Source organism: Saccharopolyspora antiqui, from assembly GCF_052246905.1.
Lineage (GTDB): Bacteria > Actinomycetota > Actinomycetes > Mycobacteriales > Pseudonocardiaceae > Saccharopolyspora.
On record NZ_JBQQBO010000026.1, the window covers coordinates 1 to 57,671 of the forward strand.

Below are 57,671 nucleotides of genomic sequence, written 5' to 3' on the forward strand. Positions count from 1 at the left end.
GCGCGATGTCCGGCGACTGCGACCCGATCGCCACGTTCACACCGCAGGAGGCACCGTCGAAACCCTTGGCCGAGGAGTCGTAACCGATCTCCAGGATCTTCTCCCGCACGATGGTCGGGATGTCCGCATAGGCGGCCGTGGTGACCTCACCGGCCACGTGCACCTGGCCGGTGGTCACCATGGTCTCCACCGCGACCCGCGAGCGCGGGTCCTGGGTCAACAACGCGTCCAGCACCGCGTCGCTGATCGCATCGCAGATCTTGTCCGGGTGTCCCTCGGTCACCGACTCACTGGTGAACAACCTGCGGTTGATCTCACTCACGACTGCTCCTCACCTCACAGCTGATGCGGCAATGATCCTTGCGTACGGTAGTTGGCGTTTTCTTGCCCCCGGGGCCTCAGGCCCGAGCGTGGATGATTCCCCAGGCCAAGTTGCCCGCCTTGCCCCCGGCGACCCAGTTCTGCAGCCCGGTCTTCATCTTGGTCCGGTACTCGTCGCTGATCCGGTCCGCCAACTCCGCCTCCTGGCTCTCCAGCACTTCGAGCACCCGCGCGTAGTGCGTGCACAGGTACTCGGTCAGCTCCTCGAACTCGAAGTTCTGCAGGCCGAGCCGGGCCAGCTCGCGGCGGTAGAAGCCGGGAGAGCCCATGGTGTCCAGGTTGAGCCTGGCCAGAATCGGTCCCAGGTCCTGGACCCGGGCGTCGTCGGCCGCCATCGGGTCGGTGAAGAGGAAGGAGCCACCGCGCTTGAGCACCCGGGTCACCTCTTCCAGAACCCGCTCCCGGTCGCCGCTGTGCAGGATCGCGTCCTGCGACCAGACGATGTCGAAGGCGTTGTCCTGGAACGGGATGTCCTCGAAGGAACCGTCCTTGACCTCGATGAGCTCGTCCAACCCGGCGGCCCGGTTGAACTCGGCGTTGCGGGCGTTCTCGACCTCGCTGAGGTTCAGGCAGGACACCTTGCAGCCGTAGGTCTCGGCCAGGTAGCGCGCCGCGCCTCCGTAGCCGGAACCGATGTCCAGGATCTTGGTGTCCGGGGTGATCTCGACCTTCCCGGCCATCTGCGCGACGGTGCGCCGCGAGGCGGCGTCGATGTCCTCGTCCGGCGTCTGGTAAATCCCGATGTGAATGTCGTTGCCGCCCCAGACGTGGTAGTAGAAGTTGTCCGCGTCCTCGGAGTTGTAGTAGTCGCGCGCGGTGTGCACCGCGGTGGAGTACACATCGGACAATTCCTCGTCCGGGCGGTACTTCTTCTCGGCGACGTGAATGAAGAAGTCCGGTTCGGCGTCGTGGTAGGTCTCCTGGAAGTCACCGTAGGTGTCGATCCGCTGGAAACCGACCTCGCGCATCAGCCGCCGCACGTAGTTCTTCCGCAGCGGATACATGTTCAGGAAGAATTCAGACTGGTCCGGGAACGTATACTTGAACCGGGCCAGGCCCTCATCGATGTAATCCGGCTCCGCGGAGACGTCCTCGCCAGCGTAATAATACGTGTGCTTCGAGGAGAACCCGTTGTCCAGAATGGCGTCGTAATTTCGCTGGTCGATGATCAATACGCCGTCGTGCTTGAGCATCGCGTAGAACTCGGCCAGCGCCTTGCGCCGATCCCGTTCGGAGAACAGATGGGTGAAGGAGTTGCCCAGGCAGATGATCGCGTCGTATTCGCCGTGGACGTCACGATTCAGCCAGCGCCAGTCGGCGTGCACCACGCGCAGAATGTGCCCGCCGTAGGTCAGGCCGTTGCTGAAGGCCTTGGCGAGCATCTGCGGGCTGCCGTCGGCGCTGACCGCCTCGAAGCCCTCCTCCAGCAGCCGCACCGAGTGGAACCCGGTGCCGGTGGCCACGTCGAGCACCGAGCGGACGCCGCGCGCCTTGAGCTGGTCGATGAAGAACGAGCCCTCGCTCTGGTACCGCTTCTTCCAGTCGATCAGCTCGTCCCACTTCTCGACGAAGCCACCGACGTACTCGTAGGTGTAATGGTCCGATTCGCGCACATCCAACGGGTTGTCGCCGAACACCTGCTCCTCGCGGGCCACCAGATCAGCGGTATCCGGGGATCCTGGGCGCTCGCTTGAAGCAAGATCGTCCACGCTCTTGGCCATTCTTCACTCCCACCACTCGCGTTGGTCATGCGCCACCGCAGTACTCGGGTACGCGCAAATCCCGTGCCCCGAGCTCGTCTCGTGGCCGTGCCGGGTCGCCACTGCGAAAAAAGGCAACGCCTGGATCGGCGTGGGCAGCCGAGTAAAGCTCAAGGCCGCAACACCTACGTCGATCGCCCGCCGGTCGGCGCCTTTGCCAACCAGCCCGACGCGCTATTTCTGCGTCGATTAACCAAACTAGGCGAAGGAGATCGCGACGCAAGCGTACAAACGTGTGATGCTAATCACCAGAATGCGATGATTGCGTGATTCATATTGTCACCCTGGGTGAATAAATGCGCTGCCACCAGCGCCGATTCCGCGCATTTTCTCCATAGGTAACGATCGCGCAAGTGCAGAACGTCACCAACCTGTGTATAATAACGCGCGCAGTACTTACCACAACAACTACAAAAACCACAACCGCGTTCGCCGACAAAAATTTGAAAACTAGGCATCGCGGCGGTTGACTTTTTCTCTTTTCGGTCTTTCCATCGCCGCGCGGAGCACTGATGTTACGATGCTCCTCACCACGATGCGCCTCCCGCCCCACCCCCTGATCAGGCTCGCGCTCCCCAGCAGCCCACGGGAAAGTGTGGCACGCACCGGGGGCGCGTGCCACTGGAACATTCGAGTGCAAGTCAGTCTTTCATCCCAGGGAAGTCTTCTTCGCGGAATTCTCCGGGGGCCACCCCGCCGTCGCCGTGCAGCTCGTTCTCCCGGCGGCGCAGTTCCACTCGGCGGATCTTGCCCGAGATCGTCTTCGGCAGCTCGTAGAACTCCAGCCGCCGCACCCGCTTGTACGGGGCGAGGTGCTCGCGGGCGAAGCGCAGGATCGACTGCGCCGTCTCGGGCGTCGGCGCGTGCTCCGCGGCCAGCACCACGTACGCCTTCGGCACCGCGAGCCGGACCGGATCCGGGGACGGCACCACCGCCGCCTCGGCGACCGCCTCGTGCTCCAGCAGCACGCTCTCCAGTTCGAACGGCGAGATCCGGTAGTCGGAGGCTTTGAACACATCATCGGTGCGGCCGACGTAGGTGATGTACCCGTCGGCGTCCCGCGCCCCGACGTCACCGGTGTGGTAGTGGCCGCCGCGCATGACCTCGGCGGTGCGCTCGGCGTCGTCGGCGTAACCGGTCATCAGGCCCACCGGCCGCGGTTGCAGCGCGAGGCAGATCTCGCCCTCCTCGGCGGGCTCGCCGGTGACCGGGTCCAGCAGGGTCACCTCGAAGCCGGGCAGCGGGCGGCCCATCGAGCCGGGCCGGACCGGTTGGCCGGGGGTGTTGGCGACCTGCACGCTGGTCTCGGTCTGACCGAACCCGTCGCGGATGGTCACCGACCACGCCCGCCGCACCTGCTCGATGATCTCCGGGTTCAGCGGTTCACCCGCACCGACCACTTTGGACGGTGGGGTGCTCAGCGCGCTGAGGTCGGCCTGGATGAGCATCCGCCAAACCGTCGGCGGGGCGCAGAAGCTGTTGATGCCGCAGCGCTGCATCTGCGCCAGCAGCCCGGCGGCGTCGAACCGGGTGTAGTTGTAGATGAACACCGTCGCCTCGGCGTTCCACGGCGCGAAGACGTTGCTCCACGCGTGTTTCGCCCATCCCGGCGAGGAGATGTTCAGGTGCACGTCGCCCGGTTCCAAGCCGATCCAGTACATCGTGGACAGATGACCGATCGGATAGGACGCGTGGGTGTGCTCGACCAGTTTCGGTTGCGCCGTGGTGCCGGAGGTGAAGTAGAGCAGCATCGGATCTTCGGCGCGGGTGGGCCCATCCGGCTCGAAGTCCACTCCGGCACCGGCGCTGTCCGCATAGGACTGCCAGCCCGGCACCGGTTCGCCGACCGCGATTCGGGTGTAGTCGCCGGGCACATCGGCGAACTTGGCGGCGTCGGCGGAGCTGGTGATGACGTGCCGGGCGCGGCCGCGGTCGATGCGGTCGCGCAGGTCGACCGGTCCCAGCAGCGGCGTCGCCGGGATGATCACTGCGCCGAGCTTCATCGCGGCCAGGATCGTCTCCCACAGTTCGACCTGGTTGCCGAGCATCAGCACCAGCCGGTCACCGCGGGACACGCCCAGCCCGCGCAGCCAGTTGGCCACCTGGTTCGATCGCCGCGTCATGCCGCTGAAGGACACCCGGTGCTCGCTGCCGTCAGCGTCGACGATCCACAGCGCGATGCCGTCCCGGCGCTCGCCGATGGTGTCGAACCAGTCCAGGGCCCAGTTGAACTCGGCCGGTTGCGGCCAGACGAACTCGCGGCGCGCGGTGTCGTAATCTTCGCGGTGCCGCAGCAGGAAATCGCGGGCGGTCTGGAACTGCTCTCTCGCGTCGCCCCGCTGGACAGGGGATTTGCTGGTCACGTCCACACCCTCCTGGACTCGGCAGCGTTGCCGGATTGCTGAAGCGGGCCAACAACGTAACCTCGTGCGGCCTGCCGATCCACGCCGTTTGCTCCGATTTGCGGGCGCTCTTTCGGCCGCGTTGACTGTGCGTGCGTTCATGGTCATTGTTGTCGATTGATGGTGCCCCTTGTTCGCGATCAAGCACTACCGGCTAGTTCCGGCAAGTCGGTGGAGGAGGCAATCGTGCTGCTGCGCGCCCTGCTGCTCACCACGTTGATGGCCACCGCCTCCGGGGTGCCCGCGGTCGCCGCCGTGGCCGCCGACCCGTGGCGGCCGAAACCGCCGCCGCTGTCCACGCCGTGGACCGACGAGGTCGGCCCGGACAACGCCCACCCCGAGTACCCGCGACCGCAGCTGACCCGCCAGCGGTGGCTGAACCTCAACGGATTGTGGGCCTACGGCGCTGGATCCACGCCGCCGGAGCAGACACGCGAACAGATCCTGGTGCCCTACCCGCCAGAATCCGGGCTGTCGGGCATCCAACGCCACGACGACCACATGCTGTACCGGCGCGGCTTCCAGGTGCCGCCGGAGTGGGCCGGAGAGCGGGTGCTGCTGCACTTCGGCGCGGTGGACCAGAAGGCCGAGGTGTCGGTCAACGGCCGGACCGTGGCGGTGCACGAAGGCGGCTACGCCGGGTTCAGCGCCGACATCACCGACGCGATCAAGCCCGGCCCCGAACAGGAAATCGAGGTGGCCGTCGAAGACCGCAACGACGCCAACCCGTATCCGGTCGGCAAGCAGCGCAACGAACCGGGCGGCATCCTCTACACCGGCGCGTCCGGGATCTGGCAGACGGTCTGGCTGGAACCGGTGCCCGACCAGCACATCGCCAAGCTCGACATCACCCCGGACCTGCGCGGTTTCGACCTGACCGCACGCACTTCGGCGCGTTCCGGTGCGCGGGTCGAGGCGATCGTCCTCGACGCCGAGGGCCGCGAGGTGTCGCGTGCCAGCGGCCCCGCCGACCAGGCGCTGCGGCTGCCGGTGGCCGCCCCGCACCTGTGGACTCCGGACGATCCCTACCTCTACGACATCGTGGTGCGGCTGGTCGACTCGCACGGCCGGGAGGTGGACTCGGTCGGCAGTTACGCGGGGCTTCGGACCACCGAACTGGTCGAGGACTCGCAGGGCCGCCCGCGGATGGCGCTCAACGGGCGCATCCTGTTCCAGCACGGCCCGCTGGACCAGGGCTACTGGCCGGACGGGATCTACACCGCGCCCACCGACGAGGCACTGCGGTTCGACCTGGAGGCCACCAAGGAACTCGGCTTCAACATGGTCCGCAAGCACGTCAAGGTCGAACCCGCCCGCTGGTACTACTGGGCGGATCGGCTGGGGCTGCTGGTGTGGCAGGACATGCCGTCGCTGCCCATCGACCTCGCCGACCCGCCGGGCAGCAACCCGCCGCCGAGCGAAGAAGCCCGCGCGCACTTCCGCGACGAGCTCACCGCGATGATCGACCAGCTGCGCAGCGTCACCTCGATCGTGGCCTGGGTGCCGTTCAACGAGGGCTGGGGCGAGTTCGAGACCGCGGAGATCGCCGAGCTGGTCCGGCGCACCGACCCGACCCGGCTGATCGATGCCAACAGCGGGGTGAACTGCTGCTATTCGCTGCCCGACAGCGGAGCAGGGGACATCTACGACGACCACACCTACGTCGGGCCAGGCGCCCCGGAGGTGCGCGGGTCGCGCGCCTCGGTGGACGGCGAGTACGGCGGGCTGGGGCTGGTCGAGGAGGGCCACCTGTGGCCGGGTGAGCCGGGCGCCTACGAGATGACCAACAGCCGCGCCGAGCTGACCGACCGCTACGCCGAGGTCAGCCGCGAGCTGGCCCGGATCGTGGCGACCAACGGGCTGTCCGCGGCGATCTACACCCAGACCACGGACGTGGAAAACGAGGTCAACGGTTTCTTCAGCTACGACCGCCGGGTACTCAAACCGAATCCGGACGTAGTTCGGGCCCACAACCAGGCCGCCATCGACGCGGGCACGCCTTGACGACTGGCGCCCGGGGACACGTCCGACCACAGTGGAACGTACTCACGCACAACCTCACCACCCGGGGTGGACGCGTTTGACCCGGGTGAACGCACAATTCTCACGAATTTGCGCACCGGCAGGAGGTTTCTGATGCGACGCTTCACCAGGCGGGCCGCGCTCGCGACCGCAGCGGGCGCGACCACCGCGGTCGCGATCAACAGCCCGGCCCTCGCGCAGCCACCCGGCGCTCCGGCGCAGGGGGGCGCGCAGACGGCCAACGGACGGCTGTACGAGATCCGCTCTGGTCGGCACCGGGCGGTGGTCGCCGGGGTGGCGGCGACGCTGCTGTCCTGGCAGGTCGACGGCAAGGAACTGCTGCTGACGCATCCGGCCGACGACGTCGGCGAAGGCTACCGGGGCAAGACGATCCTGCCGTGGCCGAACCGGATCGACCACGGCAGCTACACCTTCGGCGGCCAGGAGTTGCAGGTCCCGATCAGCGAACCGGAGCGGGACGCGGCACTGCACGGGCTGATGAGCTTCGTGGAGTGGCAGCCGGTGCAGCACCGCCCCGACGGCGTGGTCTTGGAGTACCTGCTGCCCCCGCAGTACGGCTACCCGTTCCAGCTGGCGTTCCGGATCGAGTACGTGGTGGACGCCGCCGGGGTGCGCAGCACGCTGGAGGCGACGAACATCGGCCGCACCGATGCCCCGTTCGGCACCGCCAACCACACCTACCTCGCCGCGGGCGGCGACCGCATCGACGACATCGTCTTCGAACTGCCCGCGGACACCTACTACCTGGTCAACGACCGGTTGATCCCGACGGGCACCGATTCGGTCGACGGCACCCAGTACGACTTCCGGTCGGCGCGCCGCATCGGAGCGACCGAAATGGACACCGCGTTCACCGGCCTGCGCCGCGAACCCGGCGGCAACGCGGTGGTGCGCTTCAACCGCCCGGACGGCGTGCGTGCCGAACTGTGGGTCGACCAGACGCACGGCTACCTGCAGGTCTACACCGACGACAGCCCGTCCACCGAACGCCCGCCACGGGCCGGGATCACCGTGGAGCCGATGACCTGCGCCCCGAACGCGTTCGTCACCGGTGACGGCCTGATCACCCTGCGGCCGGGCCAAACGCACCGCGGTAGCTGGGGCTACCGGATATCGAACTGATCGGCGGTTCGCCAGTACAGTGGCCGGGTGGCCGAATACATCCAGATCCCAACGCCCGCCGGGAAGTTCGACGCGCTGACCGCCGGTCCGCAGGACGGCCGTCCAGTGCTGTTGCTGCACGGTTTTCCGGAAGCCGCCGTGGAGTGGAGCGAGCAGCTGTCGGTGCTCGGCGGCGCCGAGTGCTTCGCGGTCGCACCGGATCAGCGCGGCTACTCCCCCGGTGTGCGCCCCGAACAGGTGGCCGACTACCGGATGGATGAGCTGGTCGGCGACGTGCTGGCCATCGCCGAGCACTTCGGCTGGTCGCGCTTCGACCTGGTCGGCCACGACTGGGGCGCGGCGGTCGGCTGGGCGACCGCGGCCGCGCACCCCGAGCGGATCCGCACCCTGACCGCGGTGTCGGTGCCGCACCTCGACCCGTTCGGCGAGGCGATCCGAACTGATGAGGACCAGCATCAGCGGTCGGCCTACATGCAGGTCTTCCGCTCCTCCGGCGCGGAGAAGATCCTGTTGGCCGACAACGCGAAGAAGCTGCGGCAGATGTACTACCCGGGCGTGCCGGAGCACCACGTCGACGACTACGTGCAGCGGTTGACCGAGCCGGGTGCCTTGACCGCCGCGTTGAACTGGTACCGCGCGATGCGCTTCGGGCGCGGCGAGATCGGGCCGATCACCGTGCCGACGCTGTACGTGTGGAGCACCGAGGACGTCGCGGTGGGCTCGACCGCCGCGCTGGCCACCGGAGATCACGTCACCGGGCCGTACCGGTTCGAGATGCTGGCGGACGTCTCGCACTGGATCCCCGAAGAAGTCCCGGAGACCCTCACCCGCCTGCTGCTCGAACACCTGGTGGCCCACCAGGAGTGAGCGGGCGAGTCGACGGGCTTGGCCGGATCATCGACGACGAGGATGATCTGCTCGGCGGATCCGGGTGATTGTTGGAAGCGAGTTTGCTTAGGAGTGGCACGTGAAGGGTTCGGAGAGCCTGTTGGCCACGGCGACCGCGGCTGGCGTCCAGGTGTGCTTCGCCAATCCCGGCACCACCGAGATTCCGCTCGTCGAGGCATTCGACCAGGTCGAAGGCATCCGGGCGGTGCTGGCGCTGTCCGAGGGCGTGGTGACCGGCGCCGCCGACGGCTACGCGCGGATGACCGGCGTTCCCGCGATGACCCTGCTGCACCTCGGGCCGGGGCTGGCCAACGGCATCGCGAACCTGCACAACGCGCGCCGGGCCCGCAGCCCCATGATCAACGTCATCGGCGAGCACGCCACCTGGCACCAGCCCGCGGATCCCCCGCTGGGCAGCGACATCGAGTCGCTGGCCCGGCCGGTTTCCGGCTGGGTGGGCCGCACCAGCTCACCGGCCAACTCCGCCGCCGAGTTCGTCGCGGCCTACCAGGCGACGCTGCGGCTCCGGCTGCCAGCCACGCTGATCGCCGCTGCCGACCACATGTGGGGCCAGGGCGGCGTGCCCGCCGAGGTCCCGGCGCCGCCCACCCGGCCAGCAGTGGACGACCAGCAGGTTTCCGAGATCGCGAAGCTGCTCTCCGGTGGGCGCGGCCGACCGGCGCTGCTGCTGGGCGGGCACGCCGTGCAGCCCGATGGCATCCGCACCGCCGCCCGCATCGCGGCCACCGTCGGCGGTGATGTCTTCGCCGAGCGTTCTCCCGCGCGCATCGAGCGCGGGCCGGAGATCCCGCCGGTGCGGTCGCTGCCGTACTTCCCGGAGGACGTGCTCAAGGTCTTGGCGGGGTATTCGCACCTGGTGCTGGTCGGCGCCCGCACGCCGGTGGCGTTCTTCGGCTACCGGGGCATGCCGAGCTTCCCGATTCCCAACAAGATCAAGGTGCACGCGCTGGCCGACGCCGACCAGCACGCCATCGACGCGCTGCACGCGCTGGCGGAGGCGACCGGCAGCGCCGCCACCGAACTGCCGAACGCCGAGCGCCCCCAGGTGCCGACTCCGGACGGCCCGCTGACGGCGGCGGGCATCGCGGCGGCGATCGTGCTCACCCAGCCCGAGCACTCGATCGTGGTCAACGAAGGGGTTTCCTCGGGTGCGGCGTACCCGGCCATCGCCGCCGCCGCGCCGCCGCACGCCGAGCTGACCAACACCGGCGGCGCGATCGGCATGGGCATGCCCGCCGCCACCGGCGCCGCCATCGCCTGCCCGGACCGCGCGGTGATCAACCTGCAGGCCGACGGCAGCGCCGCCTACACCGTCCAGGCACTGTGGACGCAGGCCCGCGAAGGCCTCGACGTCACCACGGTGATCTGCGCGAACTCCCGATACGGGATCCTGCAAGCGGAATTGCAGCGGGCAGGCATCGACCAGCCCGGCGCGGCCGCGGCGAGCATGACCAGCCTCGCCGAGCCCACTGTGGACTGGACGGCGGTGGCACGCGGCTTCGGCGTGCCCAGCAGCCGTGCCAGCACGGCCGCCGAACTGCTGGACGCGCTGCGCGGCGCACACGCCGAGCCGGGCCCGCACCTGATCGAAGCCGTGCTGTGAACGCCTGTCCTTGAACTCGTCCTGCGTGGCGGGTGGCGAACCTGGCGATTTCGCGCGAAATCGCCAGGTTCACCCAAGGCGGTCGGCCCGACACAGCCACTTCGAAGACAGGCGCTCAGCCGACTGCGCCGATCCCCGACATCAGGTTTCCCCGGGACCTGCCGTGAGTCCCTTCGGGTGGTTGGCGCCCGAAGGGACTCACGGACCCCCAGTCCTTTCAGCCCGCGACGGGCATCCGCTCGTCGTCGAGCAAGCCGTGCCGCATCGCGAACGACGCCGCCGCCAACCGGGAATGCACCCCCAGCTTGGTCAGCACGGACTGCACGTGGGTGCGCACCGTGGTCGGCGCCACCCCGAGTTGCTTGGCCATCGCCGTGGTGTGCGCACCGTCGACGAGCATCCGCAGGCACTGCCGTTCGCGTGCGGTCAGGTGCGATGCGAGTCGGCGGGCGTCGGTGGTTCCCGCCAGCCGGGGCGTCCGCGACGCGGCCAGCTCGACGACCACCTCACCGTCGACCACGCCGCGCAGCGCCCCGGCCAGCACCGCCAGCCCGCACATCTTGTTCACGAAGCCCGCCGCGCCTTTCCCCAGCGCGTCCCGCATGCCCTGCACGTCGCCGTCGGCGGTGAGCACGAGGACCTTCGTGTGCCCGCCCGCGCTGAGGATCTCGCCGATCACGTCGAGCCCGTCGCCATCGGCGAAGTAGCGGTCCAGCAGGCAGATGTCCGGTTTGTGCTCCCGGACGCGCGCGATCACGCCCGCGGTGTTGTCGGCGGTGCCGACGATGCGGTGGCCGTGCCGCGGCAGCGTGGCGGCAAGCGCATCGACGAAGATCGCATGATCATCGCCGAGTACCAGATCGACCATGTTGTCGTTGCCTCCTCGATGGCGCTCAGGCCACGCAGTCCGACGGGAACGCCAAGCTGGCGCGGGTGCCTCGAACCGGCGCCGGGTCGATCCGCAGTTCGGCGCCGCAGCGCTGGGCCAGCGCCATCACGATGCCCAGGCCGAGCGACGACGAGCCGCGCGGCCCGTTGCCGAAACCCGGTCCGTCGTCGGTGATCTCGATACCGACCCCACCCGACTCGCCGCGCCGCGCCGCCACCGTCACCCGGCCATCGCGACCGGCGGCGCGCACCGCGTTGTCCAGCAGGTTCGACACCATCCGCCACAGCAGCGTCTGGTCGGTGCGCATGGTCACCTCGCCGCCGGGCCGCAGCCGCACGTCGGCCGCCCCGGACAGCGACTTGACCGCGACGACCTGGGTCAGCAGCTCGTGCAGCGCGAAGACCTCCACGCCGGGCTGGTCCGCCCGCCGATCGAGAAGTTCCAGCAACCGGTCCAGCTCCAGTTCCATCAGCTGCAGCCGGTGCGCCGCACCCCCAGGTAGCGACGCCTCGGATCGCAAACCGTCCGCGAGATAGGACAGCGTCGCCAGACCGTGCCCGAGATCGTGCAACAGGCTGCGCAACTCAGCGCCACCTCGCGAACTGGAACTTCGCGATTTCGGACGGCTCACCGTCCGGACCGAATCGGTAATCGTGTGCACAGCGACTCCTCTCCCCCGCGGCAGTCTGTGCTACCCGGCAAATCGGATGCGGCGCGCGCCGCGTTGCAACGGCCGCGCGCCGGAAGCCGTGATTACTCCACGTGCAACGGTCGGTCCGACGCCAGGCGCGGGCAAGCGCCGTCCAGCTACTGAACGTTACGGTGCCGATACGCTCCGGCGAGGGCTTCGGCCAAGGCCGCGACCCGGTAACGGCCGTCCATCCGCTCGCGGGCGGCCGTCGCCAACCGGGCGGCGAGGTCGGGCGAATCCAGCAGCTGCGCCACCGCGACGGCCAGCAGGTCGGGGCGCCGGGGCGGCACCAGCAGCCCGGTCTCGCCGGGCGAGACCACATCGCTGACCGCGTTGACCGCGGTGGCCACCACCGGCACGCCGCACACCATCGCCTCGACGATCGCCAGCGGCAGACCCTCGTACCGGCTGGGCAGCGCGAACACGTCGAACGCGGGTAGCAGCTCCGCCACGTCGTCGCGGTCCCCGGCCAGCACCACGCGGACCCCGCTCGCGGCGACGTGCGCGCGCATCCGCTCGGCCAGCTCTCCCCCGCCGATCCACACCCCGACCACGTCGGGGCGGCCCAACGCGCGCAGCGCCGCGACGAAGTCCTCCGGGGACTTCTGGTAGGTCAGCCGCCCCACCGCGCCGACCACCAGGTCCGTCGGCGCCAGTCCCAGCTTCCGCCGGGCGTGCCGCCTGGCTGCTTCGGTGCGGGTGGGCACGTCGTGGTCGACGGCCACCCCGATGGTGCGGATGCGATCCGGTGCGAGCAGCCCGCGGCGCAGCGCCTCGACCGCGACACCGGTGCCCACGCACAACGCCAGATCGGTGATCCGGCCGAGCCCGCGCTCGATCGCGAGGTAGCCGCGGCGCCGCAGCGGGCGCTGGAACTCGTGGAACGGGAATCCGTGGTAGGTGTGCACGATGCGACCCACCCCGCTGCGGCGCGCGGCGATCCGGCCCACCGCACCGGCCTTCGAGCAGTGCGTGTGCACGACGTCGAAGCGCCGCAGCAGTGCCGTCAGCCGGTGCAGGGCGAGCAGGTCGTGGCCCGGCGAGATGGGCGCGCGCAACGCGGGTTCGACGATGGTCTCCAGCCCGGCGGCCTCGGCCGCACCCAGCAACTGGCCGGATCCGGTGATCACCGTGACCCGGTGGTCGGCCGGGTCCAGCGCCAGCGCCCCGCGCAGCGCCAGCACCCCGGCGCCGCCTTCCAGCCGGGTGATCACGGTGGCCACCCGCAGCGGTCCGGTGCTCACAGCCGGATGTCCGGTTCGGCGTCCGCGTCGACGCGCAGCCCGGCGGCGCAGGCCACGCTGACCGCTTCCAGCTGGCTGTGCACCCGGAGCTTGGCCAGGATGCTGCGGGTGTGGGTGCGGACGGTTTCGGTGGAGATCAGCAGTTCCTCGGCGATCTGGGCACCCCGCTTGCCGGCGACCATGCCGCAGAGCACGTCCCGCTCGCGGTCGCTGAGCACGTCCAGCGGTCCACCGCGCTGCCCGGCCCGCGCGGCGTCCTCGCGCAGTTCGCGCAGCACCGGACCGAGCAGCTCCGGCGGATACCAGCTGTGCCCGCGGCTGACTCCGCGCAGCACCTCGGTGAGCTGCTCGACGCTGCTTTCCTTGCGCACCCAGGCCGCCGCGCCCGCCCGTGCGGCCTCGACGGCCTGCCGGGCATCGCCGGTCCCGGTCAGCACCACGATCGCCGCGGTCGGCAGGGTTTCCCGCAGCTGGCGCACCAGGCTGCCGGTGGCGGTTCCGGCCGGTTCCACGTCGAGCGCGATCACGTCCGGCCGGGACCGCTGCGCCACCTCGGCGAGTCGCGGGTCGCTGGTGGCGCAATGCCCCACGACCCACAGCTCCGGCACCTCCGACAGCCGGGCGCTGAGCGCCTCGGCCAGCATGAGGTGGTCGTCCACCATGAGCACCCGTACCAAGTTCACCGGCCCAGCATGACCCGCCCGGCGCGACTGGTCCTCCTCCAGTTGTAGGAGAACCGGGACCTGCGGCTGCACGAGATTCCGCCGCGAGGTCAACCGGTCGCGTCCGCCGCTGGCGGGACGGGCCGGGTCGCCGGATCGATCACGCGGCGGTTCGGGCTGCGCCAGCGGCCGGAGGACCTGGACAACCAGGCGCCCGGGATCGCGTACAGCGCGATCACCGCGTCCACCACCCGCAGCACCAGGAAGAACGGGCCGAACAACAGGAATCGCGGCTGCCGCTGCAACAGCGCGACGATGCAGGTCAGCAGCAGGTCCGGCAGCAGCACGCCGAACAGCAGCGACGGCGGGGACGCGAACCCGGCGACGAACGCGTGCACCTCCTGCACCACCGGCACCGCGAGCACCTCGCCGAACAGGGCGGGCACGAGGAGCACCACCGCCACGATCGGCAGCAGCACCAGCAGAACGCTGCTGGTCAGCATTTCCAACAGCAGCAAGGCCAACATCGCGGTGAACAGGCTCGCCCGCGGCGGATGCCGCCGAACCGTCTGCCACAGTCCCAGCGCCCAGCGCTTGCACTGCTTCACGTAGTCCTTGAAGTTGTCCGGGTCCTGGGTGGTGGCGACGGCCGACGGGGTGAAACCGACCTTGCCGAGCCGTTTCTGGTACACCTCGAAGGTCATGTTGAAGTCCTCGATGACCAGTCCCGGCGGGTTGACCTCGATGTAGGGCAGCACCGCGGCGCGGTACATGCTGGCGAAGCCGGGCACGATGTGGGTGGCGTTGACCCGCCGCCAGGTCTGGCCGAACTTCAGCAGGTACTGGGTCATCGTGTAGATGCGCTGCCGGTGGAAGGCCACCAGCTTGCCGATCGGCCCCAGCGCGCGACCGCGCCACGACGTCTTGACGCAGCCCGCCACCGCGACCACCTCGGGATCCGCGAACAACGGCAGCGCCGCCTGGAAATAGCCCGGCTCGACGTGCGTGTCGGCATCCAGCAGCATCACCACCGCGAACCGGTCGACCAGCCCGAACCGGCTGATCGCCTCCTGCAGCGCACCGGCCTTGCCGAGATTGCTGGACGTGCTGATCACGTGCACCCCGCACCCGCGGGCCAACTCCACGGTCCGGTCGGTCGAGCCGTCGGAGACCACGTGCACGTTGCCCGGCGGCACGAGGGCGGTGATCGCCTGGATGCTGTCGACGATGACCGGTTCCTCGTTGTGCGCGGGCATCAGCACCGCCACGTCGCCAACGTCCACATCGGTCGATCGGTTGCCGAGCACCGGGAAGCGGTGGCGGCCCATCACCGCGCTCGGCCAGGGCACCGCCTCGTTCCCCCTGCCGTGCCGCCACTTCCGCGTCGAGGTGTCGAGCAGGCGCATCAGCCCGATCAGGCCCCACAGCGTGAAGTTGGTGCCGAACACCGCGATGGCCAGCACCCACCAAGGAATCATCCCGTCCCCCAGACTGCTTCAGAAGTGGTTTGCGCGGCGGTGAAAGCTGAGTCCCACACCGCAAGCCCGGTCGCTCAGCTTTCGATCGGCAGGCTGCCGCGCAGTTCCCGCCAGGTGTCGGTGTCCTCGTAGCCGAACATCCACAGGTAGACACCGCGGATGCCGGAACCGCGCGCCGCCTCGAACTTCGCCTTGGAACTAGCGGCGTTTTCGAACCACACCTCGTGCTCGCGCCCCTGCGCGTCGGTGTAGCGGAACCACGGCGACTGGGTGGGCGCGTCGTAGTTGACCTCCGCTCGGTGCTCGGTGGCCAGCCGGAACGCCTGCAGCCAGGTCAGCGCGGTTCCGTGGCCGTCCACCCAGTCGTAGCCGTAGAGCGGCACGCCCAGCACGATGCGTTCCGGCGGGATCTGCGTCTTGGCGTAGTCGAGCACCTCCCGCACCCAGGTGATCGGCGCGATCGAGCCCGGCGGCGAAGTGGCCCAGTGGTAGTCGTAGCCCATCAAGCGGACCTGGTCGACGGCCCGGCCGATCGCGGCGTAGTCCTGCGCCACGTTGCGCTCGTCGTAACCGGCGTCCGAGGCCTTCGCGAACAACGCCACCGACAGGGTTTTCCCCTCGGCGTCCATCGCCCTGCCCAGTTCGGTGACGAAGTTGGTGAACACCTGCCGGTCACCGGCGCGCAGGTTCTCGTAGTCGATGTCGATGCCCGCGTAGTCCTCGCGCTTGACCAGTTCGACGATGTCGGCGACGTGGCGGCGCATCCGCGCCGGATCGTGCAGCACCTTGGCGACCGGCTCGTAGGCCCACTTGTCGTTGGTGATGTTGGCCAGCGACGGCACGATCGGGATGTCGGCCTCGCGAAGCCGCGCGAGCTGCTTCGCGACCTCGGCGGTCTGATCCGGCGAGTACTGCTTGGTCAGCCCGCCTTCCGCGTCGAGGCCGTAGATCCACGGCGACACCTCGTTGACCGATTCCTGGTTCTGCACCACCATCGTCGTGCCGTTGTCCAGGTTCCAGAACGGCAGCGACGCGACGACCAGCGAACCGGCCGCCGACGTCGGGCCGTTGGAGCGCGGTATCACCATCCACACCACCAGCAGCACCGAGATCGCGATCAGCGCCAGCAGCCAGAGCGACCCGCCGACGCGGCCGCGCTTCGTGCCCTTGTTCCACCGCATTTCGCCTCCGTCACGCCGTAACGGTCTCGGCCTGCACCTGTTCGTCGATCACGGCGCGGATGATGTCCTCCAGCGTGTGCCGCGGCCGGAAGTCGATCAGCTCGCGCGCGCGGGCGCAGTCCGGTACGCGCCGCTGCATGTCCTCGTAGCCCGGCCCGTACGCCTCTTCGTAGGGCACCTGGACGGTGCCGCTGGCGGATCCGGTCATCGCGAGGACCCGCGCGGCGAGGTCCTCGATGGACACCTGCTCGGTGTTGCCGAGGTTGACCGCCATGCCCTGCGCCCGGTCCAACCGCACCAGCCGGACCAGCGCGGGCACCACGTCGGCGACGTGGCAGAAGCAGCGGATCTGCTGGCCGGTGCCGAAGATCGTCAGCGGCCGACCCTGCAACGCCTGGCTGACCAGCCTCGGGATGACCATGCCGTACCGCCCGCTCTGCCGCGGTCCGACGGTGTTGAACAGCCGCACGATCACCGCTTTGAGGCCGAGTTCCCGCACGTAGGAGTAGGTCAGGCTCTCGTCGATCGCCTTGGCCTCGGCGTAGGTCCAGCGGGATTTCAGCGGCGAGCCGATGATCCGGTCGTCGCCCTCGGCGAGCCCGACCTTGGTGTTCTTGCCGTAGATCTCGCTGGTGGAGGCCACCAGCACCCGCGCGCCGTGCCGCAGCGCGGCGTCCAGCACGTTCTCGGTGCCGTGGATGTTGGTCAGCAGACCCTGCAGGGTGCGTTCCTGGATGACGAACGCGCCGACCGCGGCGGCCAGGTGGAACACCAGGTCGACGTCGGTCATCAGGTCGTCCACCAGGGAGCCGTCCAGGATGGTGCCCGGCACCAGCCGCAGGTTCGGGTCGCCGACCGGCAGGTTCGCGGTCCGCCCGGTGCTCAGATCGTCGAGCCCGATCACCTGGTGGCCATCCGCGAGCAGTCGTTCGACCAGGTGTGATCCGATGAAACCGGCTGCGCCGGTGACCAGTGCGCGCATCACGGCCTCCCCACCGGCAGGACGGCGCCACTGCGCTGCCACAGCCTCGCGTACAGGTCGTCGATCCGATCGGTGACGGCTTGGATGCCGTAGCGCGTGCGGATCGCCGGTTCGTCGGCGCGCCCTCGGGCGGCCATGATCTCGGCGGCGATCTCCGCTCGCATCCGCTCGGCGTTGCCGGGCACCTGGCGGGCTCGGTCGGTGTCGATGCCGACCAGCGCCGGGCAGGTGGTGTAGAGCACCGGGATGCCGTTGGCCATCGCCTCCAGCACCGACAGGCCGAAGGTTTCCTGTTCGGAGGAGGCGATGAACAGGTCCAACGCGGACAGCATGGCGGCGACGTCGTGCCGTACCCCGGCGAAGATCACGTGCTCGCTGACGCCGTGCGCCTGCGCCAGGGCCTCCAGCCGCGCCCGGTCCGGGCCGTCGCCGACGATCAGCAGCTTGGTCTGCTGGCCCAGCAGCGGCACCATCGAGTCGATCACCAGGTTGAACCGCTTGTTCGGGTCCAGCCGTCCGAGCACTCCGACGACGTAGGCGTCGGAGCTGATGCCGTGTTCGCGGCGTACCCGCGCCCGCTCCGCCGGGTCGAACTCGACGCGGCCGAAGTCGACGCCGTTGGGGATGACTGCGATCTTCCGGGCGGGCATGCCCCAGTTGCGCAGCCGTTCCGCGACGGTATCCGACACCGCGATCGTGGCGTTCGAGCACAGGTCGGTGCCCAGGTAGAGCGCCCGCACGCCGAGCGTCATGCGGCGGCGTTCCAGGTGCGTTTCACCGATGGAGTGCTCGGTGGAGACCACCACCTTGGTCCCGGCCAGCCGGGCGGCCAGCCGCCCGTACACGCATGCCCGGTAGAGGTGGGTGTGCACCACGTCGTACTCGCCACCGCGGATCACCTCGCGCAGCCGCAGCACCTTGCTGATCTGGGTGTTGCGGGTCATGCCGAGATCGCGCACCCGCACCCCGTCGGTGCTGATCATCCCGGCCACGTCGCCGGGGTTGTAGAGCGTCACCACGTCGGCGTCGTGCCTGGTGTGCTGCAGAATCGACCGCAGCTGCAGCTCGGCCCCGCCGACCCCCAGCCCGGTGATCACGTGCAGTACCTTCATCGTCTTCCCCCAACCCAAAGCTGCCTTTGTTGTCTGAGCCCGGTCAGCGCCGCTGCCCGGATCACGATCGCGACCGTCCGGGCCACGATCACCGCGTCCCACCACGGCGACCAGTACTCGATGTACTGGTTGTCGAACCGCACCCGGTCCGGGATGGACGTGTCGCCGTGCATGCCCTGCACCTGCGCCCATCCGGTCATGCCGCCGGGCATCCGGTGCCGGTCGGCGTAGCGCGGGATCTCCCGGCCGAAACGCACCGCGTAGTACGGCCGTTCCGGGCGCGGCCCCACCAGCGACATCTCGCCGCGCAGCACGTTGATCAGCTGCGGCAGTTCGTCCAGGTGGGTGCTGCGCAGCCAGCGCCCGAGCGGGGTGCACTGCTCGGCGGTCACCGCCCAGCAGTGCCCGAGGCCGGGGTGGACGGTGCGCAGCTTGACGACCTCGCTGGTCCGCCCGGTGCGCGTCACCCGCAGCTGGCGGAAGAACACCTCGCCCCGACTGCTCAACCCGACCGCCGCCGCCAACACCAGCAGCACCGGGCCGAGCACGGCCAACATGAGTCCACTTAGGACAAAGTCGAACGCGCGCTTGGCCAGCGCGCCCGCCCGGTGGTGCCCGAAGCGGCGCAACGGGATCAGCGGCACGCCCCAGATCTCGTCCAGGCTGGCGCGCGGCAGCGCCATGCCCAGTTCGCGCAACCGGGGCACCACGCACACATCCGCGGCCAGCGGCCGACAGGCGCGGATCGCCGTCACCAGATCCGCGTCGCTGACGCCGCCGGTGCAGATCAGCACCCGCGTGATGCCGCGCGCGGCGATGACCTCCGCGAGTTCCTCCGGTCGGTCCAGCGATCCGGTGCACCGCAACCCGAACTCCGGGTGCTCGTCGAGCACCTCGGCGATTTCCCCGGCCAGCGAACCGGATCCCACCAACAGCGTCGGCTCGCCGAGCAGGCCGCGCCGATAGGCGGCGCGCAACGCCGCGTGGAGACCGCCGCGCGCGAGGAGCAGGCCGACCAGTCCCGCGCAGCCCTGCAGGAGCAGTTCGCCACCGGAGCGCCACGGCAGCAGCACCAGCAGCGGCGCACCGCAGGCGATCGCCAGTTGCGGCAACTGGTCCGACACCCGCAAGCAGATCCGCAGCCGGTGCTGGCCCTGCGCGGCCAACACCGCGAGCACCGCCAGCGCGTACCCGGCATCCAACAGCCAAGTGGCGCCGGGGATCAGCACCGCCAGGGCGGCGATGTCGACCGCCGGAAGCCACCAGCCCGCCACCGGCCGCCGGACCCGCCGGGCATCCCGGCCGTCGGCCACCAGCGGCCACGGCGGCGCCACGGCCGGTTCGGTCACGCTCATCCGATACCCCCGGCGACGACCGGTCTCGCGGTGGTCGCCACGATCCGTTCGGTGATCATCCGCACCGCGTAGTCCGCGCCGTAGACGAACCGCATGACCGGTCCGTGGCTCGGCGCCACCAGCGGCCCGGCGAAGTACAGCCCCGGCACCGACGACTCGAAGTTCCGGCCGACGCGGGGAGTTCCGGCGATCGTGCGGATCGCCGGGCGCAGCCGGGCGGACAGCATCGGCAGTCGGCTGATATCCGGCGGATACCCGGTGGCGCTGATCACGTGGTCCGCGGTGAACTCGCGGATCTCGCCACCCACCCGAACGCCCAGCCGCACCTGGTCACCGGTGGGTTTGGCCCAGTCCAGCCGGTGCGCGACGTGCACCGGGAAGCAACCCTCCACCCGTTCCCGCAGCCACCAGCCCCCGGCCGGGCCGAGCGCGGTGCGCGCCCGGTGCACCCGGGTGGCCGTCGGCAGGTGCCGGAACAACTTCGGCTGCTCGGAGTAGAACCAGGTGGAAAGCCCCGAGCCCAGCCCGGCTTCCGGCTCGCGCATCCGTTGCAGCAGCGGACGGTCCGGGAGCAGCGGTTTGCCGTTCCAGGCCACGCTGGGCGCCCGCGCCACCAGCCGCGCGTTGGCCCCGTTCTCGTGCAGCAGCGCCGCGGTTTCCAGCGCCGACTGGCCAGCGCCCACCACGACGACGTCCTGGCCGTCGAAGCCGCTGAGATCGTCGTGCACCGAGCTGTGCGTGCACAGGTCGGTGGGCAGCTCGGCCAGCACCTCCGGAATCCGGGCGAAGTACTCGACGCCGACCGCGACCACCACCTGGCTCGCCTCGACGCGCTGCCCATCGGAGAGCGTCAGCTCGAACCGGCCGGGCAGCGGCGCGATGTCGGCGACCAGCTGCTCCTCCACCTCCAGCCCACGGCCCTGCTGGAACCACTCGCCGTAGTCCACGAAGTCCGCCAACGACACCGGCACGCCGTAGTCGGCGTAGCGGCGCCCGGTCTCCAGGCAGAAGTTGCGCAGCGTGTGCGTGCCGTCCGGATCGGACAGGTTCGAGGCGAAGCCCTGCGACTTCAGGTACATGCCGCGCGGCATGTGGGCGCGCCACAGGTTCATCGGCAGCCCGAACTGCCGGTAGGAGATGTCGGCCCGGCGCAGGTGCGCTGCCAGCGAGAGCCCGTAGGGCCCGGCGCCGACGATGGCCACGTCCACGAGATCGTTCATCGGTACTCCTCAGTGCTTTGCGGGACACCCGCACCAGTGCGGCGGCCTCGATGAGCCGGTGGAAAAGCCCGGCCCATCAGTGCTCCCCGAACCGCCGCTGCCAGCGGCGGCTGGTCAGATTGCCCAGCCCGTCGTGGCGGCCTGGGACGTACTGCGGTTCGGCCAGCTCCGAATGGCGGGTGCGGGGGCGGCGCCACGGCCGGGTCACCGCCCGGTAGACCATCCAGGTGCACATCAGCGCGAACGGCAGCAGGTCATCGCGGGCGAACCAGGCGGTCTCGTGCACACCTCGCAGCGACGCCGCCCAAGCCCGCAGCCCGAGCTCACCGCGCCGCCAGTACCGCAGCGCGGCGATCGGGTCGTAGTTCTCCACCACGAAGCGCCGCCCCACCGGCTGCTCCCCGATCGGGATCCGCTGGCCGGTCAGGTCCAAATAGGACGCGAGCGCGACGTCCATGCCCGCGCTGTCGCGGAACAACCGGAACTGGGCGCCCAGCCGCGGGTTGAAGTCCAGCAGCTTGTAGCGCTCGTCGCGGGCATCCCACCGGAAGTCCAGGTCCACGATGCCGCTGAACGCCAGCTTCTCCAGCAGCGTGGTGGCCGAGCGCAGCAACTCGTCGTTGTCCGCGCAGGTGCCCAGGCTGGTCAGCCCGGCGTGCGCCGGGTAGGAGCGCTCCTTGACACCGGTGAAGGCCGGACGGCACACCGAGTCGGAGTCGCAGTAGCCGTGGAAGAACCAGTCTTGCCGGTGCCCGCCGGGGATGTACTCCTGCAACATCAGCCCGCCGATGGCCTCGTCGCCGCAGAGCTCGTAGAGCTCGGCGAGCTCCTCGACATCGGCGACGATCGTGGTGCTGCGCACCTCGACCGCATCCGCCCGCCACGGCGCGGCGAGCTTCGCGACCAGCGGAAATCCCACCTTGGCTGCGAAATCCAGCGCCTGGTCCCACGCCCCGATCAGCGTCGCCTCGGCGCACGGCACACCCAACCGGCGGCACAGCTCGTACATCGAGTACTTCCCGGCCACCTGGCGCGGCAGATCCCCCGGCGGCTGCGGGAACTCGAACCACGATCGCAGCGGATCACCGTGCTCGGCCAGGAAGATCGCGGCGGCGTCGTCGGTCGGGATAAGCACCGAGGTTCGCCCGATCCGCTCGGCCAACTGCGCCAGTCCGAACAGGATCGCTTCGCGGTCCGCCGGATCCGGGCTCCACAGCCACCGGCCGCGCAGGTAGCGGGAATGCGCCGCCGGAGCGAGCGAATCCTCCTGCACCGCGTAAACCGGCACCCCGACCCGGCCGAGGCTGCGGATCACCCCGAGCCCGCCGTGGTGCATGACGTTCGGGTCGAGCTTGAACACCACCGCGGGGGTGGTCGTGTCGAACGGAACCATCAGCGCCATCCCTCTCACAGCACGCGCCGATGCGGCACGGCGTCGAACTGGTAGGTCGCGTCGAGCACCCGCGGGCAGTCCCGCGCCCAGCTGTAGTCGATGCCGGGGTGCACGGTGTGGATCACCGTGACGTCCCAGTCCCGACCGCGCGGCGCGAGCTCACCGGTCATCCGGGTGCCGTCGGGCAAGGCGATCTCCGGCAGCAGCGGATCGTGGTAGTGCACGTCGACACCCAGCCGCCGCAGGCCCGCCAGGATCGGCAGCGCCGGGGATTCCCGCAGGTCCTGCACGCCCGCCTTGTAGCTGACCCCGGCGACCACCACGCGGGCGCCGGAGTGGTCGATGCCCGCTTCGCCGAGCATCTCCACCACCCGCTGCACCACCCGGCCGGGCCGCTGGTCGATGGAACGCATCGCCTGCTCGATCACCGGCACGGACAGGCCCCGACCGCCGAGCTGCCACAGCAGGTAGTGCGGATCGCACGGGATGCAGTGCCCACCGACACCCGGCCCCGGGAAACTGCCCAGGAAGCCGTACGGTTTGGTCCCGGCCGCGATGGTCACCTCGATGGGATCCAGGCCCAGCACCGCGCACGCGTCGGCGATCTCGTTGGCCAGCGCCAGGTTCACGGCCCGGAAGATGTTCTCGTAGAGCTTCGTCAGCTCCGCGGCCTCCGGCGAGCTCACCAGGTACACCGAGTCGGTCATCCGCCGGATGACCGCACCGGCCCGCTCCGCGCACCGCTGGGTGACGCCCCCGACGACGCGCGGAGTTTCCCGCTGCACGTGGTCGTAGTTGCCGGGGTCGATGCGCTCCGGGCTGAACGCCACGAGCACATCGGTGCCGGCCCGCAGGCCCCGTTCACGCAGCGGCTCGACCAGCAGTTGCCGGGTGGTGCCGACGAACGTGGTCGAGGTCAGGATGATCACCTGCCCGCGACTGGCGTACGACACGACGGTCTCGCACGCGGCCCGCAGCGCCGCCAGGTCCGGCTGGTGCGCGGCGTCCACCGGAGTGGGCACGCACATGATCACCACATCAGCGCTGGCGAGCACTGACGGGTCGCTGGACAGCCGCAGGCTGCCAGCGGCCAGCGCGGCCGACATCCGGCGCCGCTCGATCTCTGGCAGGTCCACGTCGCCGGTCTCGATCGCCCGCAACCGGTCTTCGCTGATGTCGAAGCCGGTTACCTGCGCCGTTGGTGACTGCAACGCGCACGCGGTGGGCAATCCGACGTAGCCGAGCCCGACGACGACCACCGATTCGGTTCGTTCGGGTGCGTGCGGTTCGAATGCGATCAGTCGGTCGGCCAGCAGTCGCTCGCGGCCGTTGATCGCCAAGGCCAGCGGGTGTTCGGTCACGGTCCCTCCCCCAGTTCGCCGTGCTCCTGGGAAAACCGTCGCATCAAATTACCGGCCGGTACTCCCACAGCGGGGGGAGCGGGATTACCGAAACTTGAGTACCTGTCCTTGATCCTGTTCGAAGCGGCGCCAGCCGCTTGGCCCACGCACCGCCGCGGGTTCTCAGCGCCCGTCCTATGAGGATTGCTTCAGCGCTTGCTGGTCAGCTCGTGCCGCATCCGCTTGGCCAACATCCGCAGCGAGCCGTCCCGGTCACCCACGTAGGTGCGCGGCAGCGCGTGCCGCCCGGACAGCGGCGAGCGCCAGATGGCGCAGCCGTAGTCGTACCCGGCGGCCTGCACGGTGTCCACCACCCGCTGGTCGACGTCCCCGTACGGGTAGCAGAACCCGGTCACGTCCTGGCCGCTGAGCTCGCGCAACAGCTCCCGGCTCTCGGCCACTTCGGCGAGCAGCTCGCCATCGTCCAATTCGGGCATGTGCTGGTGCAGCAGCCCGTGCGAACCGATCTCCACGCCCGCCTCGGCGGCGCCGCGGATCTGCTCGGCGGTCATCAGCTGCTTGCGCGGACCGCCGGGGTCCCAGACGTTGTGCCCGCCCAGCCGTCCGGCGATCACGAAGACCGTCGCGGTGCAGCCGTAGCGCCGCAGCGTGGGCCGCACGTTGTGGACGAAGTCGGCGTAGCCGTCGTCGAAGGTCAGCCCGACCAGCCCACGACCGTCACCCGACTGGCGGGCCCGCATAAGCTCCCGCATGGACACCCCGCGCAGCCCGTTGCGGCGCAGCCAGGCCAGTTGCCGGTCGAAACGGCGCGGGTCGACGGTCACCAGGTACGGGTCCTGGCCGTAGACGGCCACCGAGTGGTACATCAACACGTACGGAAACGGGCGCGCGGTATCTTGCCACGTCCAGTTGCTCACGGTCTGCGTCATGACATCGCCGCTTTCCTAGGCAGCAGATCACGCAAACGCTATGCAACCGGCGGAGCATTCGGATCACCCCGCTGCGGTAATCGGCCTACCTCAGGGGTACGAATCTCACAACGCCCCGTACTCACCCACTCGGCGCCCGGCCACCCAGGCCTGCAGGGTCTTGGTCTGCCAGCGGGCCCGACCGGGCGGCGGCTGGAGCGGATCCTGGTCGAGGATCACGAAGTCCGCCCACTTCCCCGGTTCCAGGCTGCCCAGCACCCGTTCCTGGTGTGCGGCGAACGCGGCGTCGAGGGTGAACGAGCGCACCGCCTCCACCGGGTGCATCGCCTGCTCCGGGTACCACCCGCCGACCGGCTGCCCCTCCCGGTCGGTGCGGGTGATCGCGGCGTGCAGCCCGTCGAACGGATTTTCCGAGGACACCGGGAAGTCCGAGCCGGAGGCGATGGTGATGGCCTGGTCGAGCATGGTCCGCCACGCGTAGGCACCCGCGATGCGCCGGTGTCCGACACGCGTCTCGGCCATGTTCATGTCGTCGGTGGCGTGCACCGGCTGCATCGAGGCGATGATGCCGCTGGCCCGCAGCCGCGGAATGTCCTCCACCGCGAGGACCTGCGCGTGTTCGATGCGATGCCGCAAGTCGCCGCCGACCTCCGCGATGGCCGCCTGGTACGCGTCGAGCACCATCCGGTTCCCGGCGTCGCCGATGGCGTGCGTGGCGACCTGGAAACCGTCGCGCATCACCTGCGTGACGCGGTTGCGCAGCTCGACGGCGTCCATCTGCGGTAGTCCGGAGTTGCCCGGATCGTCGTCGTAGGGCTGCAGCATCGCCGCACCGTGGCTGCCGAGCGCACCGTCGATGTAGAGCTTCACGGTGCGCACCCGCAGCATGTCGCCTGCGAACGAGTCACCGCGCGCCTGCACACCGAGTTCGCGGTAGGCGTCGTAGCTCAGGAACGAGTTGATGCGGATGGTCAGCTCACCGGAGTTGGCCAACTGGTGCAGCACCGCGAGTTCCGCCGCGCTGGTGCCCGCGTCGCTGACCGAGGTGAGCCCGACCTCGTTGAGCTTGCGTTGCGCGGCGAGGAAGTTCTGCTTGATGTCGTCGATGGTCGGCTTCGGGAGGTGTCGTTCGACGAGGTCCTGCGCGGCATCGACGAAAGCGCCGCTGGGCGCGCCATCCGGCCCGCGCACGATCTCACCGCCCGGCGGAGTCGGGGTGTCCCGGTTGATGCCGACCTGCCGCAGCGCGGCCGAGTTCGCGACCCCGGCGTGCCCGTCGACGCGGACCAGCCACACCGGCCGGTCCGGCACTACCGCGTCCAGGTCCGCCGCGGACGGCAACCTGCCCAGCCCCCAGATCACGTCGTTCCAGCCGCGCCCCAGGATCCACGGCCGATCCGGGTGCTGCTCGGCGAAGGCCTGCAACGCCCGCATCGCCTCGGCCAGCGACTTCGTCCCGGCCAGGTTGAGCTGGGAGACGTTCGCCCCGAGCTGCCCGAAGTGCCCGTGCGCGTCGTGCAATCCGGGGATGAGCACCCGCCCCCGCCCGTCGATGCGCTCCGCGCCACCGGCGCTTCCGACGTCGAGCCCACCGACGCGACCATCGGCCTCGATCAACAGGCTGCTGAACTCCAGCGGCCCGCTGTCGGTCAGCGTGAAGCCGCGCACGTTGTCGATCAGCTTCCGCCCGGTCTGCGGACCAGCACCGGGATCACCGCTCGCGCAACCGGCGGAGACCGCTGCCCCAGCGGTGGCCAGTCCGAGGAGTTTCAGGAACTGCGCCCGGGAGATCCGGGGCTGCGGGGAACGCGGACAGCACGCCTGGCACATCGCGGACCTCCGTTGGTCGCGCTCGGTGATCAACTGCCAGGTGAAGGTAAGGCCGAAGTCATTGACCCGTCAATGAACCACCGGTGGGCAATGCGCCCACCGAGCCGCAGCGCTGCTTACGTCCAGCCGCAGTCCTGGTGAGCCTCGAATCCGGCGCGCGGCGGCTGAGCTAGGATGGTCGAACTCTGATCCGGTTCCCCAGAAACACGCCGCAGCACGAGAACCCGCTTGCGCGAAACGAGAGCGCGGCACAGGTGTCCACCCGTGCCCTTTTGGAGCCGCAACCCATGAAGATCGGACTCGGCCTACCCATCGGCGACCCCGCCGTCCTGTTGACCTGGGCCAGGCGCGCGGATGCGGGCCCGTTCAGCGCACTCGGCCTGCTGGACCGACTGGTGTTCGACAACCCGGAACCCCTGGTGGCCCTCGCGACGATCGCCGGGGCGACGCAGCGGATCCGGATCCAGACCGAAGTGCTGCTCGCACCCCTGCGCCAAACCCCGTTGCTGGCCAAGCAGAGCGCGACACTGGCCCAGCTGAGCGGAAACCGCTTCACCCTCGGCATCGGAGTCGGCGCCCGGGAAGACGACTTCCTCGCCGCCGAAGCGGATTTCCAGCACCGCGGCCGAACCCTCGACTCGCAGCTGCACCTGATGCACCGGCTTTGGGCGGGCGAACCCCGCAGCGGCGAAGTCGCCCCGATCGGTCCGGCGGTCCGCCCCGAGATCCTGTTCGGCGGCTTCGCCCCGGCCGCGATCGACCGAGTCGGCCGCTGGGGAGACGGCTTCCTGGCAGCAGGCCCGCTGCACCACGTGGAAACCACCTTCGGCCTCGCCGAAACCTCCTGGAAAACCCACGGCCGCCCGGGAAAACCCCGCCTCGTCGGCCAACTCAACGCAGCCCTCGGCCCGGACGAGGTGGCCGACGAAGCCCGAACGGAAATAACGGCCTACTACGGCAACGCCGACTTCGCCAACACCATGGTCACCACCCCAGCAGACCTCAAGGCACACCTCCAACACCTCGAATCCCTAGGCGCCGACGAAGCAATCCTCTACTGCTGGTCCCCCAACCCAGACCAGGTAGACCACATCACCGACCTCGTACCCTGACGCTCCCCAGCCAGAATGTCGTGAGCCCGAAAACCACCCCCAACCGCCTCTCACACTCACGACCCCAATCAGGTGATGAGTGAAGGGCACCTTCGACCGGCTTACTCGGTCAAAGGTGCCCTTCAGCCCGTCCCGTCACCGTGTAGGGCAACGGAGTGCGCCCCTGCTGACGGCTCTCACCGCAGCGCAACTCAGCCCCGCGCGTGCGGCTGCCTTGCGCGAAGCTCCCGTAGAGCGCGTTCCCCGTGCGTTACAAGGGTTTGCAAGCCCTGCTCGGTGAAAACGAGGTCCAGCCCGTCCAGTTGGCCACCGACTCGGAACTCCACCTCGTCGTCGAAGACGGCGTATTCCATCGAGCAGTCCTCGATCCTCACCCAGGCAGCAACTTTCAAGTCGCCCATGCCCCGACCTTTCTTCTCGAAGTAGTGCGGAATGGATTCGCGCTGAGGCGTCTGAAGCAATGTGCCGACGACGCAGACCGCGCCAGCGATCACGAAAACTATCGTGTGTGATAATTTTCATCGAATCAAGTAGACGCCACCGATCAGGGGCTTTGTTCACACGATCAGCCGAAAAGACGCACGGTAGGCTGCGCACGGCCTACCAGCTGATCATCGCAACGGCGCCAACGGAGGTTTCGGGTGACCCAAAACGTCGCGAACGTTCGGCAGCGGCGAGTTGCTCGCACGCTACGCGATTGGCGCAGAGCGAAGGGAGCCACGCAGGAGGAGGTGGCCAAGCCGCTTCGCTGGTCGGTTCCCAAACTCAGCCGCTTCGAACGAGCCGACACCATTGCGGGACCAGCCGAGATCATCGCCATCGGTACTGTCCTCGGCGTCGACGAAGCAGAACGAGACCACCTGGTCCGTCTGGCAGTGGCCTCGGTTGAATCCGGCTGGTGGAGTACCTACGGTCCTGACGCGGTTCGCGGGGACTTCGAGGACTACCTCGAAGTCGAGGCAGTGGCCACGCTCCTGCAAAGCTTCGAGATCCACCTCGTGCCAGGACTGTTGCAAACGTCCGACTACTACGAAGCCATCCTCCGAGAGGCTGTCAAAGGCTCGCGGGCAGAGCTGTTGAATGCTCGTCGCCAGTTGCGTCAGGAACGGCAAGCACGGCTGGACGTGTCCGATGCTCCACTGCGTTACCACGCGATTGTTCATGAGTCCGCGCTGCACCTACCGGTCGGCGGCCCCGACGTGATGCGGAATCAGCTTGAGCACTTGCTTTCCAGGACCGAGCTGCCGAACGTGACCCTCCAGCTCCTGCCCATCGAGGTCGGTGCGTATCCCGGGCTCGGATGCGCATACCACCTCGTCACCTCTGGGCCGGACAACGTGCAAGGCGTCTACCTGGAGAATCTGCACGACGGCCTCTACATGGAGGAAGACGCGGAGATCCAGGTGTATACGCTGGCGTATGAACGGCTGCAGGAAAAGGCACTCGCTCCGGAAGCATCGGTCCGACGGATCATGGAACTCCGGAAGCACAGGAAGTAGGGACAAGGAGCTACGGCATGGCTGTGCCAGAGTTCATCAGCGCCCACTGGCGCAAGAGCACCCACAGCAACGAAGCAAACGCCTGCGTCGAAGTTGCGTCGCTGCCAAGCACAGTCGGTGTACGTGACTCGAAGCAGCAGGGACACAGTCCTGTCCTCGCGTTCCGCCGCGAGTTATGGAGCCAGTTCGTCGGCACTCTCAGGGCCGGAAAGTTCGATCTATAGCTGTGGTCCAGGCCTCCACCAGCACTCGTCGCGTCGTCACCGCGTCCGTCGAGCATCGGTTTCGGTTTGCTCGGTCCGGTGATGGCGTGGCGCGGCTCGTTCAGTTGATCGTCGATGAGCCGCACCTCGACCACACGCTGGTCTTCGTCTGGGATCGGGAGTGTCGGCAGTCCGCCGATGGCACCGTGAACGAGTTTCCGCCCAACAGCCTTCGGGTTTTCACCGATCCCGAAGCTGGCTGGGGTGCGCTGAGTTACCACCACTGGAACGTGGACCTATCCGACTCCTACAACCCGGCCGGACCGGCAGATGCTCCTGCGCTGTTCTTCGACCCGGCAGGCGGTCTGCTGTTCCCCAAGTCGGCAGCGCTGCCGCTTGGCCAGGTTCGCGCCGCTGTCGTGGAATTCTGCCGGACCGGTGCCCGGTCTGAGTGCATCGAGTGGCAGCCCGGTCAATACTGCTGAAGCCCCGCCGCGGGGAACGCGGCGGGGCTTCAGGGGTTTTGCGTTGGTCAGATCGTCCAGGTGTCGTTGCCCGTCAGGAGGGTTTGGAGGTTGGCGGGCTTCGCCTGCTTGGCCTCGGTGACCTGGGTGCGGGCCAGGTCGTCGTAGGTGGGGCGCTGGGCAGCCCGGAAGATGCCGGTGACCGCTGGGCTGAGGTCCTGACCGCCCAGGCGGGACAGGGCGAAGGCGTAGGACGGGTCCGCTCGGGTGCTGTCGTGCACCACCACGTCTTTCTCGTCCACTTCGGACAGCTTCGAGACGCGGAGACCGCCATCCCGGTCCGACACCACGCCGTAGCGATCGTCTTCAGGCCCGAAGACGATCGGCTCGCCGTGCTTGAGCGGGATGATCCGGCGCTGCTTCTCCCCGCTGTCCTTGAGGACGTCGAAGGCACCGTCGTTGAAGATCGGGCAGTTCTGGTAGATCTCCACCAGAGCGCTGCCCCGGTGCTGCGCCGCCGCCTGCAGCGTCTCAGCCACGTTCGCGCGGTCCGAGTCGATCACCCTCGCCACGAACGACGCCTCCGCGCCCAGGGCCAGCGACACCGGGTTGAACGGGTGGTCCAGCGATCCGACCGGGGTCGACTTGGTGACCTTGCCGACCTCGCTGGTCGGCGAGTACTGACCCTTGGTCAGCCCGTAGATCCGGTTGTTGAACAGCAGGATCTTCAGGTTCACGTTGCGGCGCAGCGCGTGGATGAGGTGGTTGCCGCCGATGGACAGCGCGTCGCCGTCACCGGTCACCACCCACACCGACAGGTCCGGTCGGCTGGTGGCCAGGCCGGTGGCGATCGCCGGGGCGCGGCCGTGGATGGAGTGCATCCCGTAGGTGTTCATGTAGTACGGGAACCGGGACGAGCACCCGATGCCCGAGATGAACACGATGTTCTCCCGCTTGAGCCCCAGCGACGGCAGGAAGCTCTGCACCGCGTTGAGCACGACGTAGTCGCCGCACCCCGGGCACCAGCGGACTTCTTGGTCGGACTTGAAGTCCTTGGCCTTCTGCGGTTCGTCGGTGGTCGGCACCTCTGCCAACCCGCCGAGCACCGGCATTCCCAGCTCGGTGGCGGTCACGCGGACACCCCCTGCACAACATCGGTGAGCACGTTCTGCAGCTCCTCGGCCTGGAACGGAAGTCCGGCCACCTTCGTGTAGGACTGCACGTCGACCAGGTAGCGGGCGCGCAGCAGCATCGCCAGCTGGCCGAGGTTCATCTCCGGCACGATGACCTTGTCGTAGCTGCGCAACACCTCGCCCAGGTTGCCCGGCATCGGGTTGAGGTTGCGCAGGTGGGCCCGCGCGATCGACATGCCAGCCGCGCGCACCCGGCGGCAGGCCGCGCCGATCGGCCCGAACGACGAGCCCCAGCCGAGCACCAGCACGCGGGCCTGGCCGTCCGGGTCGTCGACGGTGAGGTCCGGTACCTGGACTCCGTCGATCTTGCGCTGGCGCAGCCGCACCATCTTGTCGTGGTTGTCCGGGTCGTAGGAGATGTTGCCCTTGCCGTCGGCCTTCTCCAGGCCACCGACGCGGTGTTCGAGGCCCGGCGTGCCCGGCACCGCCCACTCGCGGGCCAGGGTCTCCGGGTCGCGGACGTACGGCCAGAACTCCTCGGAGCCGTCCAGCGCATTGGGCTCGGTGGCGAACTGGACCCGCAGGTCGGGCAGCTGGTCGACGTCCGGGATGAGCCACGGCTCGGAACCGTTCGCGATCGCGCCGTCGGAGAGCAGTATCACGGGGGTGCGGTAGGTCAGCGCGATCCGCGCGGCCTCCAGCGCCGCGTCGAAGCAGTCCGCGGGCGAGCACGGGGCGATCACCGGCACCGGGGACTCGCCGTTGCGGCCGTACAGCGCTTGCAGCAGGTCCGCCTGCTCGGTCTTGGTGGGCAGCCCGGTGGACGGCCCGCCGCGCTGGATGTCGCACACCAGCAGCGGCAGTTCCAGCGTCACGGCCAGTCCGATGGTCTCCGACTTCAACGCCAGGCCCGGTCCGGACGTGGTGGTCACGCCCAGCGACCCGCCGAAGGAGGCCCCCAGGGCGGCACCGACCCCGGCGATCTCGTCTTCGGCCTGGAAGGTCGTGACGTCGAAGTTCTTGTGCCTGGCCAGCTCGTGCAGCACGTCCGAGGCGGGCGTGATCGGGTAGGTGCCCAGGAACACCGGCAGTCCGCTGCGCTGCCCGGCCGCGACGATGCCGTAGGCGAGCGCGGTGTTGCCGGTGATCTGCCGGTAGGTACCGGCGGGCAGCTTGGCGGGTGCGACCTCGTAGGTGACCGCGAACGACTCGGTGGTCTCGCCGTAGTTCCAGCCCGCCCGGAACGCCAGGATGTTGGCTTCGGCGATCTGCGGCTTCTTGGCGAACTTCTCGCGCAGGAACCGTTCGGTGCCCTCGGTGGGCCGGTGGTACATCCAGGACAGCAGGCCGAGCGCGAACATGTTCTTGCAGCGCTCGGCGTCCTTCTTGCCCAGCCCGGTGCCTTCGAGCGCGCCTTGGGTCAGGGTGGCCATCGCGACGTGGTGCACCGCGTAGCGCTCCAGCGCGTCGCCCTCCAGCGGGTTGCCGTCGTAGCCGACCTTGGAGAGGTTGCGCTTGGTGAACTCGTCGGTGTTGACGATCAGGATCCCGCCTGGTGGCAGGTCACCGATGTTGGCCTTCAGCGCCGCCGGGTTCATCGCCACCAGGACATCCGGCCGGTCACCCGGGGTGAGGATGTCGTAGTCGGCGAAGTGCAGCTGGAAGCTGGACACGCCGGGCAGGGTTCCGGCAGGGGCGCGGATCTCGGCCGGGAAGTTCGGCAGCGTCGCGAGGTCGTTGCCGAAGGCCGCGGCCTCTGAGGTGAATCGGTCTCCGGTCAGCTGCATCCCGTCGCCGGAGTCACCGGCGAACCGGATCACTACCCGGTTCAGCTTCCGGGTTCCGTTCGACCGGTGCCCGTTCGTCGTACTCAATCGACCCGTTCCCTTTCACCCACAGGCAACGCTCACTCTGTGGCAAACGATACAGGCACGTCTTCTATTCCGATCAGAAGTGGGTCTTGCCCCGTCGACGTGCGCACGAAGGCGCACACCGGTCGTACCGAGGCCAAGCTCGTGCCATGGATCGGGCGGGCCGTTTTACCGCGAGTTCATGTGATCTGCAACACCGATGATCTTTTCCCATGATACGGGAGGATATCCCCGGATCGGCCGATATCTGCGGCGCAGCCGAGTCCGTTTACATCACGGCCACGACCTACTCGCACAGGAGGAAACGATGCCGTTGCATCCGGACGCCGAGCCCTTTGTCGCACTGATGCGGGAGTACTTCCCCGACCTCGGGGGCGCGATCACCGACGCCGCCCAGGCCCGCGCACTGATGGCCGAAAGCGCGGTGGACCGGCCCGGCCAACCGGTGGCGAAGGTCGAGGATCGACTCATCCCCGGCCCGCCGGGCGTGCAGATCCCGGTGCGCATCTACTGGCCGAGCGTCGGCGGCGACGCGTTGCCGGTGGTCGTGTACTTCCACGGCGGCGGCTGGGTGCTCGGGGATCTGGAAAGCCACGACGGCGTGGCCCGTGCGTTGGCCAACAGCACCGAGGCGATCGTCATCGCCGTGCACTACCGGCTCGCCCCGGAGCACCGCTACCCGGCGGCGGCCGAGGACTGCGACGCCGCGACGCGCTGGGCCGCCGAACACGCTGCCGAACTCGGTGGCGACCCGACCCGCCTCGCGGTGGCCGGGGACAGCGCGGGCGGCAACCTGGCCGCGGTGACGGCGTTGCGGGCGGTCGAGCAGGGCGGCCCGCGGCTCACCTTCCAACTGCTGATCTACCCGGTCACCGACCACGACTTCAACACCGAGTCCTATCTGGACTCCGGCCCGGAATCCATGCTGACCAGGGGCCACATGATGTGGTTCTGGGACCAGTACGTGCCCGAGGTCGCCGACCGGGACCAGCCGCACGCCGCGCCGCTGCGCGCCGCGAACCTGGCCGGACTGCCCCCGGCGCATGTGCTCACCGTCGGATGCGATCCGCTGCGCACCGAGGGGCAGCGCTACGCCGAACGGCTCCAGGAGGCGGGCGTGCCCACCACCACCCAGCACTGCCCGGGGCTGTTCCACGGTTTCGTCGGGGGCGCCGATCAGATCCCGGTCGCGGCGGAGGCGATGGCCGAAGTGCACAGCGTCCTCCGCGAAGCCCTCAAACCCCGCCCCTGAACTCGCATCGCGCAACACCGTGAGCGGCGTACCGTTCGGGTGAGGAGTGAAGGGCACCTTTCGCCAACTTACTTGGTGGAAGGTGCCCTTCACCTCGGCTTGCTGATCACGGGCCCAGCTCGTCGGTGACGAAGCGGTGCAGGTGGTCGCGGGCTTGGGCGCCGGTCAGCGGTGGGACGCCGCGCAGCCACTGCAGGGCGAGCCCGTCAGCGAGGGCCACGAACCGCACCGCGACCTCGTCCGCATCACCTACCCGCGAACGCACCACCGGCCCGCCCGGCGGGCACGATACAGCCGCGTGCGCCACAGCACGCTCGCCTCGGCCTGATCCAGCAAGCGATGCTGCGCGCGGGATCGATGGGGACACCAGCGTGCGGAGCTGCTCGGTTGTCAGCACCTGATGCTCGGCAGCAAGATCCAGCACGATGCGGTCCCGAGAAGTCAGCTTCGCCTACGACGTCCCGTCCGGCTCCCCGGCCCGTACGCGGCGACGAGAGTAACTGCCGGGCCTCCTCCCGGAGACGCTCGCCAGGGTCTGAAAACGGTTCGACAGAGACGACGTTGGAGTGCCCGTCGGTGACGTTGGCCTGGTTCTGCGCGTTTGCCTGTGCGACAGCGGCATTGTGCTGGTCTTTGGCCTTCTCCGTGGCTTCCTCGCCCTCTTGCCACAGAGCGATGGCTTCGGCGGCTTGGGCCTGAGCCCAACGCAGTGTTCCCGCGTGCTCGGTCAATGCGTTCGCTGCTGAGTCGAGAGCGTCGCCGGACTTCAGCCACTTCGGTGGCTCTTTTGAGAGGAGGTCCATGAACGCATCACTCGCAGCACCCGACCAACCGACGACATCGACATGCTTGAGATCCTCACCTACTGCATTGAACTTCTCGCTCTGCGTACGGAACTTGGCCGCCGTGTTCTCAACCGTGTCTGGTTCCCCAGGAATCAGAGCCTTCGGGTCGGTCGTCTGCCCCAGCTCCACCATCACCGGCCCCCAGAAGTGAACTCGTTGGCGATCTGCTGGACGGCGGCCTGCGCCTCTTGGTCGCGGCCGATGTAGGACCGAGCGGTATCGTGCAGTGCGGTACTTGCCGCCTCGCCTGTCTGCACCAGAACTTGAGCAGAAAGCTCTACGGCCGAGCAGAAATCGGCGAGGGCTCGGGACACGCCATCATGCCCGCACGCATCGGATCTGCCGCCAAGGTTCGCTAGATCGCTCCCCTTCATCTCCCCGATCGCGTCCCCAATGCGAGAGCCCGCGTCTCGAAGTATTCTCGGATCGGTGTTGAATCCATCCCCCATATTTCTGCCTTTCCGGCAGTTCTCTGCAGCACGGGTGGTTCAACCGTCCACCAGGCAAATGCTGGCTTCCGGCCGAATCTGTCTTAACGGATCACCTGGCAGCGATGGTCAAGCGCAGTCCCAACAACTCAGAGCTTTCCAATCAGCAAACCACGCCAGACCCATCCAGAACTCGTGACAGCATCGCGAAGAGGAGGCTTCAAGTCGCTGGTGGAGAATTTGCGAGTCTCCTTAACGACGTTGCCGCGCTCATCTCGGCTGAGAGATGTCACGAATGACTTCTTGTTGATCTGGCCTCGACTGAACTCCGACGCCAGCGTCAGTCTGGGCGAATCACCGATCCAGGTGACCGACCACTCTTGGTCAACAGCTCGGACTTCGTTCTTCCCCGGATTGAGCCGCATCAGCGTTCTGTTGACAGTGGTTACGTTGCCGAAGTAACCGAACCACTGAGCATCAGCGATCTTCCATTCAGCGACCAGATCCACCCCATCCGGCTGGCCGTCACGCACCACGAACGGCCGGTGCGGGCCGTTGACAGCCAGAAGGGCTGCACGAACGTCTTCGGCAGACCGAGGAGCGACCCCACCAAGGGGGTGCTTCGTCCCGGACATCCAGTCAAACAAGCCCATCGTTTCTGCTCCCCGGTCCCGACAACGCGGAGCACTGTAGCAGCCGATGCATAGCGAACGGCCACAATCGGCAGGATCAGTTGTTCCTTTTCCGTCAAGCGATTTCACCTGAAATCCATCTGCGCCTCTTGCGCGGGAACTGCTGCGACAACTGAGTGAGACCTGCATTGCGGGCGTCGTATGGGCAATGGGGAACGCTTGCGCACGATATGGTGCTGCACGGTAGATCAGCCCTCTTACTTGGTGGAAGGTGCCCTTCACCTCGGCTTGCTGATCACGGGCCCAGCTCGTCGGTGACGAAGCGGTGCAGGTGGTCGCGGGCTTGGGCGCCGGTCAGCGGTGGGACGCCGCGCAGCCACTGCAGGGCGAGCCCGTCAGCGAGGGCCACGAACCGCACCGCGACCTCGTCCGCATCGCCACCCGCGAACGCACCGCCAGCCTGCCCGGCGGCGATGATGTCGCGGATCTGCCCGTGCCAGGCCGCGTAGCGGTCGGCCTGGCGGTCGACGAAGTCGTCGTCGTGCAGTCCCGCGAGCCAGTACTCGAACCACAGCCGCCAGTGCCGCTTGGTCTCGGTGGTGAACTGCGCGTCGATCACGCCGCGCAGCGCCTCGCGCGGGCCGAGGGTGCGCAGTTCGGCCATCAGCGGCGTGTAGTACTGCTCGATCTCCAGCGTTATCGCTTCCGCGAAGATCTCCCGCACCCCGGAGAAGTGGTAGGTGATGGTGCCGGGGGAAATGCCCGCGTGCCTGGCGATGTCGCGGGCGCTGACCCCGGAAATGCCGTGCTCGGAGATGAGTTCGAGCGCGGCTTGCACCACCTGGCGGCGCCGCACCTCGGTGGGCTGCCTGCTGCGCTGCTCGGCGGGCACGGCCCGCCGCCCGGTCATGCCGAACTCCGCGGAATCCGCTGCTGCCAGCTGCGGGACACCACGGTTTCACCGTCGGCGGCGGTGTCCAGCCGACTGTCCACGATGTACTCCTCCCGGGTGGCGCGCAGTTCGGTCGCGGTGCTGATCTCGGCCAGCCAGTCGGCCCGGCGCAGGCTGATTGTCCACTGTGATGTGGCGGTCGCGGAAAGCGGGTCGTTCTCCCGGATTCGGTAGGTCTCGGTGGCCGCCTCGGTGTAGGTGAGCCCGTCCGGGAAGGTTCGCGAGCCGCCGTAGTTGGGGTCGACTTCCAAGATCCACTCGCCGCTGGCGACGTCCCGGCGCACCACCCGCTCCGGCCGCTCCGGCGCGGCCTCGGTGCGCACCGCCAGCGGCGGCGCCTGTTCCGGCTCGTCGAAGGAAATCGACCCGTCGGAGTCCGCCGCTCGCACCGGTAGCAGCAGCGCACTTTCGGCCGGGTCCAGTTCGACGGTGGCGCGCTCGCCGTGCGGCCACACCCAGGGGAAGTACGCCGTCGACACCGCGACCCGGATCCGGTGCCCCGGTGGGAACGCGTAGCCGATCGCCGAGAGGTCGACGGTCACCGCCTCCGGCTCGCCCGGTCGCCAGGGGTCGATCCGCTCGCGGCCGTTGCGGGCCAACAGATTCAGCACCCCGCGGGTGACCAGCGTCGACGCACCGTCCGGTGCCACGTCGCACAGCCGCACGGTGAGGTTGGCCCGTTCGACGTCGCAGTCCAACCGCAGCGACACCTGCGGTCTGCCGAGGACCTCGACGCGTTCGGCCAGCGGCGCCGAGTCGAAGCAGACCGAGCGGCCGTCCTCCTCTCGCTGGTCCGGCGGCAGGTCGCTGCGGTTGCCGAACGGGAAGAACCGGCCCGCGTCGATCCCGGTGTGCTCCGGGCTGGAAACCACCACCGCCGAACCCGACAGCTCCGCGTCGAAGCCGTAGCGCACCGCTCGCATCGACGGCGACGGCCAGGCGTCGTCACCGACCCACCGGCCGGGCCGCTCGGCGTAGCAGGTGCTCGGTGCGACGGGTTCGGACATCCAGGTGCGCAGCAGCGGATCGTCCAGGACACCGGTGTCGACGTCCCCCAGCCAGTGGTCCCACCAGCGCAGGGTCTCCTGCAGGAAGCCGATCGCCGGGCCTGGTGGCAGACCGCGATCCGGATACTGGTGCGACCACGGGCCGATGATGCCGCGCACCGGAGCGCGGAGGTGTTCGGCGAGCCGGAAAACCGTGTCGCGGTAGGGATCCGCCCAACCGCCGACGGCCAGCACCGCGGCCCGCACCGCGCCGTAGTCCTCGCAGATGCTGCCGTGCCGCCAGTAGTCGTCGCGTTCCTGGTGCGCCAGCCAGGTGTGCAGGAACGGCTCGGCGGCGTCGAGGCGTTCCCGCCACATCTTCAGCCACTGCTCGCCGACCACCGCCGGATCCGGTGGGCGGGCGGTGAAAGCCAGCATCGTGCCCGCCCAGGCGGCCATGTCGATGCCGAGGACCGCGCCGCCGGTGTAGTGCACGTCGTTGTCGTAGCGGTCGTCGGTCGAGCACACCGTGACGATCGCCTTCAGCGGTTCCGGGCGCCGCGCCGCGATCTGCAGCGCGTTGAAGCCGCCCCAGGAGATGCCGAACATGCCGACTTTGCCGGTGCACCAGGGCTGATCCGCCAGCCACTCGATGACCTCGACGCCGTCGGAGAGCTCCGTCTCGGCGTACTCGTCGAGCATCACGCCCTCCGAGTTGCCGCTACCGCGCAGGTCGACCCGCACCGACGCGTAGCCGTGCCCGGCGTAGTACGGGTGCCGTTGCGCGTCGCGCGGCGCGGTCCAGTCGCCCTTGCGGTACGGCAGGTATTCCAGCAGCGCGGGCACCGGTGCGGCGTCCGCGGGCCGCCAGATCCGCGCGTGCAGCCGGGTGCCGTCCCGCATCGGGATCCAGCGCTCCTCGACCAGCACCTCCCGGTCGAAGTGCTCCCGGTACCTCACCCGATCTCCTTCCAGCGCCGGATCAGGTGGCCGTCACCGGCGTCGATCCAGGTCTCGTCGTGGTCGTCGTGGTCCCAACCCGGCACCTCTCCGGGAGTTCCGGTCGCCTGCGGGTCGGGTTCCAGCGCGGCGCCCAGCAATTCGCGCGTGTAGGGGTGGTTGGGCCCGGCGAACACCGTCTCGGTGCTGCCCTGCTCGACCACCTTCCCCTGGTACAGCACCACGATCCGGTCGGCCATACCGCGCACCACGGCCAGGTCGTGGCTGATGAACAGGCAGGCGAGCCGGTGTTCGCGGCGCAGGTCGTCGAGCAGGCCCAGCACCTGCGCCTGCACGGACACGTCCAGCGCGGTGGTGATCTCGTCAGCGATGATCACTTCCGGTTCCCCGGCCAGGGCGCGGGCGATGCCGATGCGTTGCCGCTGACCGCCGGAGAGCTGCGCGGGCAACCGCTCGGCCAGCGCCGCGTCCAGCCGCACCGATTCGATGAGTTCGTCGGTGCGCTTGGCGCGCAACGCCCTCGGCACGATGCCGAACAGGCGCAGCGGTCGGCGCACCGAATCCCGCACGCTGCGCCGGGGGTTGAGCGCCGTGTCGGCGTTCTGGAACACCAATTGCACCTTGCGCCGCAGGTCGCGCGGTCGCCTCCCGGCCGCGACGCGCAGGTCTCCCGGTGTCTCGCCGAGGTAGCGCAACCGTCCCGAACTCGGGGCGCGCAACCCGGCCAGCGCCGCCGCGAGCGTGGATTTGCCGCTGCCCGACTCGCCGACCAGCGCCAGCACCTCGCCGCGCCGCAGTTGCAACGACACGTCATCCACCACGATCCGGTGGCCGTAGCCGACGCGGATCCGGTCGAGGTCCACCACCGGATCGGCATCCGGCACCGCGGCGCGCGACCTGGTGCGCCGCGAGCCGTCGGCGTCGATCTCGACGAGCCCGTCGTCGGAGATGCGCGGCACGCTGGCCAGCAACTGGCGGGTGTAGGGCTCGGCTGGCGCGGCGAAAAGCCGTGCCACCGGGGCGGATTCCACGGTCCGGCCGTCGCGCAGCACGTGCACGTGGTCGGCCATCGCCGCAACCACACCGAGATCGTGGCTGACCAGCACCGTTGCCAGCGACAGCTCGTCGGCCAGGGTGGCCAGCAGGTCGAGGACGCCGCGCTGGGTGATCACATCCAGCCCGGTGGTCGGCTCGTCGAGCACCAGCACGCGCGGCCGGGCCGCGATCGCCATCGCGATCACCACCCGCTGCTGCTGACCGCCGGAGAGCTGGTGCGGATAGCGCCGCACCAACCGCTCGGGTTCCGGCAGCCGAACCTGTTCGAGCAGTTCGACGACCCTCCGGCGGCGTGCGGCGCCGTCGAGCCCGCGTCCCCGCAGCGCCTCGTCCAACTGCCGTCCCATGCGCATCGACGGCGTCAGCGCCGACCCCGCGTTCTGCGCGACCATCGCCACGGTCCGGCCGCGCAGCTCCCGCAGTTGCTTGCCCGCCAACGAGAAGACGTCCTGGCCCGCGACCCGGACCGCTCCGGCGGTCTGCCGGGAGCCGTGCCGCAGGTGCCCGAGCAGGGTCCCGGCGATGGTGGACTTGCCGCTACCGGATTCGCCCACCAGGGCCAGCGTCTGCCCCGCCTCGACCCGCAGCGACACGTCCCGCACCACCGGCACGTCGCGGTGGCCCGCGCGATAGGCGACCGACAGGCCGCTGATGTCGACGAGACTCATACCAGTTCCGCCTCTCCGCGATTCACAGTGGTGGTGGCGTCCGGCTCAATCTCGCTTTTCGAGGTTTCTGGTGGCCGGCTTGCGTCACGGTCCCCTGAGGTGCGGTTGCGGAGGACTGGGCTTGCCACAGGGGTACTCATGCGACCTCCTGCTGAATCCGGTCCACGCCCCACGCCTTGGACAGTCCGTCGGCGGCCAGGTTCAGGCCCACCACCAGGGTCGCCAAGGCGATGATCGGCGCGAGGCTGGCCAGCGGCACCACGGTGATCGCGGTGCGGTTCTCCGCCACCATCAGGCCCCAGTCCGGGGTCGGCGGGTTCACCCCGAACCCGAGGAACGACAGCGAACTGATCAGCAGCACCGCCCACGAAGCCCGCATCGCGAACTCCACGAAAACCACGTCCACGATGTTCGGGAAGATCTCCCGGACCAGGATCGACAGCGCCCGCTCGCCGCGGGCGCGCGCCGCCGTGACGTAGTCGGCGGGCACCACCGCCTGGGCCGCGGCTCGAACCACCCGGACCACCGCTGGGGTGTAGACGACGGTCACCGCCAGCACGATCACTCCCGCACCGGTGCCGAACACGGTGACGATCACCAGCAGCGCCAGGATCGGCGGCACCGACAGCACCGCGTCCAGCACCCGCATCACCACGTTGTCCAGCCATCCGCCGCGCAGCGCCACGAACGCACCGATCAGCGTGCCGAGCCCCACCGTGCACAGCGTGGCGAGGAACGACACCTCCAGCGCGTACCGACCGCCGTACAGCACGCGGGAAAGCACGTCCCGGCCGTACTGGTCGGTGCCCGCCCAGTGCTGCCAGCTGCCGCCCAGCAACGCCTGCGCCGGATCGTTGGCCACCGGCGAGTGCGGTGCGATGACCGGGGCCAGCAGCGCCAGCAGGATGTGCACCCCCACGATCGCCATGCCGATGCGCGCGGTCGTCGAACGCGGCAGCCGGGTTTTCAACGCCACCATCACGCCTTCCCTCCCCCGGTCCGCAGCTTCGGGTTCAACGCCATCGCGGCCAGGTCGGCGGCGAGGTTGCACACCACGTACACGCACGCGCCGAGCAGCGCGATCGCCTGCAGCATCGGCAGATCCCGGTCGTAGACCGACTCCAGCATCAACTTCCCGGCACCCGGGTAGTTGAAGACGTTCTCGACCACCACCACCCCGCCGACCAGCCAGGCGATGTTCATCGCGATCACGTTCAACGTCGGCAACAACGCGCTGGGCAGCGCGTGCCGGGTGACCACCCGCCAGCGCCCCAAACCCTTGAGCGTGGCGGTGGTGACGAACTCCGCGGCCATCACGTCGATCACGCTGGTGCGCGTCATCCGCACGATGTAGGCGGCCATCACCACGCCCAACGCGGCGGCTGGCAACCAGATCGCGGGCAGCAGGTCGGCGACCGTCGCGTTCGGACCGTCGAGCACCACCGCTGGCAGCAGCGGCACGGTCACCGAGAACACCAGCACCAGCAGGGTGGCCACCACGAACTCCGGGATGCTCATGCCGATCAGGCTCAGCCAGGAGATCGCCTGGTCCGGCCACCGATCCCGGTACAGCCCGGCGAGCACGCCCAGCACCAGCGACACCGTGATCGCCACCACGATGGTCACCACCGCGATCAGCAGCGTGTTGCGCAGGTGCAGCCCGAGATCGGCCGCCACCGGATCACCGGAGACCAGCGAAGTGCCGAGATCGCCGTGCAGCGCGGAGCCGACCCAGGACAGGTAGCGCTGCCAGGCCGGTACGTCGAGGTGCAGCTGCTCGCGCATCGCCGCGACGGCCTCCGGGGTGGCGTCGCGACCGAGGACCTGGGTGGCGACATCGCCCGGCAGCGCCTGGACGGCGAAGAACACCAGCAGCGACGACAGCACGATGGTCAGCACCGCCGATGCCAACCGCTGCAACACAAATCTCCACATCACGACTCCAGTGCCTTGCGGGACACCCGCACGCGGTCCTCATTGCGGGACACCCGCACCCGAGCGGCGACCGCAAGCAGAAGCGAAAAATTGTTGCTCACGGCCGCCTCCGGAGTCCGATGTTCAGGTAGTCGAACTCGAAGCCGTGTTCCGCGTAGTTCAGCACCTCGCGGGAGATCCCGACCAGCCGGTCGGCGAACATCGGGGTGATCGAGCCGCTGTTGTCCACCAGGTAGCGCTGGGCGTCCTGGTACAGCACCCGGCGCCGGGCCTCGTCCATCTCGCGGCGGGCGGCGTCAAGCATCGCGTCGAAAGCGGGGTCGGCCCAGCCGGTTTCGTTGTAGGACGAGCCACCCCGGAAGATCTGGTTGAGCAGCTGGTCGATCGGCCGCCCGGTGTACCAGTAGGTGGCGCACAGCGGTTGCCGCATCCAGATCTGAGAGTAGTACGAGTCGGCCGAGGCCGTGCGCACCCGCAGCCGAATGCCCGCCTGGGCCACCGAGTCAGCGAACGCCAAGGCCATCGGCGTGAACACCGGGTCGTAGGCGGAGGTGTAGACGTCCAGCGCGAGGTCCTCCTGACCGGCCTGCTTGAGCAGCGCCCGCGCCCGGTCCGGATCGTGCGGCACCCGGTAGTCGGTCCACATCGGATCGTTCGACGGCACCGGGTTGTCGTTGCCCAGGGTGCCCGCGCGCTGGATCGCCACGCCGAACACCGACTCCTGGTCGTAGGCGAGCTTGAACGCCTTGCGCACCAACGGATCGGTGAACGGCACTGCGGTGCACAGCATCGGCAGGCCGTACCACTGGGAGTTCGGGGCGCGGGCGATCGTGGTGCGCGGCGAAGCGTTGATCACCTGCGCGGTGGCGAAGTCCAGGTTCGTCTGGGACAGCAGGTGGACCTGTCCGGCCAGCAGCGCGTTCGCCCGCGCCTGCATATCGGCGATGGCGAAGTACTCGATGGCCGACAGCACCGGCGCCCCGGCGAAGTGGTCCGGGTTGGCCACCACCCGCCCACGCCCCGCGGCGGTGAACGATTCGAGCCGGAACGGGCCGGTGCCGATCCCGGTCTGCGCGATGCTCGCGCCGCTGCCGTCCGGCACCACGTAGCACTGGTAGGCGGCGAGCAAGCTGGGGAACTCCGCGTTCGGCGACTTCAGCGCGAAGTCCACTGTGTACTCCTCGGGCGCGCTGACCCCGGCCGGGTCGAGCAGCGGCGCGAGCACGCCCTCCTGCGGGGAGGACAGCGCCGGGTCGAGGATGCGTCGCACGGTGTAGACGACGTCGGCGGCGGTGAACGGTTTGCCGTTGTGGAAGTGCACGTCCCGGCGCAGTCGGAACCGCCACCGCATGCCCAGCGGGTCGGATTCCCAAGATTCGGCCAGATCCGGCGCGATCCGGCCGTCCCGATCGATCCGGACCACCCGGTTGAACAGCGCCCCGAGGTATTCGTACGCCGACAGCGAGCTGGCCGGATCGAGGGTTTCGGCCTGCGACGCGGGCGGTCGCGCGATGCGCAGCACGCCGCCGGGGCCTGGCACCCCGGTGGCCGCGGCGGTGGGCAGCGGTGCCGCACCCGCACCACCGCAGCCACTGGCCAGCACCGCGGTGCCCAGCAGTCCCAGACCGCCGCCCAACAGGGTTCGTCTGCGCATCCGGCCCGCACCGGGGTCGCGCTGCCGCTCATCCACCCAACTCGCCACCAAGCATTAATCGTACAACTGTCCAACTCAGTTGGTTGACGTACGATAATGCTTGTCCGCGCAAAATCCAACCTTCCGATAGGTTGCCGTGGTCGGCCGCCGAGGTGGCGCACCCCGCGACTCGGTGTTGCGCTGGAAGGCGGCACCGAGGACGGAATGGGGTGAGTGCGGTGGCCGAAGAGGTCGATGTCGTGGTCATCGGGATGGGGCCGGGCGGCGAATACCTGGCCGCCGAGCTCGCGAAAGCGGGCCTGGCGGTGGTCGGGGTGGAAGCGCGCCTGGTCGGCGGCGAATGCCCGTACTTCGCCTGCATTCCGACCAAGATGATGGTCCGAGCCGCAGACGCCCTCGCCGAGGCCCGGCGGGTGCCCCAACTCGGCGGGCGGACCACCGTGGAGCCGGACTGGGCGCCGGTCGCGGACCGCGTCCGGGACGAGGCGACCGCCGACTGGAACGACGACGCGACGGTGCGGCGCTTCGAAGACCTCGGCGGTCGGCTGGTGCGCGGATTCGGCCGGATCACCGCACCCGGCGAAGTCACCGTCGGCGACCAGGTTTTCCGCGCACGACGAGGCATCGTGCTCAACCCCGGCAGCGATCCGGTGATCCCGTCGATCGAGGGCCTCGCGGACAGTCCGTACTGGACCAACCGCGACGCGGTGCGGGCGGCAGAGGCGCCGAAGTCCCTGCTGGTGCTCGGTGCCGGACCGGTCGGGGTGGAGTTCGCGCAGGTCTTCGCCCGCTTCGGCACTGCGGTGACGTTGTTGGAATCGCAGTCCCGGCTGCTGCCGACGGCCGAGCCGGAGGCGTGCGAGGTGGCGACCGAAGCGCTGCGCGCCGACGGCATCCGCATCCACACCTCCTGCGGCATCGAGCACATCAAGTACGACGACCAGTTCCACCTGCGCTTCGACTCCGGCGAGGTGCTGACCGCCGAACGGCTGCTGGTCGCCGCTGGGCGGCGCACCGACTTGAGCTCGCTGGGCGTGGCGGCCGTCGGGCTGGACGAAACCGCCCGGAGCATCCAGGTGGACGGGCGGCTGCGCGCCGCCGACGGCGTCTGGGCGCTCGGTGACGTCACCGGCCACGGGGCCTTCACGCACACCTCGGTCTACCAGGCGCGGATCGCCGCCGCCGACATCCTCGGGAATGGCTCCGAGGTCGCCGACTACCGGGCGATGCCCGCGGTCACCTTCACCGATCCCGAGGTCGCCACCGTCGGACTGACCGAATCCCGCGCTCGGGAACGGGAAATCCCGGTGCGCACCGGGATCACCCAGATCCCGGCGTCCTCGCGCGGCTGGATCCACAAGGTCGGCAACGAGGGGATCATCAAGCTCGTCGCCGATGCCGAACGCGGCGTGCTGGTCGGTGCCACCGTCGTCGCGCCCGCCGGTGGGGAGATCATCGGCGCGCTCGTGGTCGCGGTGCACGCCGAAGTCCCGGTGCAGCGGCTCCGCGAGATGATCTACGCCTACCCGACGTTCCACCGGGCGATCGAAGCGGCGCTGGGCGAGCTCGACATCTGAGCGGGACATCTGAGCGGGGGTCAGCGGCTCCCGCCGCGCGCCTCCCGGCGACGCCGCTTGCTCACGTACATGTCCCGGTCCGCGGCGTGCAGCAGCGCGTCCGCCACGACCGCCGGATCGGCGGTCGTGGCGTGGCCGACGCTGGCGCACAACCGGATCCGGATGGTCTGCACCACCAGCTCGGTGTTGAGGTGCCGCTCGACGCGCTCGCGCAGCGCCTGCGCGGCGGCCTCGTCGGGCAGCAGGCTGACCACCACGAACTCGTCACCACCGATGCGGGCCACCGTGTCACCGGCCCGCACCGCCAGTTGCAGCTCCCGCGCGGTGGCGATCAACAACTGGTCCCCCAGCGCGTGTCCGTAGCGGTCGTTGACCGGCTTGAGCTGGTCGAGGTCGGCCAGCACCACAGCCAGCACGCCGTTGCCGCGCGCGAGCTGCTGCAGCCCGTGGTCGAGCCGGTCGGCCAGCAGCGCGCGGTTCGCCAGCCCGGTCAGCGGATCGTGCAGCGCCAGGTGCGCGAGGTGGGCGTCCACCAGGCGCTGCTCGCCGATGTCCTCGTACTGGCTGACCACGTAAGCGGGCGCGCCATCGGCGCCGGGCACTGTGGTCGCCCGGATCAACATCCAGATCGGGTGGCCTTCCCGATGCCGGTAGCGCTTCTCCACGCTCGTGCTGTCCACCCCGCCCTCGACGAGGTCGGCCAGCGCGGCCATGCCGTGTTCTTCGTCGTCCTCGTAGGTGATGTCGGAGAACGACATCGAGAGCATCTCTTCGCGGGTGTAGCCGAGCATGCTGCAGAGCGTGTCGTTGACCGCGGTCCAGGCGCCCTTGAGGTCCAGCACGGCCATGCCGATCGGGGCGTTGGAGAAGCTGCGCTGCCAGAGCAGCTCGGCCTCGCGACGTCGGGTGATGTCCTGGATCTGGGACAGGTAGTACAGCGCCCGGCCGCTGCTGTCCCGGATGAACGATCGCGCCACCAGCGCCCAGATGACGCTGCCGTCGGAGCGGATGTAGCGCTTCTCCAGCGGCTCCGGGGACTCCGCAGGCCCCTCCGGATCGATGTCCTCGGGGTGCGTGACGTTCCGGTAGTCCAGGCCCTGCAACTCCTCGCGCCGGTAACCGAGCAATCGGCACAGCGCTTCGTTGACGTACAGGTAACGACCCTGCAAGTCGATGATCGCCATCGCAGCGGAGGCCTGGTCGAAGACGCCCTGCCACGGCACGCCAGCGGCGAAGTTCGGCTCCCGGGGGGACATGAGAACCGAACCATAGCGGGCCGGGCCGCGGCACGCAGCAGTGTGGTCCGCGTCAGGCTTCGCCGCGGTTCATCGCCAGCAGCCGATCCAGCACCGCCGGAGCGGCCTTGACCCCGTCGTGCTCGTACTCGTTGGTGACCCAGACCCGCGCGTTGCGCACCCGCTGCGCCGCCTCCAACGCCTGGTCGCGGTCGACGTACATGTCGTCGTGGTACACCGCCGCGGCGACCGGCACCTCGTTGCGGGCCAAACGGTCGAGGTCGTAGAGCCGCGGCCAGTCCGACTTGGCGGCCAGCAGGTCGGCCGCTTCGCGCAGCGGCACCAGCGCCGGGTCCTGCTCGAACATCCAGGGGTAGATCATCTCGCCGGTGAAGTTGACCCGGTCGGCGCGGCCGAGGTCGAACGCGTCGAACTCCCGGCGCACCCGCTGCGCGGACCACCCGGAGGCGCTGTCCTGGCAGTAGATGGCCTCGTGCAGCGCGGCGTACAGCGGACGCTCGGCGAAGGAGACCACCGCGTCCACCCCGCGCAGGAAGGTGTCCGACAGCGCATCCCCGACGAACGCCTCCTCCAGCAGGTAGTGCAGCGCGTCGAACCGCGCGGCGTGGCCGAACTGGCTGCCCAGGCTCTGGAAGCGCTCCGGGGTCAGCCGCTCCCCCGTCGGCATGATCACCTCGTGCTCGGCGAGGTGTTCGACGATGCGCCGCGCGATGGCGGCGTCCGCCGGGTAGCGGGCGAAGTACGCGTCGTTCTTGCGCAGCACCCGCGGGTACGCGGCGCGGTAAACGTCGTCCGCATGACCGGTCAGGGTCGGAATCCCGCCGGTGATCATCACCTGGCGCAGGCCGTCCGGCGCCAACGACAGGTAGGTCAGCGCGCAGAACCCGCCGAAGCTCTGCCCCAGCACCGACCACGGCTCGTCGCCGATCAGCCGCTCGCGCAGCACCTCGGCGTCCCGAACGATCGAATCGGCGCGCAACAGGCTCAGGTGCTCGGCCTGCTCGGACGCCGACATCCCGGCCAGCGTCTGGCGGTTGGCCGGGGTGCTGCGCCCGGTGCCGCGCTGGTCCAGCAGGAGCACCCGGTAGTCCTGCAGGGCGCGGCGCAGCCAGGCGCTGGTGCTCAGCGGGCGCTCCGCCTTGCCACCCGGTCCGCCCTGCAGGTAGACCAGCCAGGGCAGCGCCTGGTCCTGCCTGCCCGGTGCCACCACCTCCCGCCCGAAGACCTCGATCTCCCCGGCACCCGGGTCGTCGTGGCGCAGCGGGACCCGGAAGACGTGATCCTTGGCGAGCAGTCCGGGACGGCGGTAGGTGACAGCGGACATCCGATCTCTCCTCCAACGTGGCTGGTATCAGTAGCCGGGCGCGCCGATCTCGCGGCAGATCCGCACCAGCTCCGGGTGCACGTAGCGGCCGTCGATCTCGATGGCCTCGCCGTCGAGGTGGATCGAGGGGCCCAGCACGCTGCCGTCGGTGTGCGCCGCGGCGACCCACGGCTGCCCGCCGATCCACGCGCCCTTGGTGCCGATGCCGATCTCGACGCAGCCGAACACCCGCTCATCCTCGACGATCCGACCGGTCGGCTGGAGCACGCCGGGGTTGAAACCCAGCGACCAGTGCGCCAGCCGGAACATGTTGGGGTCGTCGAAGGACTGCATCCAACCGCGGAAGACGTCGGCGTCCCGGCCGCCGGTGATCTCGGTGACCACCCCGCCGGACACCTCGCAGCGCACCGGGGAACGCAGCAGCCCGATCTCGGCCGGTGGCCACAGCGCGCCGTCGAAGACCAGCGTGCCGTGCTGGGTCTCCTCGACGGGGTTCCAGGAGATCTGGCCGGAGAGCATCACGGTCTCGCCGGGTTTCTCGGCCGGCTTGCCGCGCAGGTTGATCGGGCGGCCCTGGTTGCGGCCCACCAGGTCGGTGCCGCCCGCGGCGCTGATGCGCACCTCGTCGGCGGCCGCCAGCAGGCCGACCAGCGCGCGGCCCAGCCGCATCACGCCGTCGAAGTCGGGGCGGCCGATGGTGTCGACCAGCATCGGGATGTCCATGCCGGTCAGGTTGGTGTAGCGGGCGCCGCCCGCGATCGCGGCGCGGAAGGCGTCGCTGTGCATGATGTAGGCGACGCTGAACTCGATCCACACGTCGGCGTTGGCGACCGCACCGGCCACCGGCGCGGGCGGCTCCATCGCCGAACTCGGCCGGGTCTCGTACCAGATCACGGTCGGTGTCGCCCCGGCGGCGGCGACCGCCTGCGCGGTCAGTTCCACGACGCGCCGGTCGGTCGAGGTGTCCCCGGTGAGCACCACCTGTTCGCCCGGTTTGACCAGCATGACCTGTTCGACGAGCTTGCGGGCCCCGACGGCGGCCTCCCAGGACAGGTACTCCGGCCGGGACTCGACTCGGCTCACAACTTCCACGACGTTCCTCCGCAATTCACTGTTGCTCGGCACTTCACTTGGATTCGGCACTTCACTGGTCCTCGGCACTTCACTTGGATTCGAAGATCCGGCCGGTCGAATAGAGCGCGTCACCGGCGATGAGCCCGGCGCCGACGAGGTTGAGGTCCTCATCGGCCCGGTCACCGCGCCGCCATCGGTAGACGATCCGCACCACCAGCGCCCCGAAGACCAGCCAGCAGGCCTGCGGCGTGGCGACCAGCAGACCGGTGGCCAGCAGCACGCCCATCTGCCGGTTCGAACCGCCGAACAGCTGGATCAGCGCGCCGGGCACGGCCCACAGCAGCAACGTCATCAGCACGTTCGGTTCGGTCAGCCCGGCGTGGATGGTGGTGGCGTAGACCTTGGCCACCGGCGGCAGCAGCCCGTTACCGAAGAAGGCCTGCCAGGAGACGGCCACCGCGATGGTCGCCACCGCGAAACCGACCAGCGAGGCCAGGTACTGCTGGAACCGGCCGGAGCGCTCGAAGACGTCGTAGGGCCGGTGTTCCTTGCGCAGCAGCCAACCGGCCTTGAAGTCGTAGCCCATGTCGGCGAAGGCGGGACCGGTCGCCGAGGTGTAGCCGACGAACATCGCCAACGCCACCGGCGGCACCCCGACGAGCAGGCCCAGCACCAGGAAGATGAGCGTGACGGCGAAGGCCGGGAACCAGCCGGAGTGCATCGCGGCCAGCCCGACGATGATCTCGTGGATGATCGCGGCCAGCGCGGCGGCCAGGATCCAGAGGATCAGCATCGGCACGGACAATTCCGACAGCAACCCGCCGACCAGCGCGACCGCGGCCGCACCCACCACGAACAGCAGGTAGCCCTGCAGCACGCCGGTGCGCAGCGCCTTCTCGTCGACCTGCGGCAGCTCGCTGGGATCGACCGAGGTGGCGGGCGGCTGGTCGCGGCCCTTGCGGCGGAACATCAGGTGGGCGGCCTGCCCGAGCGCCACCAGACCGGCGCCGATCATCACGCCGTGCGGGATGTAGAGGTCGGTGAGGTCGACGCCCCACCAGGTCGGGCTGTACTGGCTGAACATCAGTCCGATGCCGAACATGCCCAGCGCCCAGATGTTGCCGATGAAAGCCACCCCGGCCGCCGAAACGGGCAGTTTGAACAGCGAGCCGATGATCCCGACGACCGCACCACCGGCCAGCACGGCGGCCCGCCGACCGCCCTTGTCACCGGCGATGATGGTGTCGGCGGCGGCGATGCCCGGTGGCCAGGCCGCCTGCGCGGGCAGCAGCCGCGAGTTGAACAGCCGGTACAGCACGTAGGAGTCGGCGACGAGCCCGATGGCCACTCCGATGAACACCGGCCACACCAGATCGGCCCGGCCGAACGCGAAGGGCACCGCGATCGGCGCCAGCAACGAGTTCGCGGCGGCGAAGGTCGACCCGGACACGGCGCTTTGCACCAGGTTCTGCCGGTGGATGGAGCGCATCTTGCGCAGCGCGGCGAGGTTGATCCGACCGATGATCATCGCGATGAGCGCGCCGATGACCGAGGTGTTCGCCGAGATGCCGAGCGTGGTGATCAGGTGCAGACCGATGATCGCCCCGACCACCGAGAGCACGACGGTGAGCACCAGGACGGTTGGTTCGAAGGCCCGGGGATGCGCCCGCGCGGCGTCGGCCAGGGGGTCGCTGATGGTCATGAGCAGCCTTTCGGGAAGGATTCGATCAGCAGGTGCGCGGCCCGGCGCTGCCCGGCGCCAGCCGACTGGACAGTTCGGCGCCCGCGGTCCGCAGCGGGGGGATCAGGTCGTCGATCCGGTTGAGGACGCGCTCGGCCGGTCCGATCAACGTCATCGACGCAACTGTCGCACCGTGCAACGGCAGCGGCACCGCGACGGCGCCGACGTTGGCGTCGAACTCACCGGCCGAGACGGAAACGCCGGTGTCCCGCACCTGCTGCCACCGCTGTTGCAGTTCGGCGTAGTTGGTAGGGGTGTTAGCGGTGTAGCGGGTCAGCGGCTCGGGCCCGAACAATTCGCGCACCTCCTCAATCGGTTGTCGAGCGAACAGGACGTGCCCGGAACATCCGGCGTGGCCGGGCATGACGTGCCCGACGATGGCGGAATAGCTCAGCGGTCCGCGAGCGTCCACGGCCGCCACGGTCCGGTACGAGCCGCCGTGCACGACGTTGAGCACCGCGCTCTCCCCGGTTTCCCGGGCCAGCTTGGCGAGCACCGGCCGAGCGATCAGGCTCAGCGCGCCGCTGCGCTCGGCGACGCGGGAGAGCTGCGACACCGCGGGGCCCAGCCGGTAACGCCGGGTATCCGGATCAGCGAGCACGAAACCTCGGTTGGCCAACGTCGCCAACAACCGCTGGGTGACGGACTTGTCCAGCCCGAGCTGGCGCGCGAGCTCGCTGACACCCCACTCCGGCCGCTGGTCGGAGAAGGCGAGCAGCACTTGCAGCGCCCGGTCGGCGGTCTGCAGCAGCCCCGAACCCACCAACCCCGACCTCCTAATATCGTTGCGATATGCACAACGTCGTAGCTATATTCGATCCGCCGGGCGCTACCGTCCGATGAATCAATGGGTTTGTCAATAGGAAATCCGCGCAGTGAGATAACCACCGTGCGTTACTCTCGCGAACACCTACTCATACCGAGCGCGGGGTGAAGGCATGGCGGAGACTTCGGTGGGCCGCGCTGTCGAAGAGATCCGGCAGATGATGCGCAGCAAGGAGTTGTTGCCGGGTCAACCGCTGCGCCAAGAAGCGCTCGCCGAACGCCTTGGCGTGAGCCGGGTTCCGGTCCGCGAAGCCCTGAAAGCCCTTGAAGCGGAGGGCATCGTGCGCCACCAGCCCAACATCGGCTACACGGTGGCCCGCCTCTCGTCGGAGGAACTGCGCCAGGCCTACCTGATGCGCTCGGCGCTGGAAGCGATCGTGCTGCACGAGCTGCCCCGCCTGAGCGCGGCCCAGATCATCGAGCTGACCGAGCTCAACGAGCGAATCGCGGAGGCGGTGGAAGTCATCGACGTGGTGCGAATCACCGAGCTCAACCACGAATTCCACTTCGTCATCTTCCGCAGCTCGGGAATGCAGATGATCGTCGACGAGATCGAGCGGATCTGGAAGCTGACGGAGGCCTACCGCTCCGTGTACATCTACGACGCGGCGGCACGTCGACGGATCGTCCGGGAACACCGGCAGCTCATCAGCGCTCTGCGCCGCGGGCAGACCGAGAAAGCGATCGCCATCATGGACGCGCACCGCGACGCCACCCAGGTACAGCTGTCCACCACCCTGGGCGCGAGCCTGCCACTGCCCGGATGACCGAACGGCTCTGGTGGACAACACTCGCCACCCCGCGATAGTCCACAGTGGTCAGTTACAGCACCGCACCCCGTGGCCGCCCGAGCCGACCATGCCGGATCGCGAGCGGTGCGGATCCACGAGCGCGGCGAACGCCGTCGCCGCCACCGCTGCCGCGAAGATCACCGCCGCGACGACCGCCACCGACGCCGCCGCGCACAAACCGCACGGGGCGATGGGCGTGACCCGCGAACACCCGCTGCGTCACATCGCCCGCAAGTTGTGGTCGTGGCGCGACGAGTACGACACCGAACGCGGCTGGGCCACCGGACTGGGCCGGGAAGCGCTGGCCGCAGGCGAAACCGGCCGCTGGGAACAGCTCACCGCCTGGCTCCACCGGGTGCTGCTCGTCGTGCCCGATCGAGGGGTGCAGCCCGTATTCTGGGTGGTGTGACGGCGGCATCCGATTCCTCGTCCCACAACGGCTCCGCCATTCCGCGCGGCCAGGGCGGCGACGCGCTCTCCATCGCGGCCCGCGAAATCTTCGCCGAGCGCGGCTACCACGGCGCGTCCATCCGGGACATCGCCAAGCGGGCCGGGTTGAGCCTGTCCGCGCTGTACTACTGGCATTCCAGCAAGCAGGAACTGTTCGCCGGGCTGATGGAGGACAGCGTCAACGACTACGTGCAGACCTGCGACGCGGCGCTGCGCGACTGCGGCGACGACCCGGTCGAGCGGCTGCGCGCCATCGTGCGCGCCACGGTGGACTACCGGGTGCGGCGGCGGGTGGAAAGCACCATCGCGGCGCGGGAGATCCGCAATCTGGAGCCCGAGCACGCGCGACGGCTGGCCGAGCTGCGCGCCTCCGCGACGCGGCTTTTCCAGGACGTCATCGACGAAGGCGTGCGGCGCGGGGTCTTCCGCTGCGAGCACCCCACCGAGGCCCGCCGGGCGATCCAGGCCGCGTGCAACGCGATTCCGCAGTGGTACGACCCGGACGGCGACGTGGGCCCCGCCGAACTGGCCGACCGCTACGTCTGCATCGCGCTGCGCATCGTGGGCGCCTGAGCCAGCAGTTCCACCGGAACTTCGACCTGGTGGACGCGGCGGAACTCGCCCACCGCCTTGCCGAGCGGGTCGACGCGGAGATCGCTGGAGCCACCGGTGCCCAGCAGTCCACGCAGGACGAAGTGCACCGCGCGGAGGTTGGGGAACTCGTGTGCCGGACGATGTCGAGGTCCTTCGCCTCCGCAGCTCCTCGGTGCTGGCCAGGCCGACGGATCGCTGACCCGCAGCCCGACGTTGCTGTTCAACCGCAGATGCTCACGACAGGTTTTGCACGGCCTGCCAGGCGACCTCTGCCTGGCGCAGCTCGTCCTTCGCGCGGGCCTGCGCGACGTAGCCGTCATCGCCCATCACACCCGCCAGGTAGCGGGCCCGCACCCCGGCGCTGATGCAGCAGGACCGCCAGCGCTGGAAGGCCACGTAGTACGGCAGATCCGCTACGTCGCGCCCGGCGAGCGCCACGTAGCGGTCGACGAGCTCGTCGCGGGTGGGAAAGCCCGGTTCGGCGGTGGGGCCGACGGTGACGGCGGGCAGCTCGTCGCCCGGTTCCTCCCAGCCCGCCATCAACCAGCCCAGGTCGGCGAGCGGATCGCCGAGGGTGGCCAGTTCCCAGTCGAAGACGGCCAGCACGGTGCCATCCAGCGCGAACGACAGGTTGCCCGGCCGGAAGTCACCGTGCACGATGCCGCTGCCCTGCGCGGGCGCCTTGCGCACCAGCGCGTCGTGCACCGCGTCCAGCAGCGCCAGATCCGGTGCGCCGGACTGGTGCACCTGCCGCTGCCAGCGTCGCAGCTGCCGTTGCAGGTAGCCGTCGCGGCGCGCGATGTCGCCCAGCCCGACCGCGTCCGGGTCGACGCCGTGCAGCGCCGCCATGCACTCCACGGTCGCCAGGCCCGCGTGCCGCCGCGCCCGCGTCGACAGCGGACGAGCCGAATCCCGATCGGCCAGCACGCGCCCGTCGACGAAGCCCATCACGTAGAACTCGGCGCCGGTCACGGAAGTGTCGGCGCAGTACGCCAGCGGTTGCGGCACCGGGACATCGGTGCCGTGCAGCGCGGAGATGAACCGCCACTCGCGGCTCATGTCGTGGGCGGTGCTGAGCACCCCGCCGGTCGGTGGGCGGCGCAGTGCGCGCGCCACACCGCCCGCATCGGTGATCCGGTAGGTCAGGTTGGACCGGCCGCCGGAGAGCAGCGCGAACGTCACCGGCGGCCGCAGGCCGGGCACGTTCTCGGCCAGCCACCGCTGGGTCGCGTCCGGATCGATGCCGCGCAACCGCATCTCAACCCCGCACCGCGCCAGCGCCGATCTGCTCGCGCAGCTGCCGTTTGAGGACCTTGCCGGTGGGGGTCCGCGGCAGCGGCTCGGCGCGCACCACCACCTGCGCCGGGACCTTGAACGCCGCCAGCCGGGCCGCGACGTGCGAGCGGAGTTCGTCCGCTTCGACCTGGGTGCGCAGGTTCACCACCGCGACGACCTCCTCCCCCAGCGCGGGGTGGGGCAGGCCGATGACCGCGACGTCGGCCACCGCGGGGTGCTCGAAGAGCGCCGCCTCGACTTCGGCGCAGTACACGTTCTCGCCGCCGCGGATCACCACGTCCTTGAGCCGGTCCACCACGTGGACCCAGCCGTCGGTGACGTACCCGAGGTCGCCGGTGTGGAACCAGCCGTCGGTGAAGGCTTCCGCGGTAGCCTGCGGGTTGTTCCAGTAGCCGCGCACGATGTTGGGCCCGCGGAACCAAAGTTCGCCGATCTCGCCGTCCGGGAGGTCTTCGTTGGTGGCCGGATCCACCACCCGCAGGTCGGCACCCGGCGCCGGGCGGCCGACGCTGTTGGCGCGGGCGAGGTAGTCCGCGCCCGCGTTGCCGACCACCGCCGAGGTCGTCTCGGTGAGGCCGTAGCCGTTGGATGGCGCGACGCCGGTGCCGAAGGCGCCGATGCGCTGCACCAGGTCGGGCGGAATCGGCGCACCGCCCATGGACACGCCGTCGAGCTGGGCGACCGCTTCGCCCTGCTCGACCAGGTCCCGCATCACGGTCGGAACCCCGGCCGCGGTGGTCAGCCGCTCGTCGCTGATCAGCCGCGCCGCGACTTCCCGATCCCACCGGTACATGGTGGCCAGTTTCGTCCCGGCCAGCGTGGCGAAGCACAGCGAGGTCAGCCCGGCGATGTGGAACAGCGGGAAGGTCAGCAGGACACCCGGCTGCGGCGCGTCCGGGGCGGCCGGTGGCGGGAACACGCCGCCGCCCGCCAACGCCAGGTGGATTCGTCGGTTCACCACCGTGTTGAGCAGGTTGGTGCAGTGGTTGCGGTGGGTGCCGACCGCGCCTTTGGGACGGCCGGTGGTGCCGGAGGTGTAGAGGATCGTGGCGTCGTCGTCCGGATCGATGGCCACCTCCGGCGGCTTCGGATCGGCGGGCAACGCCGCCAGCAGCTCCGCCCACGCCCGCACGCCCGGCGCCGGATCGCCGCCGCGGACCTCGACGATCGGGATCTCCCGGTCCAGCAGCGCGGCGCGCTGCGCGTCGGCGAACACCAGCGCCGCACCGCTGTCGGTCAGCCCGTAGCGCAGTTCCGCATCGGTCCACCAGGCGTTGAGCGGCACCGCGATCAGTCCGGCGAGCTGGATCGCCCAGAAGATCGGCGCCCACTCCGGGTAGTTGCGCATCGCGATCGCCACCCGGTCGCCGGAGACCAGGCCGTATTCCTCGCGCAGGCCCCGCGCCAGGCCCGCCACCAGCCGGAAGTGCTCCGCGAAGGTGCACCGGTACCCGTCGTAGACGAGGAAGTCGCGCGAGCCGTAACCCTGGCTGAACAGCACCACATCGCGCAGCGTCGCCGGGCCCGCGGCGTACACCCGCATCGGGACGCCGCCGACCTCCTGCGGCACGATCTCGAACTCGCCGCCCGGCCCGGTGAGTTCGGCGAGCAGCCGCCGCCGCTGTTCCTCCGACACGATGGCCTCCTCAACTGTCCACTGTGGTCGATCAAGCCTGGTTCGGTAAGCGCCGCTTGCACCCACCTTCAGGCCGTGCCCGCTGACGTTCTACGCGAGGCCTGCCCCGACGCCGGACGACATGATGTCGGGGATCCCGTAGTCGAGAAGGCGCTTGAGTGCCTGTCGTTGAAGTGGCTGCGCCGGGCCGATCGCCCCGGGTGAGGTGGGCGATTTCGCGCGAAATCGCCAGGTTCGCCAGTCGCGCCGCCACGCGGACCACCTTCAACACTCCCTCATGCGTTTTGGCTCATGCGTCGTGGCTCATGCGTTGTGGCTCATGCGTCGTGGTTCAGCCGCAGGCCTGGGCAGTGCCATTCGGTGGCGTAGAGGATTCCCCAGCCGGACGAGGTGATGTAGGCGGTGCGCAGATCCGGCCCGCCGAAGCAGATGTTGGTCACGTGGGGGTCGTGCTTCGGCGGCTTGATCACGTCCTTGAGCTCACCGTCCGGCGTCAGCACGCTGATCGCACCGGTGACCAGCGTCGCCACGCACACGTTGCCAGCCGAGTCCACGGCCAACGAGTCGAGCAGCTGGTAGCCCGCGAAGCCGTGCAGCAGGTGCGCACCAGCGGGCCCCGGGCCGGTTCGGCGCAGCCGCCCCGGCCCCGCCACGTCCCAGTACCAGACCCGGCCGGTCCAGGTCTCCGCCACGTAGACCCGGGAACCGTCCGGCGACAGCCCGACCCCGTTGGCCTCCGTCAGCGGGTAGGCGATCTCCTCGATGTGGCTGCCATCCGCTCTCGCGTAGTACAGCCCGCCGCGGTCGGCATCGCGCGCACGGCGTTTGCCGAGGTCGGTGAAATAGAAGCCGCCTTCGGCGTCGAACACGATGTCGTTGGGTCCGCGCAGCGGGTGGCCGCCGACGGCGG

51 protein-coding genes (1 of these 51 running past the window's edge) are annotated in these 57,671 nt (G+C 69.3%); 13 read left to right on the forward strand and 38 right to left on the reverse strand.

What is annotated here, in order from left to right:
- The 3 genes from ACTWQN_RS30715 to ACTWQN_RS30725 form a co-directional block, all read right to left on the reverse strand.
- On the reverse strand, positions 1 to 322 hold a 322-nt coding region (locus ACTWQN_RS30715; protein ID WP_443207108.1), incomplete at its 3' end, for an S-adenosylmethionine synthetase N-terminal domain-containing protein.
- 76 nt (positions 323 to 398) lie between these two features.
- Complete coding sequence (locus tag ACTWQN_RS30720; protein WP_443207109.1) at positions 399 to 2,102, reverse strand: glycine/sarcosine N-methyltransferase; 1,704 nt, start codon at positions 2,100 to 2,102, stop codon at positions 399 to 401.
- Between the two features lie 680 nt (positions 2,103 to 2,782).
- Positions 2,783 to 4,510, reverse strand: a complete 1,728-nt coding sequence (locus tag ACTWQN_RS30725; RefSeq protein ID WP_443207110.1) for an AMP-binding protein — start codon at positions 4,508 to 4,510, stop codon at positions 2,783 to 2,785.
- 252 nt (positions 4,511 to 4,762) lie between these two features.
- On the opposite strand from ACTWQN_RS30725, the gene ACTWQN_RS30730 reads away from it, so the two are divergent.
- From ACTWQN_RS30730 to ACTWQN_RS30745, 4 genes are all read left to right on the forward strand, one after another.
- Positions 4,763 to 6,547 carry a glycoside hydrolase family 2 protein gene (locus ACTWQN_RS30730; protein ID WP_443207195.1) on the forward strand — a complete coding sequence of 595 codons (1,785 nt, stop codon included), beginning with the start codon at positions 4,763 to 4,765 and terminating at the stop codon, positions 6,545 to 6,547.
- A gap of 132 nt (positions 6,548 to 6,679) precedes the next feature.
- Positions 6,680 to 7,708: an aldose 1-epimerase family protein gene (locus ACTWQN_RS30735; RefSeq protein WP_443207111.1), complete on the forward strand. Its 1,029-nt coding sequence runs from the start codon at positions 6,680 to 6,682 to the stop codon at positions 7,706 to 7,708.
- A gap of 27 nt (positions 7,709 to 7,735) precedes the next feature.
- The gene (locus ACTWQN_RS30740) at positions 7,736 to 8,575 is read left to right on the forward strand and encodes an alpha/beta fold hydrolase (protein ID WP_443207112.1); all 840 of its coding nucleotides are present in this window, start codon (positions 7,736 to 7,738) and stop codon (positions 8,573 to 8,575) included.
- A gap of 100 nt (positions 8,576 to 8,675) precedes the next feature.
- On the forward strand, positions 8,676 to 10,220 hold the full coding sequence (locus ACTWQN_RS30745) for an acetolactate synthase large subunit (RefSeq protein ID WP_443207113.1): 1,545 nt from the start codon (positions 8,676 to 8,678) through the stop codon (positions 10,218 to 10,220).
- Between the two features lie 217 nt (positions 10,221 to 10,437).
- Here the strand turns inward: ACTWQN_RS30745 and ACTWQN_RS30750 are convergent, their stop codons facing one another.
- From ACTWQN_RS30750 to ACTWQN_RS30815, 14 genes are all read right to left on the reverse strand, one after another.
- Entirely contained in the window at positions 10,438 to 11,088 is a 651-nt protein-coding gene (locus ACTWQN_RS30750; protein ID WP_443207114.1) for a response regulator, read from the reverse strand.
- Between the two features lie 25 nt (positions 11,089 to 11,113).
- Positions 11,114 to 11,692 carry a sensor histidine kinase gene (locus tag ACTWQN_RS30755; protein WP_443207115.1) on the reverse strand — a complete coding sequence of 193 codons (579 nt, stop codon included), beginning with the start codon at positions 11,690 to 11,692 and terminating at the stop codon, positions 11,114 to 11,116.
- A 224-nt stretch (positions 11,693 to 11,916) separates the two neighbouring features.
- Positions 11,917 to 13,044, reverse strand: coding sequence for a glycosyltransferase (locus ACTWQN_RS30760; protein ID WP_443207116.1), 1,128 nt, complete (start codon positions 13,042 to 13,044; stop codon positions 11,917 to 11,919).
- Entirely contained in the window at positions 13,041 to 13,727 is a 687-nt protein-coding gene (locus ACTWQN_RS30765) for a LuxR C-terminal-related transcriptional regulator (protein ID WP_443207117.1), read from the reverse strand. The genes ACTWQN_RS30760 and ACTWQN_RS30765 overlap by 4 nt, the downstream gene beginning before the upstream one ends.
- A gap of 89 nt (positions 13,728 to 13,816) precedes the next feature.
- Positions 13,817 to 15,184: a glycosyltransferase family 2 protein gene (locus ACTWQN_RS30770; RefSeq protein WP_443207118.1), complete on the reverse strand. Its 1,368-nt coding sequence runs from the start codon at positions 15,182 to 15,184 to the stop codon at positions 13,817 to 13,819.
- A gap of 74 nt (positions 15,185 to 15,258) precedes the next feature.
- Positions 15,259 to 16,365 carry a glycosyl hydrolase family 18 protein gene (locus tag ACTWQN_RS30775; protein ID WP_443207119.1) on the reverse strand — a complete coding sequence of 369 codons (1,107 nt, stop codon included), beginning with the start codon at positions 16,363 to 16,365 and terminating at the stop codon, positions 15,259 to 15,261.
- 10 nt (positions 16,366 to 16,375) lie between these two features.
- Positions 16,376 to 17,347 carry an NAD-dependent epimerase/dehydratase family protein gene (locus tag ACTWQN_RS30780; protein WP_443207120.1) on the reverse strand — a complete coding sequence of 324 codons (972 nt, stop codon included), beginning with the start codon at positions 17,345 to 17,347 and terminating at the stop codon, positions 16,376 to 16,378.
- On the reverse strand, positions 17,347 to 18,459 hold the full coding sequence (locus ACTWQN_RS30785) for a glycosyltransferase (RefSeq protein WP_443207121.1): 1,113 nt from the start codon (positions 18,457 to 18,459) through the stop codon (positions 17,347 to 17,349). The genes ACTWQN_RS30780 and ACTWQN_RS30785 overlap by 1 nt, the downstream gene beginning before the upstream one ends.
- Positions 18,456 to 19,808, reverse strand: coding sequence for a sugar transferase (locus tag ACTWQN_RS30790; protein ID WP_443207122.1), 1,353 nt, complete (start codon positions 19,806 to 19,808; stop codon positions 18,456 to 18,458). The genes ACTWQN_RS30785 and ACTWQN_RS30790 overlap by 4 nt, the downstream gene beginning before the upstream one ends.
- Before the next feature lie 2 nt (positions 19,809 to 19,810).
- Positions 19,811 to 21,034, reverse strand: coding sequence for an NAD(P)-binding domain-containing protein (locus ACTWQN_RS30795; protein WP_443207123.1), 1,224 nt, complete (start codon positions 21,032 to 21,034; stop codon positions 19,811 to 19,813).
- Positions 21,035 to 21,110: 76 nt separating this feature from the next.
- A complete protein-coding gene (locus ACTWQN_RS30800; RefSeq protein ID WP_443207124.1) occupies positions 21,111 to 22,427 on the reverse strand; it encodes a carboxylate--amine ligase in 1,317 nt (438 codons plus the stop codon).
- Positions 22,428 to 22,441: 14 nt separating this feature from the next.
- Positions 22,442 to 23,788, reverse strand: a complete 1,347-nt coding sequence (locus ACTWQN_RS30805; protein WP_443207125.1) for a nucleotide sugar dehydrogenase — start codon at positions 23,786 to 23,788, stop codon at positions 22,442 to 22,444.
- A 188-nt stretch (positions 23,789 to 23,976) separates the two neighbouring features.
- Positions 23,977 to 24,717: a polysaccharide deacetylase family protein gene (locus ACTWQN_RS30810; protein ID WP_443207126.1), complete on the reverse strand. Its 741-nt coding sequence runs from the start codon at positions 24,715 to 24,717 to the stop codon at positions 23,977 to 23,979.
- A 105-nt stretch (positions 24,718 to 24,822) separates the two neighbouring features.
- Positions 24,823 to 26,547, reverse strand: coding sequence for an amidohydrolase (locus tag ACTWQN_RS30815; protein ID WP_443207127.1), 1,725 nt, complete (start codon positions 26,545 to 26,547; stop codon positions 24,823 to 24,825).
- 287 nt (positions 26,548 to 26,834) lie between these two features.
- Between ACTWQN_RS30815 and ACTWQN_RS30820 the strand changes: the two genes are divergently transcribed.
- Positions 26,835 to 27,659, forward strand: a complete 825-nt coding sequence (locus tag ACTWQN_RS30820; protein ID WP_443207128.1) for an LLM class flavin-dependent oxidoreductase — start codon at positions 26,835 to 26,837, stop codon at positions 27,657 to 27,659.
- Positions 27,660 to 27,850: 191 nt separating this feature from the next.
- On the opposite strand, the gene ACTWQN_RS30825 is transcribed toward ACTWQN_RS30820, so the two are convergent.
- Entirely contained in the window at positions 27,851 to 28,153 is a 303-nt protein-coding gene (locus tag ACTWQN_RS30825; protein WP_443207129.1) for a hypothetical protein, read from the reverse strand.
- Between the two features lie 147 nt (positions 28,154 to 28,300).
- On the opposite strand from ACTWQN_RS30825, the gene ACTWQN_RS30830 reads away from it, so the two are divergent.
- The 3 genes from ACTWQN_RS30830 (at position 28,301) to ACTWQN_RS30840 (ending at position 29,846) form a co-directional block, all read left to right on the forward strand.
- Positions 28,301 to 29,158, forward strand: coding sequence for a helix-turn-helix domain-containing protein (locus tag ACTWQN_RS30830; protein ID WP_443207130.1), 858 nt, complete (start codon positions 28,301 to 28,303; stop codon positions 29,156 to 29,158).
- A gap of 17 nt (positions 29,159 to 29,175) precedes the next feature.
- A complete protein-coding gene (locus ACTWQN_RS30835) occupies positions 29,176 to 29,382 on the forward strand; it encodes a DUF397 domain-containing protein (protein ID WP_443207131.1) in 207 nt (68 codons plus the stop codon).
- 86 nt (positions 29,383 to 29,468) lie between these two features.
- Positions 29,469 to 29,846, forward strand: a complete 378-nt coding sequence (locus ACTWQN_RS30840; RefSeq protein WP_443207132.1) for an Imm1 family immunity protein — start codon at positions 29,469 to 29,471, stop codon at positions 29,844 to 29,846.
- Between the two features lie 47 nt (positions 29,847 to 29,893).
- On the opposite strand, the gene ACTWQN_RS30845 is transcribed toward ACTWQN_RS30840, so the two are convergent.
- Positions 29,894 to 30,958, reverse strand: a complete 1,065-nt coding sequence (locus ACTWQN_RS30845) for a 2-oxoacid:ferredoxin oxidoreductase subunit beta (protein WP_443207133.1) — start codon at positions 30,956 to 30,958, stop codon at positions 29,894 to 29,896.
- Positions 30,955 to 32,832: a 2-oxoacid:acceptor oxidoreductase subunit alpha gene (locus tag ACTWQN_RS30850; protein ID WP_443207134.1), complete on the reverse strand. Its 1,878-nt coding sequence runs from the start codon at positions 32,830 to 32,832 to the stop codon at positions 30,955 to 30,957. The genes ACTWQN_RS30845 and ACTWQN_RS30850 overlap by 4 nt, the downstream gene beginning before the upstream one ends.
- Before the next feature lie 304 nt (positions 32,833 to 33,136).
- Here ACTWQN_RS30850 and lipP1 point away from each other — a divergent pair, with 304 nt between their 5' ends.
- Positions 33,137 to 34,081, forward strand: coding sequence for a LipP1 family hormone-sensitive lipase (gene lipP1 / locus ACTWQN_RS30855; RefSeq protein WP_443207135.1), 945 nt, complete (start codon positions 33,137 to 33,139; stop codon positions 34,079 to 34,081).
- A 106-nt stretch (positions 34,082 to 34,187) separates the two neighbouring features.
- Here the strand turns inward: lipP1 and ACTWQN_RS30860 are convergent, their stop codons facing one another.
- From ACTWQN_RS30860 to ACTWQN_RS30900, 9 genes are all read right to left on the reverse strand, one after another.
- The gene (locus ACTWQN_RS30860; RefSeq protein WP_443207136.1) at positions 34,188 to 34,346 is read right to left on the reverse strand and encodes a TetR family transcriptional regulator C-terminal domain-containing protein; all 159 of its coding nucleotides are present in this window, start codon (positions 34,344 to 34,346) and stop codon (positions 34,188 to 34,190) included.
- Entirely contained in the window at positions 34,327 to 35,058 is a 732-nt protein-coding gene (locus ACTWQN_RS30865) for a WXG100 family type VII secretion target (RefSeq protein ID WP_443207196.1), read from the reverse strand. Before ACTWQN_RS30865 ends, ACTWQN_RS30860 begins: the two co-directional genes overlap by 20 nt.
- Before the next feature lie 445 nt (positions 35,059 to 35,503).
- Positions 35,504 to 36,007 carry a hypothetical protein gene (locus tag ACTWQN_RS30870; RefSeq protein ID WP_443207137.1) on the reverse strand — a complete coding sequence of 168 codons (504 nt, stop codon included), beginning with the start codon at positions 36,005 to 36,007 and terminating at the stop codon, positions 35,504 to 35,506.
- Between the two features lie 274 nt (positions 36,008 to 36,281).
- Positions 36,282 to 36,896, reverse strand: a complete 615-nt coding sequence (locus ACTWQN_RS30875) for a TetR/AcrR family transcriptional regulator (RefSeq protein WP_443207138.1) — start codon at positions 36,894 to 36,896, stop codon at positions 36,282 to 36,284.
- The gene (locus tag ACTWQN_RS30880; protein ID WP_443207139.1) at positions 36,893 to 38,884 is read right to left on the reverse strand and encodes a CocE/NonD family hydrolase; all 1,992 of its coding nucleotides are present in this window, start codon (positions 38,882 to 38,884) and stop codon (positions 36,893 to 36,895) included. Before ACTWQN_RS30880 ends, ACTWQN_RS30875 begins: the two co-directional genes overlap by 4 nt.
- Positions 38,881 to 40,608: a dipeptide ABC transporter ATP-binding protein gene (locus ACTWQN_RS30885; RefSeq protein WP_443207140.1), complete on the reverse strand. Its 1,728-nt coding sequence runs from the start codon at positions 40,606 to 40,608 to the stop codon at positions 38,881 to 38,883. The genes ACTWQN_RS30880 and ACTWQN_RS30885 overlap by 4 nt, the downstream gene beginning before the upstream one ends.
- A gap of 136 nt (positions 40,609 to 40,744) precedes the next feature.
- The gene (locus tag ACTWQN_RS30890) at positions 40,745 to 41,587 is read right to left on the reverse strand and encodes an ABC transporter permease (protein WP_443207197.1); all 843 of its coding nucleotides are present in this window, start codon (positions 41,585 to 41,587) and stop codon (positions 40,745 to 40,747) included.
- Positions 41,587 to 42,543: an ABC transporter permease gene (locus ACTWQN_RS30895; RefSeq protein WP_443207141.1), complete on the reverse strand. Its 957-nt coding sequence runs from the start codon at positions 42,541 to 42,543 to the stop codon at positions 41,587 to 41,589. Before ACTWQN_RS30895 ends, ACTWQN_RS30890 begins: the two co-directional genes overlap by 1 nt.
- A gap of 97 nt (positions 42,544 to 42,640) precedes the next feature.
- Positions 42,641 to 44,245 carry an ABC transporter substrate-binding protein gene (locus ACTWQN_RS30900; protein WP_443207198.1) on the reverse strand — a complete coding sequence of 535 codons (1,605 nt, stop codon included), beginning with the start codon at positions 44,243 to 44,245 and terminating at the stop codon, positions 42,641 to 42,643.
- 161 nt (positions 44,246 to 44,406) lie between these two features.
- On the opposite strand from ACTWQN_RS30900, the gene ACTWQN_RS30905 reads away from it, so the two are divergent.
- Positions 44,407 to 45,774: a dihydrolipoyl dehydrogenase family protein gene (locus ACTWQN_RS30905; RefSeq protein ID WP_443207142.1), complete on the forward strand. Its 1,368-nt coding sequence runs from the start codon at positions 44,407 to 44,409 to the stop codon at positions 45,772 to 45,774.
- 20 nt (positions 45,775 to 45,794) lie between these two features.
- Here ACTWQN_RS30905 and ACTWQN_RS30910 read toward each other — a convergent pair whose 3' ends face one another.
- The 5 genes from ACTWQN_RS30910 to ACTWQN_RS30930 form a co-directional block, all read right to left on the reverse strand.
- The gene (locus tag ACTWQN_RS30910; protein ID WP_443207143.1) at positions 45,795 to 47,030 is read right to left on the reverse strand and encodes a PAS domain S-box protein; all 1,236 of its coding nucleotides are present in this window, start codon (positions 47,028 to 47,030) and stop codon (positions 45,795 to 45,797) included.
- Positions 47,031 to 47,082: 52 nt separating this feature from the next.
- Positions 47,083 to 48,354, reverse strand: a complete 1,272-nt coding sequence (locus tag ACTWQN_RS30915) for an alpha/beta fold hydrolase (RefSeq protein ID WP_443207144.1) — start codon at positions 48,352 to 48,354, stop codon at positions 47,083 to 47,085.
- 27 nt (positions 48,355 to 48,381) lie between these two features.
- Positions 48,382 to 49,446: a 2,5-dihydroxypyridine 5,6-dioxygenase NicX family protein gene (locus ACTWQN_RS30920; protein WP_443207145.1), complete on the reverse strand. Its 1,065-nt coding sequence runs from the start codon at positions 49,444 to 49,446 to the stop codon at positions 48,382 to 48,384.
- Positions 49,447 to 49,516: 70 nt separating this feature from the next.
- A complete protein-coding gene (locus ACTWQN_RS30925) occupies positions 49,517 to 51,130 on the reverse strand; it encodes an OPT/YSL family transporter (protein ID WP_443207146.1) in 1,614 nt (537 codons plus the stop codon).
- Between the two features lie 25 nt (positions 51,131 to 51,155).
- Positions 51,156 to 51,932 (reverse strand): IclR family transcriptional regulator, encoded by a 777-nt coding sequence (locus ACTWQN_RS30930; RefSeq protein WP_443207147.1) that lies wholly within the window; start codon positions 51,930 to 51,932, stop codon positions 51,156 to 51,158.
- 175 nt (positions 51,933 to 52,107) lie between these two features.
- Here ACTWQN_RS30930 and ACTWQN_RS30935 point away from each other — a divergent pair, with 175 nt between their 5' ends.
- The 3 genes from ACTWQN_RS30935 (at position 52,108) to ACTWQN_RS30945 (ending at position 53,808) form a co-directional block, all read left to right on the forward strand.
- Positions 52,108 to 52,761, forward strand: coding sequence for a GntR family transcriptional regulator (locus ACTWQN_RS30935; RefSeq protein ID WP_443207148.1), 654 nt, complete (start codon positions 52,108 to 52,110; stop codon positions 52,759 to 52,761).
- A gap of 91 nt (positions 52,762 to 52,852) precedes the next feature.
- Positions 52,853 to 53,194 carry a hypothetical protein gene (locus tag ACTWQN_RS30940; RefSeq protein ID WP_443207149.1) on the forward strand — a complete coding sequence of 114 codons (342 nt, stop codon included), beginning with the start codon at positions 52,853 to 52,855 and terminating at the stop codon, positions 53,192 to 53,194.
- Positions 53,191 to 53,808, forward strand: a complete 618-nt coding sequence (locus tag ACTWQN_RS30945) for a TetR/AcrR family transcriptional regulator (RefSeq protein WP_443207150.1) — start codon at positions 53,191 to 53,193, stop codon at positions 53,806 to 53,808. The genes ACTWQN_RS30940 and ACTWQN_RS30945 overlap by 4 nt, the downstream gene beginning before the upstream one ends.
- On the opposite strand, the gene ACTWQN_RS30950 is transcribed toward ACTWQN_RS30945, so the two are convergent.
- The 4 genes from ACTWQN_RS30950 to ACTWQN_RS30965 form a co-directional block, all read right to left on the reverse strand.
- The gene (locus tag ACTWQN_RS30950; RefSeq protein ID WP_443207151.1) at positions 53,772 to 54,053 is read right to left on the reverse strand and encodes a hypothetical protein; all 282 of its coding nucleotides are present in this window, start codon (positions 54,051 to 54,053) and stop codon (positions 53,772 to 53,774) included. The two genes, ACTWQN_RS30945 and ACTWQN_RS30950, sit on opposite strands and share 37 nt — an antisense overlap.
- A gap of 10 nt (positions 54,054 to 54,063) precedes the next feature.
- A complete protein-coding gene (locus tag ACTWQN_RS30955) occupies positions 54,064 to 55,086 on the reverse strand; it encodes a phosphotransferase family protein (RefSeq protein ID WP_443207152.1) in 1,023 nt (340 codons plus the stop codon).
- Position 55,087: 1 nt separating this feature from the next.
- Positions 55,088 to 56,761, reverse strand: a complete 1,674-nt coding sequence (locus tag ACTWQN_RS30960) for a class I adenylate-forming enzyme family protein (RefSeq protein WP_443207153.1) — start codon at positions 56,759 to 56,761, stop codon at positions 55,088 to 55,090.
- Between the two features lie 317 nt (positions 56,762 to 57,078).
- On the reverse strand, positions 57,079 to 57,671 hold the 3' portion of the coding sequence (locus ACTWQN_RS30965; RefSeq protein ID WP_443207154.1) for an SMP-30/gluconolactonase/LRE family protein. It continues 328 nt past the right edge of the window; the window shows 593 of its 921 coding nt (coding positions 329-921); its start codon lies beyond the right edge, outside the window; its stop codon occupies positions 57,079 to 57,081.

Coding starts and splice junctions, on each gene's coding strand:
- ACTWQN_RS30925 (WP_443207146.1), bottom strand. CDS start 51,130: ATGACCATCAGCGACCCCCTGGCCGACGCCGCGCGGGCGCATCCCCGG.
- ACTWQN_RS30735 (WP_443207111.1), top strand. CDS start 6,680: ATGCGACGCTTCACCAGGCGGGCCGCGCTCGCGACCGCAGCGGGCGCG.
- ACTWQN_RS30865 (WP_443207196.1), bottom strand. CDS start 35,058: ATGGTGGAGCTGGGGCAGACGACCGACCCGAAGGCTCTGATTCCTGGG.
- ACTWQN_RS30955 (WP_443207152.1), bottom strand. CDS start 55,086: ATGCGGTTGCGCGGCATCGATCCGGACGCGACCCAGCGGTGGCTGGCC.
- ACTWQN_RS30770 (WP_443207118.1), bottom strand. CDS start 15,184: ATGATTCCTTGGTGGGTGCTGGCCATCGCGGTGTTCGGCACCAACTTC.
- ACTWQN_RS30835 (WP_443207131.1), top strand. CDS start 29,176: ATGGCTGTGCCAGAGTTCATCAGCGCCCACTGGCGCAAGAGCACCCAC.
- ACTWQN_RS30750 (WP_443207114.1), bottom strand. CDS start 11,088: ATGGTCGATCTGGTACTCGGCGATGATCATGCGATCTTCGTCGATGCG.
- ACTWQN_RS30815 (WP_443207127.1), bottom strand. CDS start 26,547: ATGTGCCAGGCGTGCTGTCCGCGTTCCCCGCAGCCCCGGATCTCCCGG.
- ACTWQN_RS30785 (WP_443207121.1), bottom strand. CDS start 18,459: ATGAAGGTACTGCACGTGATCACCGGGCTGGGGGTCGGCGGGGCCGAG.
- ACTWQN_RS30915 (WP_443207144.1), bottom strand. CDS start 48,354: ATGTCCGCTGTCACCTACCGCCGTCCCGGACTGCTCGCCAAGGATCAC.
- ACTWQN_RS30875 (WP_443207138.1), bottom strand. CDS start 36,896: ATGACCGGGCGGCGGGCCGTGCCCGCCGAGCAGCGCAGCAGGCAGCCC.
- ACTWQN_RS30810 (WP_443207126.1), bottom strand. CDS start 24,717: ATGACGCAGACCGTGAGCAACTGGACGTGGCAAGATACCGCGCGCCCG.
- ACTWQN_RS30895 (WP_443207141.1), bottom strand. CDS start 42,543: ATGTGGAGATTTGTGTTGCAGCGGTTGGCATCGGCGGTGCTGACCATC.
- lipP1 (WP_443207135.1), top strand. CDS start 33,137: ATGCCGTTGCATCCGGACGCCGAGCCCTTTGTCGCACTGATGCGGGAG.
- ACTWQN_RS30720 (WP_443207109.1), bottom strand. CDS start 2,102: ATGGCCAAGAGCGTGGACGATCTTGCTTCAAGCGAGCGCCCAGGATCC.
- ACTWQN_RS30730 (WP_443207195.1), top strand. CDS start 4,763: ATGGCCACCGCCTCCGGGGTGCCCGCGGTCGCCGCCGTGGCCGCCGAC.
- ACTWQN_RS30910 (WP_443207143.1), bottom strand. CDS start 47,030: ATGTCCCCCCGGGAGCCGAACTTCGCCGCTGGCGTGCCGTGGCAGGGC.
- ACTWQN_RS30885 (WP_443207140.1), bottom strand. CDS start 40,608: ATGAGTCTCGTCGACATCAGCGGCCTGTCGGTCGCCTATCGCGCGGGC.
- ACTWQN_RS30780 (WP_443207120.1), bottom strand. CDS start 17,347: ATGCGCGCACTGGTCACCGGCGCAGCCGGTTTCATCGGATCACACCTG.
- ACTWQN_RS30940 (WP_443207149.1), top strand. CDS start 52,853: ATGCCGGATCGCGAGCGGTGCGGATCCACGAGCGCGGCGAACGCCGTC.
- ACTWQN_RS30795 (WP_443207123.1), bottom strand. CDS start 21,034: ATGAACGATCTCGTGGACGTGGCCATCGTCGGCGCCGGGCCCTACGGG.
- ACTWQN_RS30935 (WP_443207148.1), top strand. CDS start 52,108: ATGGCGGAGACTTCGGTGGGCCGCGCTGTCGAAGAGATCCGGCAGATG.
- ACTWQN_RS30775 (WP_443207119.1), bottom strand. CDS start 16,365: ATGCGGTGGAACAAGGGCACGAAGCGCGGCCGCGTCGGCGGGTCGCTC.
- ACTWQN_RS30870 (WP_443207137.1), bottom strand. CDS start 36,007: ATGGGCTTGTTTGACTGGATGTCCGGGACGAAGCACCCCCTTGGTGGG.
- ACTWQN_RS30800 (WP_443207124.1), bottom strand. CDS start 22,427: ATGGTTCCGTTCGACACGACCACCCCCGCGGTGGTGTTCAAGCTCGAC.
- ACTWQN_RS30820 (WP_443207128.1), top strand. CDS start 26,835: ATGAAGATCGGACTCGGCCTACCCATCGGCGACCCCGCCGTCCTGTTG.
- ACTWQN_RS30890 (WP_443207197.1), bottom strand. CDS start 41,587: ATGGTGGCGTTGAAAACCCGGCTGCCGCGTTCGACGACCGCGCGCATC.